Raw genomic sequence first — 56417 nt, forward strand, 5'->3', positions numbered from 1 at the left:
TGGCATCATCGGGATCGCCTCCAGGATGTGTAGTTATAGCCAGTTTAGTCCGAAACGGCAAGGACGTACAGCGTCGCCCCGAGGGCACGCCGACTCCCGGGGGAACAGCGGGCAAGGCGAGACCCAGCAGCGACATCGTCGCGATGCGGCTCGCTGACCGCCCCCAGGAAAGCGGCGTGCCGGACAGGGCGGCTCGAAGGGCAATGAAAGCAGATGAGCGTCATCCCATCCGGGACGACGCTCATCTGCTTAAAATCATTTGAAGTTTTTCAGTGCCCTCCCCAACCGGGAAGAAGTTTTTTTAGTGCCACTTGTAATCTTTGTCGACGAACAGGCGAGTGTTTGCTTCCGTCTGACCAGTGTTCAACCAGTCGTGGTAGTCACATGAACAAACGTCGTCTAAATGAAGCGAGTAGCCATTGTTGATCGTTTGGACCGTGATGTTCAAGTCGAAATCAGCGAGTGTCTTCTTTAAGCGATAGATGAGGTTATAGACGTTATGGAGTGCCCGTTGCGGATCATCGATATCGGGATAGAGCATCTCGGCGATGAGCCATTTATTGACGACCTTGTCGCGATGGTAAATCAAGTAGGCGAACAGTTCTTCGGTCTTTTGGGTCGGCCATTTGACGAGGTCGCCTTCGTGCGTCTTGACGGAGAAATTGTTGAAACATTGGATCGTACACGTCCGATGATGCTTGGGCTGAAGCGTCTCTGTATACCGTTTCGAGACGCGCGGGACGAGGTCGTGAATCATTTCTTCGGTGATCGGTTTGAGGAGATAGTGGGTCGCCTGTAACCCGAACGCCTCGACCGCGTATTGGCTATGTGCCGTCGTGAAAACGACTTGTGTCGTCTCAGGCAGGCGCTTGGCGAGGTCGATTCCGTTCATCTTTGGCATTTCGACGTCGAGAAAGACGAGATCGACTTCTTGCGTCGTTAAAAATTCGAGTGCTTGGACGGGGTCGTGGAACGAGCCTAGCCATTTCAAATTCGGTTCTGCTTGGATGAATCGTTCCATCATCCTCAAAATATGGGGCTCGTCTTCAATCAGGATCGTCCTCATGTGTTACTGTCATCCTCTCTCGTTTCGGAAGCCGAATGTGCACGTTCGTGCCGACCCCGTGTTCAGAATTCAATTTAAACGTGGCGTCAGGAAGATAACCGATTCGGCTCTTGACGTTCGGGATACCGATACCGCTCACTTCGTGAAGCACCGTCTTCGGGTTAAAGCCGACTCCGTTATCCGCGATACGGATATCGATCATATCGCCGGCGTCTTGGACGGATAGCATGAGACGTTTGACGCCGTCTTGTTTCATCAACCCATGCTGAACCGCGTTCTCAACGAGCGGTTGGATCAAGAGTGGGGGAATGAGGGCGTCGAGAACGGTCTCGTCAATATCTTTGATGATGGTGAAGGCGCCGTCGAACCGCGTCTGCTCGATCATCAAATAAGAATCGATTACCGCGAGTTCTTGCCGGAGTGAAATATCTGTCTCTGTGCGTCCGTTCTCGAAAATGAAGCGGACGTACGTGCTCAAGTGACCAAGGAGGCGTGCGGCTTCATTCGGTGCCGTGTAGCAGAGTGCGATCACGTTCCCGAACGTGTTATACAAAAAGTGCGGTTTGATTTGAGAGTTGAAGAATGAGATCTCGCTTTGTGTGGCGAACGTCTGCACTTCCCGCTTCTGTTTTTTGTCGGTCGATAAATGAACCGGTAGCAACATGAACATGAGTAAAAAGTAGATGAGCGACAGGACGTTCGAATACAACACTTGGTTCGGATGCGTGATGAACACGTTGATGAGTTGGCCGATATAGCCGATGACCAACGCGAGCGTAAAAATTAGAAATTCAAACGGATACCCATCGTCTTTTCGTTCGAACAGCCAATGGATATTGAGTCCTGTCCAAAACAAGGCGATTACGAGTACATAAACCCAGGCAACATAATCAAACGTCGCGTGTACACTGTACGGAATGATGAGTGCGATCAAGCTGAACGCGTAAAGTGGGTAAGATGCGATGGAGAGGAAACGGCTGAACGGGACTTGCTCGAGCCGGAGTGCGAATCCGATCAGCATGGTCAAGCTAAGGAGTCCTGTGATCAAGCTGAACTTATGGGCAACGACGTAGGTCATGGCCGGGATGAATTCGAATATGATCATTTGATCACGTGTCAACAACGACAAGCCGATCAAGAAGAAGAAGGCGGCACCGTATAGATAGAGCGATTCTTTCCGGTGGAACATAAAGACGATCGCATAGAATGAAAAAATTAAAAACGAAATCAAAATAATGATAAAATCGTAGCTGAAAAATTTATTTTGGAGGGTTATGATACTGCTCGTCGGACCGATGAGCAGACTGTCTTGGATACCGGTTGTGCGTTCATCCGACCTGGTCACTTGCATCGTCAAGCGAAAATCGGGCGTGTGCGTATCGAGTAAGACGAGATAGGCATGCCGTGAATCGGGTGTCGACGAATAGACGGGAGATACCGCTTCACCATCGATTGCGAGACGGATGTGCGGGTGGTTTCTCGGGACGCGTAACGCGTACTGGCCAGGCGGGAGAGAGACGTCCGCTTCGTACGTTGCCACTTGATGTGGGGTTATGTGCGGGACGTTGCGATACGTCTGACGGTCGACTTGGTCGAGCAGGCTCGATTGAAAACGCCAAGTCCCGTCAAGACGTACGATCGTGTCGGTCACTTCGGAAGCGCTCAAGTCGGCAGTTCCTTGGGTGACGGTAGCTGTACTGTCAATCGACTGCCCGCGTGTGAACGTGAGCCCACCTGTCAATGCCAGGAGGAGAATCAACAGCGTCAGCCCGATGTATTTAGGGGTCATTAGCATATTCCCTTCGCTATTTGTGAGTTTCTTGTGAGAAGTCATCTCTATACTGTTACTAAGTCAGGAAAAAAGCTACATTTTTTAGAAAAATAATGACTAACACTTAATTATAGTACACGTATCTGCTTTGTTTGAATAGCGAACATAATTAAATGAAATATAACTGATACGGAAAGAAGGCCATGTATGAAACACTGGATCGAACAACGGATTAGCCGGCAAGTCCTAACGGTGTTCTACGCTCTCATCGTTTTAATTTCCGTTCCCTCGCTCGGGACTTATTTTTATACGCAACAGGCGATCGATGAGACGATGGTTGAACTCGAGCGAATCAGTGAACAACGCGCGCGCGCGACCGACTTGTTCGAGACGTGGCAATCGATGCAGTATGAGATGCGCGGGCATGTCCTGCTCGGTGAGGCGTCACTGCTAGATGAAGTACGAACGGCACAAGGCCGGATCGACGAACAGACGACGTGGTTCGAACAAAGCGCCGCGAGCGCAGAAGAAGTGACGTTCGCGACTGAAGCCCGTCTCCTCTTTACAGTCTATACGTCCCGGGTCATGCCCGGGCTCGAGCGTTACGTGATTGCCAAGGCGAACGGAGAAGTCGATGAGCCGTTCCTGCAGATGGCGACCGTCGGACAGCTTCTGACGCAAATCGCGAGCTCGAACCAGACACGATTCAACTTCAAGTCAACTAGCGCGGCCGATATGAGCGCGAGCATCGTCGACATGGAATCGATATTCACCGATTATCGGTCCGAACTTGACTTCCGAGAGATCGGACTGCGTGCATCTCTATCTGAACAGCTCGCCAAAGCCCAATGGAGTTGTCTCATCATCTTGCTCGGCGCCCTGTTTACGCTCTTTATCAGTCTGCAACCGTATATCGTCCGGTTGACGAACCAGCTCCAGGCACTCATCACGAACAGCGAACGGTTGGCAGTCGACCCGCACGCATTGCTCGTCCCGGTCGATCCGCTTCAAAATGAGGTGGGGCAGCTTTCGAGATCGTTCAACGCGATGTCGAGTTCGCTCATCAAGCAGCATGATGAATTGGAGCGGGAACGAGAGAAGACGGCACGAATTGTTCATACGATGCGAGACGCGATCGTATTTGTTAAGACGGACACAGGGCAAAGGTATGCCAATGCGGCGTTGTTTGATCTGTACGAACAACCAATCCCATTTAATGATCGCCAAAGTCTCTATCCGATTGAAGCGTTTTACCGACTGTTCATGGATCAAATCGACGATCAGGAAGGTCTCAACCGGTTCACAAATCGAGCGAAGCATGAAGGAATATTTGATGAGACGTTTACGTACTCGATGCAAGGGGGAAGACGTATCATACGGATGTATGCCGAACCGATCGAACTGCAGGACGAACGTGTTGGTGTTATCTTTGTGTTGCGCGACGTCACGAAAGAGATTGAGGTCGATCGGTTGAAAACTGAATTGGTCGCAACCGTATCTCACGAACTGCGGACGCCTTTGACATCCATCCTCGGCTTCACGGAGCTCCTCGAGCACCGTCACGTCGATGAACTGAAACGAAAGCGTTACCTAGGGATGATCAACAGCGAGACGAGACGGCTTGAACGGCTCGTCAGTGATCTGCTCGACGTTCAAAAGATGGAAGCGGGAAAAGTCGAGCAAGACTTTAAAGTCGAGAGTCTGTTCGAGCTCCTCTCGGACGTCCTTGAGGTTCATGCGGGGTCGACCGAGCTGCATGCGTTCCATTTCGAGTGTGACGAGGAGATTCGCGTCTCAGGGGACCTGGCCCAACTGCGCCAAGTGTTCTCGAACATCTTGAACAACGCCATCAAATATTCACCTGACGGCGGGAATATCGCCGTCAACGTATCGCGTGAAGAGGACGTCTTCCGCGTCGCCATCGAAGACGAGGGTATCGGGGTGACAGCAGAAGATGCCAAACGGTTATTTGAAAAGTTTTACCGTGTACAGAATGAACAGAGCCGTAATATTGGAGGCACCGGCCTTGGGCTCGCCATCTGTAAAGAGATCATCGAATCACACGGCGGGACGATTTCAGTCCGCTCTAAATCAGAACATGGGACGACGATCATCGTCGAACTGCCGATTGTTGAATGATTGCATAGACAAAGCCCACTTCAGTCAAACTGAAGTGGGCTTTGTCTCGTATTGACGACTAAGGAGTTTTTTATGCATTTTTTCGAAAAAGGGTGAATGATTCCTTCCTTTGGTACGATATAAAGAGTAGAAACTTTAAGGATGAAGGGAAGACGAATATGTTACGTGGACTTTATACGGCGGCGGGTGCGATGAACGCGCTTCAGCGGCAACAAGAGATATTGAGCAACAACCTTGGAAACGTTCGGACTCCGGGCTTCAAGGCATCAAATGGTGTCGTCCGGTCGTTCCCTGAACTATTGCTCGCCGAGGTGAGCCATCCTGGTAACGACCGTTCGCGTGTCCAAGGCGAGGTCGGCACGCTCTCGACCGGCGTGTATTTACAGGAAACGATGCCACGCTTCTCTGCTGGCAGCGTCACGGCGACGGATAGCCCGACCGACGTATATTTGAAAGTTCCGGCTGACTTTACAGGCGCCGCCATGTTCGCGGTCGAACAGAACGGGGAGGCGCTCTATACGACGAACGGCCGCTTCTCGGTCGACGATGAGCGGTTCCTCCGCTCGGCGGATGGTGGGTACATCTTGTCGGATACGGGTGAACGCATCCAGTTGCCGTCTAGTGACTTCGAATTGTCAGGCGACGGTCAAATCACGTCGCTCGGTCAGGACGTAGCGACGCTCGGGGCGGTTCAAATCGATGATTTGGCCACGCTCGAACAAGTCGGGAACGACTATCGCGTCAACGGGGGAGCAAATCCCGCTGTGAACGTCCAGTTCCAACAAGGCTATATCGAAGAAGCAAACGTTGACCTCGACCGGACGATGGCTGACCTCATGGTGACGTACCGTCAGTTCGAGGCAAACCAAAAAGTCGTCCAGGCGTATGACAAGAGTGCCGAGCGGGCCATCGAAATCGCTCGGATTCGATAAGGAGGAAACCCATGCAGTCCATTTATAACTCGGTCTCGTCACTAGCCCAGCTTCAACGCCAGCTCGATGTGACCGGCCACAACATCGCGAACGTCGACACGGTCGGCTTTAAACGCCAGCAAGGTCACTTCGCCTCGCTCCTTTCGCAAGCGTATGACAATCAACCTCGGGCCGAACTTGAAGTCGGCCGCGATACACCGAACGGGATCCGCATCGGTGTCGGCGGTCACGTCGGGGACATCTCCCAACAGTTCAACATCGGCCAAATCAAGAAGACGGACCGAGGTCTTGACGTCTTCTTGCAGGCGAGCCGCCAGTTTTTCGTCGTCGAGACGGAAGACGGGATCGGTGTGACCCGGAGCGGCAACATGCAGCTCTCGGTCGGCAATGACGGGACGACACTTTCTGACGTGAACGGCAACGCACTTCTCGGTGCAGATGGCAACCGTATCGTCACGCCGAACGAAGCGACGAATCATCGCGTCCGCCAAGACGGTGTCGTCGTCGCCAGCGTGAACGGTGTCGAAGAAGAGTTCGGACGCCTCGACATCGTCGAGGTGCGCAACACGTCGGAACTTCGTCCGCTTGGGAACAACATCTATTCGGCTGACCTCGATATCGAAGTCGACCGTCCAGTCGGGAATCTCTTATTAGAAGGGACGCTCGAATCATCGAACGTCGACTTGATGAAAGAGATGACCGATATGACGATTACCCAGCGTGCCTACCAGATGAACTCCCGGGCGCTGTCGATGAGCGACCAGATGATGGGGCTCGTGACGTCACTTCGCCCATAACATTGACCGCTTCTCTTCGGAGGAGCGGTTTTTATTTTATAATGAGGTGAAGGAGGGAACGGTATGAGAATTGTTGTGGCGATGGATTCATTCAAAGGCTCGCTGACGAGTCAGGAAGCAAATCGGGCGGTACGACGGGCGCTTGCGGGACATGACGTCGTAGAGATTCCTGTGTCGGACGGGGGCGAAGGGTTTCTCGACGCCTGGCTGGCGACACATCCGGAAGCGAATGCGGTCGAACAGGAAGTGACCGCGCTCGACGGACAAGTCCGTCAGGCGCGCTACGGATGGCATGAAGCAACACGAGAAGCGGTCGTCGAAGTGGCGGAAGCGTCCGGACTGACGCTCGTTGACCAGCTTGATCCGTGGCGGTACAGTTCTTACGGTACGGGGATGCAACTCAGACAAGCGATCGAACGCGGAGCGAGACGCATCACGATCGGTCTCGGCGGCAGTGCGACCGTCGATGGTGGCAAGGGCGTGCTCGAAGCGCTAGGCGTCCGTTTCCTCGATGAGTCCGGACGAGTGCTCGGACCGTTCCCGCACGGACTCGAGCGCGTGAAGCGCGTCGACTGGTCCGGTCTGATGCCGGAGACGAAGCACGTCACGTGGCGAATCGCCTCGGACGTGACGAACCCGCTCCTCGGACATGCGGGCGCGGCGGCCGTGTTCGGTCCACAAAAAGGGTTAGCGGACGTGGACGTCGCACGTTATGATGAACAGCTTGCCGCATACGCCCGTTGCTTCGAGCACGATTTGACGATGCGGTCTGGGGCGGGAGCTGCTGGTGGCATCGGTTTTGCGATGTACCAACTCGGGGCGACGTATGTGAATGGCATCGAGGAAGTGATGCGTTGGTCATCGTTTGACGAGCAGCTGCATGGGGCCGATTGGCTGATCACGGGAGAAGGTCGCTTCGATGAACAATCGCTTCATGGGAAAGCGCCGTATGGTTTGGCTCGTTTTGCGCACGAACATGGTGTCCCGACACTCGTCTTCACCGGCCAGACCGACATGACGGCACTCCCGGAAGTCGGGATTGAAGCCATTTTCCCGCTCATTTCCCGGGTCATGCCGCTTGAGACGGCGATGATGGAAGCGGCAACGCTCTTGACGAATGCGGTTAGCCGGGCGTTTCGACTAATTGAAAAAACGTCTAAACCGTGACGGTTTAGACGAATGACTCATAGCGGACGGTTTTTAAGCAGATCGCGAATCTCGGAGAGCAACTGTTCTTCGCGCGACAACTCTGGCTCTGGCGTCTCTTCGACCGCTTTCTCGCGCTTCAGGCGATTGATCACTTTGACCATCATGAACAAGGCGAAAGCGATGAGGAAGAACTTGACGATCTCTTGCAGAAAGTTGCCGTATGTGACGCTGACGCCGAGCACGGTGACTGCGAGCGTCGAGAAATCGATGCCGCCGATCAAGATGCCGAGGAACGGCATGAAGATATCGTTGACGAGCGACGTAACGATCGCCGTGAAGGCGGCCCCGAGGATGAAGGCGACAGCGAGGTCGATCACATTACCTTTGATCGCAAAGTCTTTGAACTCTTTCCACATGAAATGAATCCTCCTTTTACAATGAATACCCTCACGTTAGCATATTCTTTGAGGCAAGCCGTATCTTTTTTCGCACAGATGCTCGACTGCCAGAGGACGGGGCGCTTGTTCGACATTTCTAGATACGTTACACTTATAAAGAACTTATGAAACAATTTTAATACCTGGTACTAATATGTTATAATCAGATCAGCTGAAAGGATGAATGGACGTGACGAACGAAGAACAGAAGGGCTCGGAAGAAAAAGAGCCTAAAGAGCGGACGGAGCGAAAGCGCTTGTCGAACAACCGCCGTTTCCCGATCTTGTTACGCATCATCGTTGTCTTGATCTTGGCCGCCGCGATGCTCGCGATCGGTGCCATTATCGGGTACAGCGTGATTGGCGGAGGCGAGTGGAGAGACGTGTTCAACATCGACACGTGGCGCCATATCACCGATTTCTGGCTAACATCATAAGGGTGGTGGAACCATGTACACGATTGAACAGATTAAAGAAGTGATCCCGCATCGGTACCCGTTCTTGCTCATCGACCGGATTCTCGAGGTCGAAGAAGGCGAACGGGCCGTCGGTTTAAAAAATGTGACGGCGAACGAAGAATTCTTCAACGGACATTTCCCAGACTATAACGTCATGCCGGGCGTTTTGATCATCGAAGCACTCGCCCAAGTCGGTGCTTTCGCGATGCTCAAACAAGAGTCGAACCGAGGTAAGCTCGCGTTCTTCGCCGGCATCGACAACTGTCGCTTCAAACGTCAAGTCGTCCCGGGCGACCAGTTGCGCCTCGAGGTCGAGATCTTGAAGGTGCGTGGTCCGATCGGTAAAGGACGTGCCGTAGCGACGGTCGACGGAGAAGTGGCGTGTGTTGCAGAACTGACTTTCGCCCTGAAGTGAGGGGAAACGAGATGCGTGTATTAGTGATTGCCTTGATGCTTGGATTAGCGACGATCGTCGGATGCCAACAGATGCAGACAGAAGAAGCGACAGAAGAGAACGTCGTCTTCGAACAGACGGCGGGCGATGCGATGATCGACAAGCGGGCCGGACAGTCTGAGTCGATCGCCGTGTCGCTCGAGCGGACGAACAGCTCGACGATGCTGTTCACGATCCGGGTGCTCGAAGACCGTCGGCTCGACCCGACGACGGTGATCAGCTACGAAGTCGATGGCACGCGCGTACCGATCCCATTCGGTGAACTCGTCGCCGAGCGGGAAGGTGACGTGCGGACGTACGTCTATCAAGCCGACATGAACCCAGAATTGTTCGTGCCGACGACACTCCCATTGTTCCACATCGGAGAAGAAGGTGAGGCGGAAGTCTCGATGCCGCTCGAAGCCGTTAATTCGACAAATGAATAAAAAAACGGATGATTTTGTCGAAAATCATCCGTTTTTTGTTTACTCTTTTTTAGTTTCCTCCGATATAACCAATAAGGAACTAGGAGGGGGATTTATGAAACAAAATAAACCACAGTCACTACAGAATCGGATTCTCGCGGCGATGCTCGCCTTTGTGACGCTACTCATCGTCATATTCGGGGTCACTCAATACGTGAGTACGAAACATACGGTGCTCAGTTCGATGCAGGCCGTCTTGCTAGAAGACGCTGCTCGGATCAGTAAGGAGATAGATGCGGACGCGTATGCGGCGTTTTTACAAAATCCGGAGAAGAATGAACAATTCGAGCAGTTTCGGGAACAACTCGATACGTATCGCACGCAAATCGGGGCGATGTACGTCTACACGCTCGCATTGGAGGGTGAGGAGCTACAAATCATTGTAGATGGAATGAGTGGGACAGACGCGTCCGAGATTGGGGAACCGGTGTCTGCAACTTCGCTCGAAGACGCACAGCCGGCGTTTGAAGGCGGAACCGGCACGACGCCGATTGTCGAAGACCCGGAGTTTGGGACCTATATGACGGTGCTCGTCCCAATCAAGCAAGGGGATGAAGTCATCGGTGTCATCGGCATCGACAAAAGCGCGGCCGATGTTGCGGCGGTCACGACTGACGTATTACGTGAAAGTCTACCCCCGGTACTCATCGGACTCGTCATCTTGCTCGGTCTCGCCTCGGTCATCATTTGGCGCTACCTCGGATGGAAATTGCGGCCGCTCCGGGACCTCGAACGCGTAGCGACGCATATCGCCGGTGGCGACTTGGCGACGGCGTCAGTTGAGATAAACAAGATTCAACTGCGCGCGAATGATGAGATCAAGCGTCTGACTGCGTCGATGGACCAAATGACGAAGATGTTGAAAGGGTTGATCTCAAACCTACAGACGTCAGCACAGACGGTCCGGGACGAGAGCGGCAACGTCGCGAGCATCTCGGAAGAAGTGAACGACGCGTCGCGACAGATTGCGTTCACAATGGAAGAAATCGCCGGCGGGGTCGAGAATCAGAGCGTGCTCACGATGAAGCTGTACGGACACATGAACGAGTTCTCGGGACTCGTCGAACAGACGGCGACGGACGGGCACGGCGTGAGCACTCAAGCGGAAGTCGTCAGTCGGGCGACAGCAGAAGGGCTGCAGCTCATGGAAGACGCGGTCGGGAAGATGACGAACATCCATGCGCAAGTGAATGAGTCGCAAGGCCAAGTGAAAGACTTTGAGCAACAGGCGGACGAAGTGACCGCGCTCGTCACGATCATCCGACAGATCTCGCAACAGACGAATTTGCTCGCCTTGAACGCGGCCATCGAGGCGGCCCGTGCCGGGGAACACGGGAAAGGGTTCGCCGTCGTCGCCTCCGAGATTCGGGGTCTGTCGAACAGCGTCGCCCAGTCGGTCAGTGAGATCTCAGAGATCGTCGGCAGCGTCAAACGAAACTCGATTGCGCTCGGCGAGACGTTCACCGACAGTATGCACGCCGCCGAAGACGGCAGACGGACGCTCGAAGCGACGAAGCAGGCGTTCAACGAGATCGAGGCGAGTGTCCGTGAGATGCAACGGTTGACCGGGTCGATGCAAGGACAGCTCGGTCGCGTCAAGACGAACCAAGAAGACATCAAGCGCGGTCTTTCAGATATTGCGTCGATCTCCGAAGAGAGCACGGCCGGTAACGAGGAAGTGGCCGCCTCGACTGAACAGATGTCGGCGACGAGCGAGACGATGAACCGTCTCGTCAAAGACTTGTCGCTCACTGCGGAAGACATGCAACAGATGAGCCGCCAGTTTAAGCTATGAACAGCTTCAAGTCAGACATCCCTCCCGCGCGTCCGCTATAATGGGCGCAAGGGAGGTTTTTTCATGCAACGTGTCTCAAGCGAACTTACACAATTCCGCGGCAGTCATTATGACTTTGGCCGCTTTCAAGGTGAATATATCAAGCGCAGCAAGCTGCTCGAGAACCGGACCGATCAGTGGAAGCTGCGCGTCCCCCGGTTTGAGATCGACGAGCGCGAGGCGAAACAAGCGTTCGCCCGGTTCGCCCCGAGGATTTGGGAAGAACTACTCGGCCTGCAGGACGAGCTCGAACTGACGCTCGGCGATACGCTCCTTCACTTCGGTCATTTCCGGGTCAATAACCCGATCAGCGGCTGCTCGATTTTGACAGGGGACAACTTCCTCGTCCGCAACTACGACTATCATCCGATGACGTATGACGGGCGCTACAACGTGTTCCAACCGGACGAGGGCTACGCCGTCATCGGACCCGTCTCGCGCGTCACCGGGCGGATGGACGGAATGAACGAGCGCGGACTCGCCATGGGCTATAACTTCATCAACCGCCGCCGCCCCGGCGACGGCTTCGTCTGCCAGATGATCGGACGGATGATTCTCGAGACGTGCGCGACGGTCGAAGAAGCGGTCGATCTGTTGAAAGACATCCCGCACCGCGGCTCGTTCACGTATGTCGTCCATGACAAGTCGTCAAATACACGTGTCATCGAAGCGACCCCGCGCGACATCCGTGTCCGCGAATCGAACATTTGCACGAACCACTTCGAGCTGTTGCAGCACGAGAACCGTTACCATCTCGACGACTCGACGCGGCGGATGATGGAGATCAAGATGTATCAACATATCGTCCAAGACGCCGAGAGCGCGTTCCGGCTCATGAACGACTCGGATAAAGGTGTGTTTTCGGAGCTGTATAAAAGTTGGGCCGGGACGATCCATACGGCCGCCTATTTCCCGGAGACGCTCGAGACGTGGTTCGCCCTCGGCGGCGACCGCGACCCGGTCATCTTTGATTTTCAGACGTGGCTCGACGGGGAGGATTTCGACTTGCACGCCCTCGACGGTGAGATCGCGACCGATATCGAGTTCGCCAACACGGTCCAACTTTGGCGCTGACTTCGGTCAGTGCTTTTTTTATGGAAACGGGGAATAGGAATACGAGGAGGGATTTATATGAAACGAATCGGTTTATTGGCCATCATGCTCGGGATGGTTGTCGTCCTCGGCGGCTGCGTGCCGGGTGACGGCTCCTATACGACGGACCCGGCCGGCTTCTTTTGGGGTGTCTGGCACGGCTGGATCGCACCGGTGTCACTGATTTTAGGGTTGTTCAATGATACGTATCGCGTCTATGAAGTGAACAACACCGGTTGGTTTTATGATTTAGGATTCTATATCGCGATCATTAGCGGTTTCGGTGGGGTCGCTGTGACACGGAGGAGTAGAGGCTGACGTTAGAGTGGTTTTCGCCCCGTCACAGCGACCGTACGATAATCGCGGGAATCAGGTCCGCGCTGATCTTAGAGGTCTGTATTGACTGTCAATCCATGTCTGGAGACGTTTTGAGAACATTGAACCATTCCTTTCTAAACGAACGTTATGTAGATTGAGTGTAGCACAATCAAAAAATCAGAGAGGGGATGAATCCGTGCGCTCATTTTGGATTTTCGGCAATCAGTTATCACACGACCTCGAGATGCTCGACCACGTCCAAGCCGATGACGTCATCGTCATGATCGAGGCGACGTCACGGGCGATGTGGCGGAAGTATCATAAACAAAAACTCGTCCTCATCTTCTCGGCGATGCGACATTTCGCCGAGGAGTTACGCGAGCGCGGCTTCACCGTCGACTACCACGAGGCCGACTCGTTCCAAGACGCGTGGGACGATCACTTCAGCCGCTTCAATCCCGATGCGATTCACTACACGGCCGTCACCGATGAGCCGATGGAGCGGAAGCTGAAGCAGTTCGGAGACCAGCACGAGCTCATCGAACATACGGACGTGCCGCTCTTCTATTTAACGAAGCAAGAGGCCGTCGACACGCTCGGCAGCGAACCGTGGCGGATGGACCGGTTCTACCGTCATATGCGCAAGCGGTTTGACGTGTTGCTCGAAGACGGCAAGGCGAAAGGCGGCAAGTGGTCGTTCGACGCGGACAATCGCCAGCCGCCAAAGTCCGGGCTCACGTTCCCACCGGCCATCCACTTCCGACCTGACGCCATCACGACAGACGTCATCCGAAAAGTCGAGACGACGTTTTCCGACCACCCTGGACAAATCGAACCGTTCGCTTGGCCGGTGACGCGGGACGAGGCAAGGCGAGCACTCAAGCGTTTCGTCGACGAGCGGCTCGAGACGTTCGGTCCGTATCAGGACGCGATGTTGACCGAAAACCCGGAGATGTCACACAGTCTGTTGTCGGCGGCAATCAATGTCGGACTGCTGACCCCGCATGAGGTCGTCAAAGCGGCATGCGCGACCGACGCGCCCCTTGCTTCAGTCGAAGGGTTCGTCCGCCAAATCCTCGGTTGGCGGGAATACATGCGCGCCGTCTATGTCGCGTTGATGCCCGACTATCGAGACGTGAACACGTTCAACCACGAGCGCGACTTACCTGGCTTGTTTTGGGACGCGGAGACGGACCTGAACTGTATGCACGAGAGTCTGAAGCCGGTCGTCGAGCGGGCGCACAACCATCACATCCAGCGGCTGATGGTGCTCGGTAACTATGCGACGCTGTTCGAGATCTCACCACAACAGACGAGCGACTGGTTCAACGAGATGTATATCGATGCCTACGACTGGGTCGTGTTGCCGAACGTGCTCGGGATGGCACTCCATGCCGACGGGGGACGTCTTGCGACGAAGCCGTACATCGCCTCGGGCAAATACATCGACCGGATGAGCGACTACTGTAAAGGCTGCAAATATAACCCGAAACACACGACCGAGGCTGACGCCTGTCCGTTCAACGCCCTCTATTGGAACTTCATCGACAAGCACGAGGAGCGGTTCTCGAACAACCAGCGCATGAAGATGATGGTCCGCAACTGGCAAGGGCGTGACGACGACGTCAAAGCCGACATCTTGGCGAAGGCGCGACAAACATTGACCGATTCCCCGTGAATCGGTTTTTTTACGTCGTCTTTATAAAATTTTGCACGGGCTTCACGGATGCTTTACATTCATCCGTTACGATAGGACTTGTGAGACCCCTCAACCCAAAGTGAATAGCATTCGGTAGAACATTCGAGAGACCAGCAGAAGCCCACACGTCCGTGACGTCATGTTTCTGGTGGTCCTTTTTTAGAAAGGAATGATTCAGATGAATAGCAATACGCACGCAGTAGAACTTGAAACAAAACAAGGTGATCCTTGTTCGAGTCAACCTAACTCTCAAACGTGGGATGCTATCCCTTCCATCTCTCTTCCGATCGTGACATACAACGTGGTGTCCCGACCTATCACCGTCTACCATGGACAGTTTGATGCGTCTGCCGTTCGATTGGACGTGACACTTCAGACGAGCAGCAATCAGAGTTCAGTATGAAATCGCTCCAGCTACAACATGTTAGAAAAAAGTATGGGGACCGTGAAGTCATAAGCGAGCTTGATATGATGGTCGAGGCGGGCGAATGTTTTGCGATTGTCGGCCCGTCAGGCTGCGGAAAAAGTTTGCTCCTTCGCATGATTGCCGGCATGGAGTCGCCGACGAGCGGGACGATCCGCATTGACGGGGTCGCGACGAATCGGTTGAAACCGAAGGAACGAGAGGTGGCGTATTTGTCTCAGCAGGACACGCTCTATCGCTTCTTGACCGTTGAGCAAAACATGGAGTGGTCCTTGCGCGGAAGAGGCTTGACACGTTCAGCGCGACAAGACCGATGCCGTCAGATGGTCAATCTGTTTGAACTGTCCGACCTCATGAAACGAAAACCATACGAACTCTCAGGGGGGGAACGACAACGGATTGCTTTGGCTCAAGCGCTCAGCACGGAATCGCAGATCTACTTGCTCGATGAACCGTTCTCGAACCTTGATGTCAAACTTCGAACGGAACTTCGCGCGAAGCTTAGGCAATGGCAACAACATTTTGGTCTGACGTTTCTGTACGTGACCCAAGACCAGAGCGAGGCGATGTTGATGGCGGACCGGATGATGATCATGAATAACGGTCGCGCTCAGCAAATCGGTAAACCGCTCGACTTGTACAACAAGCCGGCGAATACGTTCGTCGCATCGTTCCTCGGTACACACCCGATGAACTTGACGCCTGTGACACGAAGTGACAAGGGATGGTCTGTCAACGACGGTCGTCTGTTCCGTCCCTTATTGGTCACGGGAATAGAGCAGGCGATACTTGGAGTCCGACCCGAGCACATCCTGCCGGCGGGAGCAGATGTGACCTTTTATGCCGAGTTGAAAAGGATTGAAGTACTCGGTGCGGAAACCATGCTCACGTTTCATTTAGGGAATGCCGAGTGGATTGCCAAATGGGAAGGTCAATGGCCGCTCGCGATCGGCGAAAAAGTGGCATGTTACATTGCGCCGCGGCATATGACGTTGTTCGACGAGAACGGAGGGCTCCTTGAGACTCGTCCACCGAAGCTGTTTGAGACACTCGAAATCAGACGATGAACGAGAAGCAAGAAGCGGGGGACAGCACTGTAGATTCATAGGAAAGAGGCCACCGGGAGCAATTGATGCGCTCCTGACGGCTTCTTGTCATTGTTTCAATATTATCAACAGTTGATTCGACTTCGGAAACATAATCCTGCGCTCATATACGGGGAGTTCACTCAACGTATAAAAAAATGGAACCTTCACTCGAAGGCTCCATTTTTTAAGGTGAATCATTAGTTGGTTACGAGTGAAAGTTCACTGACATTCGTTAGAATCACTTGGTTTCGTCCCGAGCGTTTCGCTTGATATAATGCGTTGTCCGCTGCTTCGGTCATCTTCTGAACCGGCTCCGATTTACCGTGGGCAATCCCGATTGAAGCGGTGATATGAATCGGAGGAAAGTCCTTCAATACGAAAACTTCATCCTCAATCCGCTTACGAATACGTTCAGCGACTTTTTCCACCTTTTCAGGAGTAAGATCATACATTAAAATGACGAACTCTTCACCACCGACACGTGCGACCACATCATGCAATCTCGTTTCAGCCAAAAGCAGTTCAGCAAAGCGTTGTAAAACGAGGTCCCCGTTTGCATGACCATATGTATCGTTGACGCGTTTGAAATGGTCGATGTCTAACGCCAGTACGTTAGACGGCCGATTTTCATTCTCTAGTTCAGACGTATAACGATCCCAGACACGACGGTTGAATAAACCGGTCAAAGGGTCACGCTCGGCGGATTGTTTATAATCTTTCGCTCGTCGTTTCGCCTGATCAAGGTCAATCGTCAGTACGCTCGAGAGCAACCCGACCAATAGTCCAACCGTCCAAATCGTGGCGATAAGTGTGATATAAGACATGCTCCAGCCGAGATTGATTAATACGGCGATTGATATAACAAATAGCGCCCAGACGTTTAATAGCATACTTTGAAAGAACAGTCGTTCAGACAGACGGCGATGAATCCATATCATACCGAGGCTAACGAACCACGTCGCGATAAAGGCGACGACGGCTTGATCAGTGAATCCAAACAAGAACCGAGTGCTTGCGATAAAGCCGGTCGCGATGAACAATGGCAAACGTGCACCATAAAAAGCGAGCAATACGAGCGGCAAGTGGCGCAAGTCGACACGGACATCCTCGTTCACCTCGACACCGTTAAACATAAGGAACAAGCCGAGCATCCCCGCGAGCATACCGATTAGGACGCCACGACTTCTTGATGAGAAGAATAGTTGTGAGTGAAACACTTTGGAAATCAAATAAAAGCCGGTAAAAGCGACACAAGCATTAACGAATAGAGAGATAATTGGCATAAAATCACGACCTTAGTCACAGAGTATACTTTAACCGTAACAGACTGCAAAAACTTGTCAAATCCGAAAATATTTTTTGAAGAAAACTGTAAAAATAAGATGGTTCAATGTATTCAAACTACTGATTTACTAGTGGTTCACATGACTGAAAGCATTAAAAATAAGAGGAACACCCAAATCAATGGTTGATCCTCTCACTTCAATGCAGCATAGTATTTCCCTATTAAAATTTCGGCGAATTAGAATACATAGTTCAACATCACGCCTTTTTCTTCGTTCCTTTAAAAGCGAAGAACATCGCGATGCCGATGCCGAGACCGAGCCACCAGTTGTCGAACAACAGTCCGAAGATGAGAATAAAGGCGACGGCGACCGGGAGTGCTAAATATCCACGTTGTCGTTTCATTTGATTCATCCTTTCCCTACGTCTCTCTTTGACTGTTCCCGGAAGCGGAATGATTCATTCGAAAAGAAACCGTTTTCATAAAAATGGCTCAACATCAACGTTTGTCTAAAAGATGAACATTGTTATTTTCATGTGAAATAGTGAGCAATTACATCTATCCATCCGTAGAAAAGCCTGTTATATTTTAATTGTGATAAACTTCACAATAAGAAATCATACATGAGTCATATTATAGGAGGAAGAGAAGATGATTACATTTTTTATTGCACTAGGATTATTATTGGTCGGGTACCTCGTCTACGGCCGTTACGTCGAGAAGACGTTCGGCATCAAGGAGGAACGGACGACGCCCGCCTATGCGTCTCAAGACGGTGTCGACTATGTACCGATGGGGAAAAAACGTAACTCGATGATCCAACTGTTGAACATCGCCGGTGTCGGTCCGATCTTCGGTCCGATCATGGGAGCACTCTACGGTCCGGTCGCATTCCTTTGGATCGTGGTCGGGTCAATCTTTGCCGGGGCGGTGCACGACTACTTGACCGGAATGATCTCGCTCCGTAACAACGGCGCACACTTGCCGCAGCTCGCTGAGAAGTTCCTCGGTCGCTCGCTCCGTCACGTCGTCAACGGGTTCGCGCTCTTGTTGCTACTGCTTGTCGGGACGGTGTTCGTCACGTCACCGGCCAATATGATCAACAACTTGTTCGACGGTAATGCGTCAACGCTCGCCTGGGTGCTCCTCGCCATCTTCGGCTACTACATTTTGGCGACGCTCTTACCTGTCGATAAGATCATCGGGCGCATCTACCCGTTCTTCGGGGCACTCTTGTTGATCAGCGCCGTCGGCATCGCCGTCAGCCTGTTCGCCCAAGGCTATCAGGTCCCTGAGATGACGTTCACGAACATGCACCCGGACGGCTTGCCGATCTGGCCGCTCTTGTTCTTCACGATCTCGTGCGGCGCGCTCTCAGGATTCCACGCGACGCAGTCGCCGATCATCTCGCGGACGACGATGAAAGAGAGTAATGGCCGCAGCATCTTCTACGGCATGATGATCGTCGAGGCTGTCATCGCCATGATCTGGGCAGCGGCCGCGATGGCGATCTTCGAACCGGGTCAACTGCTCGCGATGATCAACGCCGGCACACCGGCGCTCGTCGTCCAAGAAGTGGCGACGCTCATGCTCGGCAGCATCGGCGGCACGCTCGCCATCCTCGGCGTCATCGTCTTGCCGATCACGTCAGGTGACACGGCGTTCCGTAGCGCCCGGATGATCATCGCCGACTACATGAAGATCGCGCAGAAGAAGTTCGCATCGCGCCTTTGGATCGCACTCCCGTTGTTCGCCATCTCGTTCATCTTGACGAAAGTCGACTTCCGTCTCCTCTGGCAATATTTCAACTGGGCCAACCAGACGACGGCGGTCATCGCCTTGTTCGTCGGGGCGACGTACTTGTACATTAAAGGACGCAACTACTGGATTGCGCTCATCCCGGGGACGTTCATGTTGTATGCGGTCTGGTTCTATATCTTGACGGCACCGATCGGCTTCAAGATGGACGGAATCATTCCGTACGTCATCGCGACGGTCGGGACGGTGACATTGTTCGGCTTGTTCTTCAAGCACGCCAAAGCGATGCGCGCCCAAGATCTCGAGTGCGACGCACCGGTTCGAAAAGTCGCATAACAAACAGGGGCCTGGCATACATTGCCGGGCCCCTTTGTTGATCAGTCATATAAGTAAATCGAGAACGTCGTCCCTTCTCCGTACACGGAGTCGGCGTGGATGCCCCAGCCGTGCGCCTCGGCGATCCGTTTGCAGATGCGCAGGCCGAGCCCGGTCCCTTTGATCGGACGGTGGGAGTCGGAGTCGACCCGGTAGTACTCGTCAAAGATGTACGGGATGGACTCAGGAGGGATACCGATGCCTGGGTCACGGACGGATAAGACGAGCGTCGTATCGTCCATCGAGCCCGTGATTCGGATCGTCCCGCCTTTCGGTGAATACTTGATGGCGTTGCCGATCAAGTTGTGAAGCAGTTGCAACAACTTCTCCTGGTCGGCCTCGATCGTCGCGTCGCAAGTGGACAAGACGACCTGGTGATTGGGGGATGTCGTCTCATAATGGGCGACAATGCCTTCAAGAACCGGTTTGAGTGCGAACGTCGACAGCGTCAGCAAGTCCGCGGAGTAGTTGACGCGTTGATAGTCGAGGAAGTTATCGACGAGCCGTTCGAGTCGCTCCGCTTCTCGCTTCACGAGCGTCAGCATGCCGTGCGTCTTTTCGTTATCGGTATGTTGGTACATGAGCAGTTCGGTGTAGCCGCTGATGGCGGTGAGCGGTGAGCGGAACTCGTGCGACAGCTCGGCTAAAAATGAGTCTTTCTGCTCCTCGAACCGGCGCGCTTCGGTCTCGTCGCGCCAGAGGATGAACACGCCGCGCGGGGTATAGGTGAAGTTCAAGATGAGTTGCAGCGTCCGGTCGCCGAGCTGGAAATAGTGGGGTTTCATACTCGGACAGCAGCCGAAGCGATTGTCGAGCAATTCTTCCCAAAAAGACGTCACGGCAACCGGGTCGGCCCCGTTCCGTTCGAACACATCATGGAAGAAGCGGCTCAAGGTCTTGAAATCGCTGAAGCGCCGTGTCGTCAGCGACGGACAGAAGGCACGGAGCGGTTGGTTCGTATACAGGTGGTTGCGGGTAAAATCGATATAACAGACGGCATCCTGCACTTCCTCGATGAGTGAAGCGATGGGAGAGTGCGGCAAGCGTCGTGTTGAATAGTTCGGGATGGCTCGTTTTGGACGTGTTCGGCCGTGCCTTGCGGATGAACGATAAAATCGGTTTCGGTCCATGCGTCGGCCTCCTCTCTACGATGTCGATTGATCTGTCTCTATTATACGACATTGTGCAGTATTTCCCTATATAGTCCATGGACCTACCTAAAAATGAGAGGAAATCGGGACGGTCGGCACAAATTGTTCAAACACAAACAGACGAAGCTGTACGACAATGAGAAGAGGAGGCGATATGATGAAGCAAGCGATTTTAGTGACCGGTGCGACCGGGAACGTCGGACAATACGTTGTGAAGTATTTAGAGAATCGAGGGGAAGCCGTCGTCGCGGCCGGGAGCAGGGTGGACGAGCTGCAGCGGCGCTTCCCGATGGCGGCACGACACGTCGAACTCGATTTTGAAAATCCGGACACATACGAAGCGGCGCTCGACGGGGTCGATCGCGTCTTTTTGATGCGTCCGCCACAGATCGGGGACGCGGACGTGTTCGTTCCGTTCATTGAGGCGATGGCCGAACGTTCGATTCGACTCGTCGCCTTTCTTTCACTCATGGGCGTCGAGACGAATCCGTTCCCGCCCCACTATAAGATCGAGAAGTACATCGAGCAATCAGGTGTTCCATCCGTTCATATCCGGCCAGGTTTCTTCATGCAGAACGTGACCGGCGTCCACGCCGAGGAGATCCGTCAAGACGACGAGATCTTCATCCCGGCCGGTAACAGTCAAGTCAGCTTCATCGACGCCGAGGATATCGGCAAGGCGATCGCGCACGTCTTAGCCGACCCGGAGTCACATCGCAACACGGCCTATACGCTCACCGGACCCGAGGCGCTCGATTATGTCGACATCGCCAACCAATTGACGATTCTGACCGGGCGGCGCATCACGTACGCCAAGCCGAGCATGCTACGCTATCGCTCACACTATATTCAGGAACGTGGTCTGGATCCAGCGTATGTGAATGTGACGATGGCGCTCTATCTCATGACACGGCTCGGTACGGCGAAGGCGGTGACGGACGACTTTGAACGGTTGACCGGGGAGAAGCCACGTTCGTTTGCTGAGTTCGCACGTGATCACGTAGATACGTTCCGGCGCTAAAAAATACACCTTCATCCTTTAGCGGATGAAGGTGTATTTTTTAGAATAACGTATACGGGTTGACACTGTTGGCGGCTGTCGAGCCGCTATAGACGTACTTATTTTTATGGATCTCGAAGTGGAGGTGGCTCCCGAACGAGTTGCCGGTATTCCCGATCGTCCCGATGTTCGCGCCTTTCGAGATCGATTGGCCTTTGACGACGTTCAACCGATCCATGTGGGCATAGACGCTCGTGTACGCTTGGCCGTTGATCGTATGCGAGATCATGACGTGGTTCCCGTAGGCGCCATAGTTTCGGGCGACGATGACTTGACCGGAAGCGGCCGCTTGGATCGGTGTCCCTTTGACGGCCGCGATGTCGATGCCGTTATGGAACGTGTAACCGTACTTTCCGCTCGCCGGGCCATACCCTTGCGACAATCGGCCTTTCGCCGGCATGATGAATTTAGCCGCCGTGGCCGCCTTCAATGCCGTACCGCTATATTTTTTGACATATGTACTCGCTACATATTTCGTGCTGCCGTTGTAATTGATTTTCGTCCATGAGCCGGTCGCCCCTAGATACGTGAACGATTGACCGAGCTTGGCGCTGCCGACTTTTTTGTAGGCGGTCGATGGACCCGTCCGCACGTTCAAGCTGTTCGTTGTGATTTTGACTTTATAAGAAGTGGCTGCCTCTACCGGTGTTGACGTTTGAAGCGTCAAACCGGAAACGAGAAGTGCGCCGAGAGTAATTGTCATTAATTGTTTTTTCATTTTTTGGTAAATCCTTTCGATCAGTTAACAGGGCGACGGAACGATGTTTTTCTTAACCTTCTTTAGGAATTTTACCATCAAAAAATATAATTAAATATGTCATTTATATTTCAAAAAAATATATTGAAATTTATTCTTAAAGTTCGTAATTCTTTCACAAGCATCAAGTAACATAGTCGCCTTGTCTGACTATGTGCAAACAAAACGGCCACATCCTTTTTAAAAGGGTGTGGCCGTTTGCGCATATACATATTCTTCTTGCTTCATTGAGCGGACAGTTCGTCCTCTGTGACCCACTTATGATTGGTCACTTTCTCGCCAGACTCTAAAGTGAAGTCAATCATATAGACGGTCGTCTCTTCGACGGAATCGATAGTAGCGGTCGTACCGTCCATGCCTTCCAGGTGTGACGTTGAGCGTCCCGATCAAACCGGCCGACATGCCGAGGTGATCGAACAATTGATGGGCGAGAGATGTCATGGAAGAAGTGTGGGCTCAGAGGGGTGAATAATGGTGTTTCAAAAAAAAAAGAACAGGAAAAGAAATACGTAGAAGCAAATTATAGAAAGGCGGGAGAGAACGATGAAAGCTTACATGAAATTTGGATTAATGATTTTAGTGTCGACGTTCCTTATGTACTGGCTCATGTTTTTGAATGTGTACCAGCTCGACCACATCTTCTTCAGTCAGACGCGGCTCTATATGGCACTCATCATGGGATCGGTCATGGCGTTCGTCATGTTGCTCTTTATGTGGGGGATGTACAAAAACAAGAAACTGAATGCCATCATCTTAGGGGCAAGTGCGCTCGTGTTCGCGCTGTCGCTTTGGCTCGTCCGCAGCCAGACGACGGTCGATGACGTCAGTTGGATGAGAGCGATGATTCCGCACCACTCGATCGCCATCTTGACGAGCGAGCGGGCGGAGATTGAAGACCCGCGCGTGAAGCAATTGTCAGAAGAAATCATCGAGGCACAAGAGCGCGAGATCGCCGAGATGAAGCGGTTGATCGAAGAGTTGGAGCAAAAAGAAGAGGAAGCGAAAGCAGACGTGGCCGAATAAAGCGGCCACGTCTGTCAGTTTCCAATCAGCGGATAGTCATGAACATATTGCCGTGCCTCGATTTCATCGAGCATAAAGTGGGCGACATCGGCCCGGTCAATCATCGGTTTGTCGAAAGCGAAATAACCGGTCCGATACTGCTCTGTCTTCGGACCTTCTGACAGACGAGGACAACGGACGACCGTCCAATCGAGCCCGCTCGCTTCAAGGATCCCTTTTTGCGTATAACTATCGCGAAGCAGATCGCTCGCGAGCGTCTTCATGAGCGTCTCGGCAAAACGGCTCATAAACTTCTGTTTGACGTCTTTTGGTACTTTGACGGTCGCGCCGGTCAAGTCGATGACCCGTTTCACACCGTACTCATGCATCGCGGCGACGACGTGTGACGTCGCTTTTTCGAGGATATCTTTGTTCGACGTCTTCGTGTGGCCGAGTGCCATCACGACAGCGTCCGTTCCTTCGACGGTCCGGAAGACGTCCGCCCGATTTTCGGCATTTCCGCGGATAACTGTGAGCCGGGCGTGGGTGATGCCGAGTTTTTCTGGCGTCCGGACGAGCGCTTTCACGTCATGGCCTTGTTCGAGTGCTTGGGCGATCAACTCACGACCCGTTCGCCCGCTCCCTCCAAATAGTGCGATGTTCATTTCGCTCACTCCTTCATTGTTAGTAGATATGTTTAGCGTACCCGTTCACGTATATAATTAGAAGTACGCACAATTCTGTCATATACTATCTTTAAAGATACTAAAGGAGTGAATCCTATGCAGGAGTGTCCAGTTGAAACAATCGTGCAAAAGATTTCCGGGAAATATAAGATGTTGATTCTTCATCGGCTCGGCACGCTCGGGACGAAGCGCTTCAACGAGCTGTGCCGCTTGTTCCCACAGGCGACGCCACGGACGATGACACGGCAGTTGCGGGAGCTCGAACACGACGGACTGATCATTCGGACCGTATATTCGGAAATTCCCCCTCGCGTCGAGTACAAGTTGTCAGAAGAAGGTCGATCGCTCTTTCCGATTTTAGAGCAGCTCGGACGCTGGGAGTATGAGCGCCAAGGACTACCTCATGTTGAACTACATTCGTGAGACAACAGGAGGGCTCCGTACTAGAGATCAGCCAGCGTCTTCTGTCTCATCATAGCTTGAGAAACGTGAGAAGAACGAGGGCCATCTAGACTCGACGGTTAGCGGATCCGTAAATTTTCTTCGATGAGCGCGGCGGCCAACGTGAGCGCTTTGATTCGCCGTTTGGCTAGCGTCAGTTGTGATTTGTAGCGTTCGGGTTGCGCTTTCGCCTCGAGGGTTGCCACTGTCTCGTCCAATTTGTGAATAATCGAGTCGATTTGTCGTTTTGCTTCAAGTAGGGTCTGTCGATGTGTAGTCCATGAGGCCTCCTAAAGTTTTTTTATCTAGTATACACATGAAAAACCGATCGGATTGGCATCTTTGTGATATATCGTTAGCACGGTGTTTTATTAAGTACGGAGCGATGAGGCAAGAGTTGACATGACAGTTTTTTAGAAATTGAGCTGGAATTATCGAGTAAATCGAATAGAAAGAGGCCACCATGAGCGAACAAGTCGCTTACGGTGGCCGCTTCATATTAAATTCTTTGAAATCGGTTGGGTATATCCCAATCTCTTCGCTTATTTTTTAGGATTTTGGAATTGATTAAGGACGCCTTTCAGTTTGTCCGTCAAAGAGTTAGAGTGTCCATCGCCGCTTCGTTGACCGGTAGTTTTATTATCATTCATTTTCCCGGTGACTTCTTTCGCCTTGGCCGCAACTTGATCGATGATGCGGTCATACTTACCGTTTTGTTTATCAAAAATAGGCGAGAATACGCCCGCTTCTAAGCGACCAGGGCGAAGCCCCAGCGAAAGTGGGCGATGAATCGCCACGAACTTTTCTGGGTATAAATACCTAGAGGAGGTGAACGGCGTGTCGACACACAAAGGGTACAGATTTCGGATCTATCCGACCGAGGAACAGGAGGTCCTGATCGCCAAGACGCTCGGCTGCGCCCGCTTCGTCTTCAACCATTTCCTGGCGAAGTGGGACGAGACGTACCAGGCGAGCGGGGCAGGACTGTCCTACGGCGCGTGTTCCGACGCGCTCCCATCCATGAAAGAGGAGCTCGCGTGGCTGAAAGAAGTGGACAGCACGGCCCTGCAGTGGTCGTTGAAGCACCTGGCCGACGGTTATGACCGCTTCTTCACGAAGCAGAACGGGCACCCGCGCTTCAAGTCGAAGCGCAACCCGGTCCAGTCGTACACGACGAACATCCAGGGCAAGTCGCAGCAGCCCGAGGTGTCGATCGCCGGGAACCGGCTCAAACTGCCGAAGCTGAAGTGGGTCCGGTTCGCCAACTCGAGACGGGTCGAGGGTCGGATCCTCAGCGCCACGATCCGCCGGAATGCGACGGGCAAGTACTTCGTCTCCCTGAAGGTCGAGCAGGACATCGAGCCGCTTCCTCAAACCGGCTCCTCGGTCGGCGTCGACGTCGGTCTGAAGCACTTCGCAATCTTGTCGGACGGGACGGTGTACCCGAACGACCGCCATTTCCGCACGCTCGAGAAAAAATTGGCACGTGAGCAGCGCAAGCTGTCCCGCCGTCAGCTCATCGCCCTGAACAAGAACGTAAAATTGTCCGAGGCGAAGAACTATCAGAAGCAGAAGCGCAAGGTCGCGCGCATCCACGAGAGAATCGCGAACAAGCGCAACGACTTCCTGCAGAAGGTGTCGACCGAGATCGTCAAAAACCACGACGTCATCGGGATCGAGACGCTGCAGGTGAAGGACATGCAGCAAAACCGCCAATTGAGCAAGGCCATCTCCGACGTCGGTTGGTCGGAGTTTTTCCGCATGCTCGCATACAAGGCCGACTGGTACGGGAAGACCGTCGTCAAGGTCGGGAAGACGTTCGCCTCGAGCCAGCTCTGCTCAGGTTGCGGCCATCAACACAAAGACGTGAAACATCTCGGCTTGCGTGAATGGACGTGCCCGAACTGCGGCGTCCACCACGACCGCGATGTCAACGCAGGACTCAATCTCAAACGAGAAGCCGAACGCATCCTGGCCTCTTCAACCGTCGGGACGACGGGGTTAGCCTGATCAGGTTTCGGTCGTTAGACCGGATAACTCAGGAATCCCTCACCTCCAAGCGCAGCGTAGGTGGGGGTAGTTCAAGTTCAGACATGTGTCTAATTCCTCCTCGTTTGAAATCTATATAGATAATATAACCGAATTTGCACGAATTTAAAATTTTGAGGTCATTAGAACTTGTTTTTACGGCTTCTAATCGTCATTGGCGACCACCTCCGGAACAATCATATAAGCAGACTGGTTACACTCTCAGCTTAACAGGGAACAACCAAGTGACAAATACAGCAGGTGTAACTGACTCGACCACAAATTGAGAAGGAGGAAATGAATCATGAAATACTTAGTCACAGGTGCGACCGGAAAACTCGGATCAAAAATCGTCGATGTATTACTCGAGTCCATTCCGGCGAGCGAACTTGCGGTCAGTGTCCGCAACCCGGAGAAAGCGGAAGCGTTGAAAGCGAAAGGCGTCGATGTGCGTCACGGGGACTTTGACAAACGAGAGACGCTCGATACGGCGTTCCGCGGCGTCGAAAGACTGCTGATCATCTCGACGGACGGGGACAACGACACACGGATTCGTCAACACGGAAACGCAGTCGAGGCAGCGAAACAGGCCGGCGTCGGTTTTATCGTCTATACGAGCCTCGCGAACGCGACCGACAGCCAAAACTTGATGGCACCGCCGCACGTCGCGACCGAGGCGGCAATCGAAGCGACGGGCATCCCCCACGCTTTCCTGCGCAACAACTGGTATTTAGAGAACGAACTCGGCAACATCCAAGGGGCGCTTGCCGGTGCACCGTGGGTCAGCGCGTCACGTGACGGCAAAGTCGGTTGGGCGCCACAACAAGATTACGCCGAAGCCGCAGCGAACGTCCTTCTCGCTGACGACTTCGAAGCAGAGATTTATGAGCTGTCTGGTCCGCTCCATACCCAAGCAGAACTCGTCGAGGCGCTCAGCGATGTCATCGGGCGAGACGTTCCGTTCCAAGAAGTGACGGCCGATGCTTACGCCGACGTCATGCGTGGTGCCGGTGTACCGGATTTCGCCATCCCGATCGTCGTCGGCATCCAAGAAAGCATTCAAAACGGGTCACTCGAGGTCGAATCGACCGATTTCGAACGTGTACTTGGTCGTCCGGTCACGCCGATCCGTGAGGCACTCAAACAACTTATCGCAACGCTATAAAAACAGACCACGAATTCGAGTTCGTGGTCTGTTTTTTAGTTGGCCTGTGCTTCGAGCTGACACTAAAATTGCAGGCTCGACAGAAATAGAGGCAGAAAAGACAGAGAATGCATATTTATCGCTTTAAAAATGATAAAAAAGGTCAACACTTTAAGGAACAACTTCACACTCTACCCCTCACCTACGATAAAACAGATAGGAGGTATGACCATGAAGAATTTGAACATGTCCAAAAAACTTGCGGTGTTGATTACCGTTTTTATCGCAACGCTCGTCGTTGTGGCGGCGCTCAGCCACGTCCTGATGGGGCGGATGGCCGACGCGGGAGAAGAAATCTATGAGGAACGGCTGTTGCCGATTCGCTATTTGGGTCAGATTCGGACCGACAACCGTGCGCTTGACGGTTATTTGCTCGAATTAATACTCGCGACCGACTCAGCACGGAATGAAGAACTGCAAGCGAACATCGCGGAACGACGTAACAGCATCGGTACGAACCTCGAGCTATTCAACGAGACGTTCACATCGAAGGACGAGGAGATGAAGCGACAGGTCGAAAACTTGAACGCCGAGATCGTGTCCTACCTTGAAGGTTCTGAATTAGTGCTCCAGCCGTCACTCCGTGATGAGGACGCGGCGGCCTATCGCGTCTACATGAACGACTTGAGACCGGTCCGGCAAAACCTAGTCGAGACGGCCACTGTCATCATGGACGAAATCAATCAAGAAGCCGAGACGGCGAGTGCGGCGATGCAAACGGACCGCGAACGGTCGGTCCTCACCTTTTGGGCACTCGTCGCGCTCGGCGGAGCGCTATCGATTGCGCTCGGCATCTACATCACGCGTCTCATCGTCCGTCCGATTCGTGAGTTGAACAGACTGATGAGCCAGGCCGGTGCCGGTGATTTGACGGTTGAGAGCACATATGTGTCACGGGATGAGTTGGGTTCCCTCTCGACTTCGTTCAATGAGATGAAAGATAGTCTCCGGGAGTTGATCGGGAATGTCACGTCGACCGCCGGACGCGTCGCGACGTCGTCCGATGATTTGAAATCGAACGTCGAAGAGACGACGAAAGCGACTGAGATGGTCGCCGTCACGATGGAAGAAATCGCGTCAGGCTCGCTCCGTCAATTGACGCGGGTGAAAGAATCGAACGGCACACTGACGGAACTGACGAACGGGATCCATCATGTCTCGGGCAGCGCCCAACAGATGACAGAGCTTTCGGAAGGGGCGCTCCGGAAAGTCGGTACCGGGAATGACTTGATTGAGACGCTCGAGACACAGCTCGAGGAGATGAGTGGGAAAGTCAAAACACTCCAACACGTCATCGGCCAACTCGACGTCCGTTCCCAAGAGATCGGGACGATCACCGGAACGATTTCAGGCATCGCCGAGCAGACGAACTTGCTGGCGTTGAATGCGGCCATCGAAGCGGCTCGGGCCGGCGATCATGGACGCGGGTTCGCCGTCGTCGCCTCTGAAGTGAAAAAGCTCGCCGAAGAGTCGGCCGTCGCGACGAAGTTGATCGCGTCGCTGATCACGGACACGCAGTCGGAGACGAAACAAGCCGTCAAGACGATGCACGTCGTCGAAGACGATATGGCGCATAGCGTGACGAACGTCCAACAGGCAGGGACGGCGTTCGATGAGATTAAGTTCGCGATTGAAGAAGTGAGTCAGAAAGTCGAGGAAGTGTCTGGTGCTGTCGAAGAGATGGCGGCAGGTGCGACCGAGGTGTTGACGTCGGTGCATGAGATTCAAGGCATCACCGAGACGACGGCGACCGAGACCGAGAACTCATCGGCGGCGACGGAAGAACAGATGGCGTCAATGGAAGAAATCACGGCGTCGGCGCAAGAACTGTCGAATATGGCAGACGAGATGCGTGAGATGACGAGACGATTCAACGTCTAAAGCAAACGGATGAGGCAGCCGCCTCATCCGTTTTTTTGTTTATTCAGACGTTAAGCCGAGCCACTTTTTGACCGGATTCCGGAAATAGTAGGTGACGCCTAGCAGACTGACGAAGACGAGCCCGGCGATGAAGATCGTCGTCACGCTCCCTGAAGCGAGGCTAGCCCCTAAAAAACTGTAGGCGAGTGTCCCGGGGATCATCCCGAGCACGGTCGCGAGCAGGAACGACTTGAACCGCACTTTCGCGATGCCGCCGGCGTAGCTGAGCAGATCAAAACTGACGAGCGGGATCAGGCGCAGCACGAACACGTATAAAAAGCCGCGCGCCTCCATCTGGGCGAACAGTTTCTCCGACCACGGATACTTCTCGACTTTGAGCACCGAACGTCCGAACAGCCGGGCCATGACGTAGCCGGTCACCGCCGCTGCGGTCGCACCGAACAGGATATAGAGGACACCGGGCCAGACACCGAATGCGAGACCGGCGCCGAGCGATAAGACAGACGTCGGCAAGAACACGAGCGGGCCGATCGCATAGATCAAGAAGAAGACGAGTGGTCCCCACCAGCCGAACGACAAGACGATGTCCCGGACGTCGGACGGGCGAAGCTCGTAATGGAAATGGGTGATGTAAAAGATCGTCCCGAACAGGACGAGCATGAGACTGATTTTGAGCGGGCGTGGCATAACGGGTCCTCCTTTCGACGAGTATCTCTTCTCAGCATACAATAGCGGGCGATTCAGGGGCGGTAACCAAGCTTACAAAATGTGCCGAAAAAAAGAGACGACCAACGCGGTCATCTCCGGTTTCCTCCATATAGCTCGATCCAGCGCTCCGGCGTCATATTCGCGGCGAGCTCGCCGATCAAGTCGTACGGGATATGCAATACGTTTTTGAAACGGATGCAGCTCTTGCCCATGTCGAGCTTCGTCGGCACTCGTTCAGCGTACGCCTGCTCGAACCAACGAAACACGTCTTCGTCGGCGTAGACGCCCATGTGATACAAGGCGACGTGATTCTTCTGGGCGATGACGCTTATAAACGGCAACGGGGTGCCCGGCGTCACGTGATAACCGGGCGGGTACATCGACAGCGGCACGACGTAATGGACACCTTTCCCGTCGGTCGTCTTCTCAAAGCCGTCCGGCAAGTTCGCATCGATCACGTCGATCAAGCGGATAAAGCTGTCGAGCCGTTTATCGTCAACGAGTGTCGTGTAATCCATCACACGTCACCTCCTCGTAAAATCTTCGCCATCGCCTTGCCATTAGCCAGTTCATCGCCTTGGTCGGTCACGGCATGATGTTGCCTTCAGCCGGGATTGGATGTTGTTTCAACATGTTCGCGAAATGATAGAGGTTATACGCCAAAACCCGTCCGTTCTTTTTCGTGAAGGCGTTGTCGCGGCCGGCGTCGAGGTACGAGTCGCCTGGACCGGCTTCGCCGACCCAGTACGCGTCGACGTTCGGCGGGATGGTGAAGCCGATATGGGACAGACCGTACAGGATTAAGGCACAGGCGTGTTTCGCCCCGTCCTCGTTGCCCGTTGCGACGACACCGCCGACTTTGTTGTAGTAGATGGCTTGACCGTGTTCATTTTTCAGCCCGCTCCCGCCGTATAGCCGTTCGATCACTTGGGTGGCGACGCTGCTCTTCTCCCCGAGCCAAAGCGGCGTCCCGATGATGAGGATGTCGGCGGCTTTCACTTTGTCGAAGAGTTGCGGCCACTCGTCGCCAGCCCCTTCGTCCTCGGTCACCCCGAAAGCGATATCGTAGTCGACGACGCGGACGATCTCTGACTCGACGCCGAGTTTGTCAAAGTGGGGGATGATGTCTTTCATCAGACCTTCCGTATGCGATACCGTGTCTCCGCTTTTCAACGAACAGTTCAAAAATAGTGCCTTCATCACGATTCCTCCTTCTCAAAAGCAAGACGTTACGAAGTTCTCCATTCCAAAATTCCGGTCAAGTCGTCGTAGACCGCGTCTGGACGCACATCCATCGTTTCGAAGGGTTTGCCGTCACGATTGATCCACGCCGTCTGGAAGCCGAAGTTCTTGGCGCCGATGATGTCCCAGCCGTTCGAAGACATGAACAGCACCTCGTCCCGCTTCAAGTCGGTCGTCTTGAACCAGCTCATATAGGCGGCAGGTGACGGCTTGAACTGTTTGACACCGTCGATGCTGACGAGTTCGTCGAACAGTTCGGTGAACGACGCGTTCGCGATCAATTGTTCAAGCATGTCAGCGGTCCCGTTCGACAAGACGACGGTCTGATTGTCCTGTAGCTGCTTCAACACGTCCTCGACTTCCTCATATGGTGAGAGTTCCGCATACGTGGCGATGAGCGTGTCCTCGACGTCGCTAGATGCGGTCACGTCGGCCGCCGCTAAGGCGTAACGCAAGGCGTCACGCGTGACGACCGAGAAGTCTTCGTAGCGGCCCGAAATCTGACGGATGAAGAAATATTCGAGTTGTTTCGTGCGCCACGTCTGACTGATCGGGTCACCTTTCCCGGGGAACTGTTCGTCACACGCCGCCTTGACGGAATGGACATCGAACAGCGTCCCGTACACATCGAATACGAATGCTTTTATCAAATAATCCCCTCCTAAAGTTCGTCTAGCGCCTGGTGGACCTTGTCCGCGTGGATCGAGAGACGCAGTCCCTTTTTGATATACCCGTCTTTCTTCAAGTTAGACATGATGACGCTCGTCGTCTCCCGTGTCGTCCCGACCATGGCGGCGATATCGGCGTGAGTCAGCTTCATGTTGATCGTCTGCCATTCTTTTTTGCGTTCACCGCTCTTCTCGCTCAACTTGAGGAGCAGGAACAAGATGCGGTACTTCACGTCGGTCAAAGCAATCTTTTCACTGAGCGCGTACACTTCCTTAAGTCGCACGGACAGGATGTTGATCAGCTTCAAGGCGATCTTCGGATTCTTTTCGATAAATTGCTCGAACTCATCGACCCCGATCGTACAAAGATATGTGTCCGTCATCGCCTCGGCGTACAAGTCATCGTCGGTCAACGAGAGCGTCGCCGTCTCACCGAAGATATTGCCGCTCGTCAAAATGTCGACGGTGAACTGTTTGCCGTGCTGATTCATCCGATACAGCCGGACTTGTCCTTCTTTCAACAGGAACAACGCCGGGATCGGGGCGTCCGGGGAGACGATGACTTTCCCTTTCTTGACAGGACGCATCTTACTCATCTCATCGATCACTTTCAACTCTTGCATCGGCAGCTCGTCGAACAGGCTGATATGTGAGAGTAACGTCAATTTGTCCATCGTTCACACCTCGCTTTCGTGTAATCTGTCTTACTGTCTCTCTTGATTATAAGCGATAGAATGAGGAAAAAGGGGGGAGTCTCGTGCTCGAACTTTATACGATCGACGGCTGTTCACGGTGTCACCGTGTCAAATTGCGCTTAGACGAATTAGCAATCCCGTTCGTCGAAAAAAATCTATTCGAAGAACAGCGCTTTGCCGAAGAATTGATCAACTTGAACCGCGAACTTGTCACCCCGGCACTCGTGAACGAGACCAGGGTCTTCACGGGAGACGAGTTATGGGACGAACTCGAGCTACTGACAAAGTGAACAGGCGAAAAAAGGGAGCAGGGTGACTCCCTTTTGTCATATTGTGACGTGTTCGGTTAGGAAACGGGTGACTTCACCTGGCGTCTTCGCGTTCGCGCTATGGAGATGCTTGCGCAAATTGCTGTTCCGTCGTGCTGTTCATACGCTGCCCTTTATTAACGAGTTGCCGCTTTCGGCACGACTTGTTTTTCGGTGCGTAGTTTGAAGACGATGGCCAAGATGAACGAGAAGAACAGATGCGTGACGAGGCTCATCAGCTGATCCGGTGCGAACGCGTTCGCGAGGTTCGTCCCCATGCCCATCATGAGCGGCATGATGACGAGCGGACCGACGATCCAAATGCCGATGCCGAACAAGACGGCGAGCGCCCAAACGTTTGAGATGACCAAATGACCTAATCCGTACGTGACGCCGAAGATGATGCTGATGATCATATGGACGATCCAACCGACGACGAGACTTTCGCTCCCGACCATGCTGGCAATCATTCCAATCATGCCCATCATCTGCATCAGTAGACCAAATAAGATCCCGCCGATGACCCCGCCAATCACACCGTTGACCACATACCGTTTCATCTTCCTCACTCCTTTTAATTTGATACAATAAGTGTATAGCGAATAGATTTTGATTTCTGTAACCGGCCTTACAATTTAGACAAAAAGACGTCATAATGGACGTCTTTTTGTCATTTCAGATTCTTTTTGATGTACTGGACGATTTTCCGGAGCTCGGTCGCGGTCGGTCGGCCGAACGGGCTCGTCTGAATCTGTTGATACAACAGACGCCCAGTCTCGTCGATGAGGAAGTAAGCCGGTTCCCCGTGCTCGCCGTGGTCGGCGTACGGGGCGTCGGCGCCATGGTACTGAACGCCGTAATCGAGCAGCGTCTCGAGCGACTCGTCTCGGAGGACAGGGAAGCTGAGCGCATTGTCGTCGGCCATCTGCTTCAAGTCCTCGGCGCGGTCGGCCGAGATCGTCACGAGCCGAATGCCTTTATCGCGGAAGTAGCCTTGTTGGCTCTCGAGTTCTTTCAAATCTTGGACACAGACCGGACACCAGGCACCACGGAAGAAGATGATGAGATGCCAGCCATCGTGCCGTTCAATCGAGTCTGTGAGTGAGAACGTGTCACCGGATACGTCCGGTAAGTTGAAGTTTGGGGCTTGGTCGCGTAAGTTGAAAAGTGTAGCCACTGGGGGTTCCTCCTCTATGTGTTGTTTCGAGGAGGCAATCCTACCATGTCATCGGCCGCTTTGTTTGTAAGCCAGCTAACAATGGAGGAGGAATTCGATGTACGTTCCAAAACTATATGCCGTCAACGACGCTGAAGAAGTCCACGCTTTCTTGAAAGCCCATCCGTTCGGCACCGTCGTCACACATGACGGGCAGAAGCCACACGCGACACACGTGCCGCTCCGAATTCACGCAGAAGATGGCCACATCTGGTTCACGACGCATATTGCCAAGAACAACTCGCAATGGCAGTCGATCGAAGACCAGACCGTGCTCATTATCGTCCAAGGAACGAACGCCTATATCTCGGCGTCGTTGTATGGCCACGAGGACGTGTCGACGTGGAACTATCAGGCCGTGCATCTGTATGGGAAGGCGACGATTTTGTCACCTACAGAGCTCGAGATGGATCTGGCAGGGCTACTCCGTGACCATGAAGGGGAAAGAGAGAACGCCGTCGTCTGGGAGGAGTTATCGGAGCCGGTGCAACGGCAAAAACACGGCGTCGTCGGTTTCCGTATCGATATCGATGAAATCCAGGCGGCGTTCAAGCTGAGCCAGAACCGGAACGATGAGGATTATACGCGCATCGTGTCGGAGTTAGAGCAGGCAGGATGTCCGATGGCGGATGTGATGCGAGATAACCGAGACCCGTCGACGTGAAGTCGATGGGTTTTTTGCGTATTTCACGTTGACAACGTCAAGCCGTTCAGCCTATACTCATAACTGATAATGATTATCAATGTCGATTAAGCGGCATTGTCATACGAAAAGGGGATCAGAACGTGAAAAACTACAAAAAGATGCTACATATGTTCATCGTCATGTCTGCCTTCGTGCTCGTGCTCGCCGGATGCGGCTCGAACAATGAAGACGCGGCCACGACGGATGAGTCGACTGACACAGCGGAAGGCTATCCGATCACAATCAAACACGCGTTAGGCGAGACGGTCATCGACAAGAAGCCGGAACGCGTTGCGACGGTCGCTTGGGCGAACCAAGACGTCGCGCTCGCGCTTGACGTCGTCCCAGTCGGTTTCTCGGCTGCGAACTACGGTGTCCAGGACGGAAGCGGCATGTTGCCATGGACGGCTGAGAAGTTAAAAGACCTCGGGGAAGACAACCCGAACATTTACCAAGACACAGATGGTCTCGACTTCGAAGCGATCGCTGACTCACAACCGGACGTCATCTTGGCTGCCTACTCAGGCATCACGCAAGAAGACTACGACACGTTGAGCGAGATCGCACCGGTCGTCGCTTACCAAAAAACGCCTTGGGTGTCATCATGGCAGGACACGGTCCTCTACGACTCGATCGCCATGGGCATGGAAGCAGAAGGCAAGCAGTTGATCGCAGACACAGAAAAACTCATCGCTGACAAAGCGGCTGAAGTACCGGACATGGCTGGCAAGAAAGCGGCCTTCATCGCGCTCAGCCCGGACGACCTTTCGAAGTTCTACATCTACACGACAGGTGACCCGCGTGGCGCCTTCATCGAAGAGCTCGGCATGGAATACCCAAAAAACATCACGGATCAAATTAAAGATGAGAACAGCTTCTACCTCGAGCTCAGCTCGGAGAACGCCGACATCTTGAACGACGTCGACATCTTCGTCACTTATGGTAACGAAGAGACGTTGAAAGCACTTCAAGCGGACCCGCTCTACAGCAAAGTACCGGCCATCGAGCGCGGATCGGTCGTCATGATCGAAGACAACACGCCGCTCGCGGCTGCCGGGACACCGTCACCGCTCTCGATCGAATACACGATCGACGACTACTTGAAGCTCGTCTCAGAAGCGATCGGGAAAGTCGAGTAATCATATGAATAGGCTGAAGAAGTTGCAAACGCCGAGACATTTCCCGCTCCTGCTCGTAGGGTCGATCGTCCTGCTCGTCGTCTGCATGCTCGCTTCACTTGCTTTCGGCTCACGGACAGTCGGATGGGATGAACTGCTTGACGGTTTATTCCGTCCGGCTGTTCAGTCGTATGAAGCGGACATTGTCCGGCAACGGGTCGTGCGGACGCTGTTCAGTCTCATGTGCGGCGCGGCGCTCGGTGTGTCGGGTGCTTTGATGCAGTCGGTGACGCGCAATCCGATTGCCGACCCGAGCATTCTCGGGGTGAACACGGGCGCGGCGCTGTTCGTCGTCGTCGGGATCGCGTTCTTCAACATCTCGACTGCGGGCGACTACATCTGGTTCGCCCTCGTCGGTGCGCTCTTGACGGCCGCGTTCGTGTTCGGTATCGGCTCGCTCGGACGAGGTGGTTCGACCCCGCTCAAGCTCGTCTTGGCCGGGGCGGCGACGAGTGCGGCCTTGTCCTCGCTCGTCATGGCGATCATGATCCCGCGCTCGAACGTCATGGACCAGTTCCGGTTCTGGCAAGTCGGCAGCGTCGGGGCGGGGACGATGGACTCGATCGTAACGTTCCTCCCGTTCTTCATCGCCGGCATCTTTATCGCCATCTTCGCGGCCCCGTCACTCAACATCATGGCGCTCGGCGAAGAGATGGCGACGGGACTCGGGGTCCGGATCGGTTCGTTGAAAGTCATCGCTTCGTTCGCCGGCGTCATCTTGTGTGGCGCGGCGACGGCCTTGGCCGGTCCGATCGGCTTTATCGGTCTGTTGGCCCCACACTTGATCCGTCTCGTGCTCGGGCCGGATGAACGGTACATCATTCCGATGTCGGCCTTATCGGGCGCCATCCTGTTGACGTTCGCCGACGTGGTCGGGCGTTTGCTCGGCAGTCCGGGAGAACTTGAAGTCGGCATCGTCACCGCGTTCGTCGGGGCGCCGATTTTGATCGCCTTGACGATGAAAGTGAAGGTGCGTGGCCTATGATGAAACAGTCAGTTCAACCTATCATTCACAATAGTCGCAAGCGCCGGCAGCGTACGGTGTTCGTGACGCTCGTGCTATTCGTGCTCGCGCTCGCCTTGAGCGCGACGATGCTCATGCTCGGCAATACGATCTATCCGGTCGCGGACGTCGTCCGTGTCTTGTTCGGGGAACAAGTACCGGGTGCGTCGTTCGCCGTCGGCACGATCCGTCTGCCGCGCATGCTCGCTGGCGTCTTCTCAGGACTCGCGTTCGGCATCGCCGGGACGGTGTTCCAGACGATGCTCAGAAACCCGCTCGCCAACCCGAACGTCATCGGCATCACGACAGGATCGAGTGCGGCCGCCGTGTTCGGCATCGTCGTCTTGCAGGCGAGCAACACGTTCGTCTCGATGATCTCGGTCATCGGGGGACTCGCGACGGTCATCGTGCTCTACGTCTTATCAAAAGGCGCCGTCTTCTCGATCGGACGTCTCGTCTTGGTCGGGATCGGCATCCAAGCGATGCTGACCGCGGTCATCAACTACTTATTGCTCATCAGTCGCCAAAACGATGTCGGGACGGCGATGCGTTGGCTGAGCGGCAGTTTGAACGGGGTCAAGATGGAGACGTTACCGCCGCTCATGCTCGCGGTCGCCCTCTGTCTCCCGGTCATCCTCCGCCTCAGCCGGCAGCTGCAGATTTTAGAGCTCGGGGAGATGACGGCGACGTCGCTCGGTATCAAGACGAACCAGACCCGGGTGCTCTTGATCATCGCCTCGGTGCTCATGCTCGCCTTGGCGACAGCGACGACCGGACCGATCGCTTTCATCGCCTTCCTCGCTGGGCCAATCGCGAAGCGGCTCGTCGGGGATGGGCGCTCGACGATCATTCCGGCCGGACTTGTCGGCGTCGTCCTCGTGCTCGCCGCCGATCTGATCGGTCAGTTCGCCTTCACCGTCCGCTATCCGGTCGGTGTCATCACCGGCATGGTCGGCGCGCCGTATTTGATTTACCTCTTGATCCGGATGAACCGGAGAGGGGAGTTGTAACGAGAGAGGAGCCGTGTCGGGTGGGACACGGCTCCTGTTTCGTCTAGGTGAAAGCGTCAACAAAAAAATGTTGACTTGTCTCAAGTGCGAGGTGTATGCTAGAAATCCTGCCCAAAAATCGAGGCACGGGAACTGGCATCAGTTCATTTTGAGTCAGAGAGGACATGATCCCATGAACCAACAACAATTAGTCGAGCGCGCCCGTCAATTGAAAGAGAACGCCTACTCACCGTATTCGAACTTCCGTGTCGGAGCAGCGTTGCTCATGAAGGACGGAACGGTCATCGACGGCGTCAACGTCGAGAACGTCTCGTTCGGAGCGACGAACTGTGCCGAGCGCACGGCTGTGTTCACGGCCATCGCGCAAGGCTATAAAAAAGGTGACTTCGAAGCCGTCGCGGTGTCAGGTGACACGGTCGACTTCTTGCCGCCATGCAGCATCTGCCGCCAAGTGCTCGTCGAGTTCGGTGATCCGGATTTTAAAGTGTTGCTCACGAACGGCAACGCCGACGTCAAAGAAGTGACGCTCGAAGAACTCGTCCCGCTCGCGTTCACAGAGCTCGAAATGTAAACAGCAATGCCGAGTCCATGCGACTCGGCATTTTTTACTGTTCTGGCTTCGATTTGCTGAAGAAGTTGTGCGGGGTTTTGATGCCTGTTAGCGTCCGGAATTCGTAGCCGCACTGTTTCGCATGGCGGATGCTGACGACAACGGACTGAGCAACAGGCAGGCCAACACGAACAAAATCAAACGCTTCTTCATCGGACAAATCCTCTTCACGTTAAGTAGACGGGGGTTGGACGGTGCCGGCGTGAAATATACGTTACTCTTTACCCGATTACATTCCTAAAAATCGAACAAACAAAAAAATCGACATCGAATCGCTCGATGTCGTCACATACGTCTATATTTAATTCAATGCCTGCGTCCGGCACGGATGATGAAGCGGTATTCTTCGCTCTTGAAATACGTCTCCGTAAACTCGAAGCGGCTCCCGTCCATGAGGAAGGAATACAGCTCGACTTTGAGTACCGGCGTCCGTTCGCTCACTCCAAGCATCTCGGCAATCTCTTTCGTCGGGAGCACTGGGATGAACTCTTGGACGCTGTCGGCAATCTTCAATTGTTTGACGTTCTCGATGTACTCGTACTTCGACCGGGTCATCACTTCGTACGTCAAATCAGGAAAGAGCTTGAGCGGGAGGTACGTGTCCTCGACGATGAGCGGCTCACCGTCCGCGAATCGTTGGCGTCTTACATAGAAGACGAGTTCTCCTGTTTCAAGTTCGAGCGCTTCTCGAACTTTCTCACTCGGTGGTTGTAGCGTGAAGGTAAGTACTTTGTTCGTCACATCTTTTCCCTCTCGCTTCATGTCTTCGGTGAAACTTTTCAGTTCATACATATTGTGTTCGATCTTCTCGGACTGGACGTACGTGCCGCTTCCTTGTCGTTTCCACAACAGTCCTTCCTCTTGAAGCAGCTTGACCGCCTGGCGGACAGTGACTCGACTCACGTCGAACTCTTCGACGAGTTGCGCTTCTGTCGGGATTGCCTCTCCAGGAGCCCACGTGCCGGATTCGATGAAGCCGCGCATACTTTGTGCGACTTGTTGATAAAGCGGGGACTTTGCCTTCATGAAAAACACCTCCGATTTCTACTTGGATTTATACATTCAGTATACACAAAGTAAAACGTTTTCAAAAATAATGTTGACGACGGAAAATATATGTATTAAATTTGTATTGTAATCAATTAGATATGTATGTTGAAAGGGGAAACGAAACATGAAACAGAGACAACGACTCGTCGTCGTAGGTGGCGGTAGCACGTACACAATCGGTATGATCATGAGCTTGATCGAAGAGAAAGCGCACTTCCCATTACGTTCAATCACATTTTATGATACAGATGGTGAACGCCAAGAGCGAGTCGCGAAAGCGACTGAGGTCATCTTGCGTGAGCATTATCCAGAACTTGAGTTGTTCGAATATACGACGGACAAAGAGTATGCCTTTAAAAACAAAGACTTTTTCTTCGTCCAAATTCGGACCGGTGGCTTGGAGATGCGCGAGAAAGATGAACAGATTCCGCTCCGTCATGGTGTGGTTGGACAAGAAACGTGCGGACCGGGTGGTATGTCTTACGGGATGCGTTCAATCGGCGATATGATTGAACTCGTCTCAGACATCCGCACCGGGTCACCGGACAGCTGGATTTTGAACTATACGAACCCGGCGGCGATTGTCGCTGAAGCATTGAAACGGGCCTATCCAAACGATAAGAAGATTATGAACATCTGTGACATGCCGGCGGCCATCATGGTGAGCTATGCAAAAATTCTTGGGAAAGAGATTTGGGATCTCGTTCCGGAATATTTCGGGCTCAACCACTTTGGCTGGTTCACAGGCATTTATGACAAAGAAGGCAACGAGTTGACGCAAGACATCAAGCGCGCCATCTTGGAGGACGGCTTCATTCCCGAAGACTCAGAGATCGCCAACGATCCATCGTGGATCAAGACGTTCAAGCAAGTCGAGAAGATGCTTACCGACTTCCCGGAATACTTGCCGAACACGTATCTCCAATACTACCTGTACCCGTCCGACATGGCAGAGAAGGAAGACGTATCGAACACGCGGGCCCGCCAAGTCATCAACGGGCGACAACAGCGCGTCTTCTCGATGTGCGACCAAATCATTGCCGACGACTCGCTCGAGAATGCGCATCTTGAAGTCGACATCCACGGGTGCTACATGATCCGTGTCGCGGCGTCACTTGCCTACAACAACGGGGACATTTTCATCGTCATGGTGAAGAACGATGGCATCATCGCCAACTTGCCGGACGATGCGATGGTCGAAGTGCCAGCGATGCTCACGAACCGCGGACCGAAACCGTTCGCCGTCGGGCACATCCCGCGTTTCTATAAAGGGATGATCGAAGGACAGCTCGCCTACGAGCAGCTCGTCGTCGACGCTTACTTCGAGAACAGCTATGAGAAAGCGCTCCAGGCGTTGACACTTAATCGGACTGTCGTCGACGCGCCGATCGCCCGTCAAATCCTTGACGACTTGATTACCGAGAATGAGAACTACTGGCCGGCCCTCAAACAACGAGAAACGGTCACGCGCTAAATAAAGGGGGATGCCATCCCCTTTATTCGCTTTATGAATTGACAACGCTTACACATGAGGAGTGAATCAGATGAGTCAATGGTTCGGGGTATTTCAAAAGTTTGGGAAGGCACTCATGGTGCCGGTGGCGCTTTTGCCGGCAGCAGGAATTTTGCTCGGTCTCGGGGCGGCGTTGACCGGTCCGCTCGCGGAAAGTTGGACGTTTCTTCAAAACGGGACGGTCGAGGCGGTCAGCGCCGGGATGTTGCAAATCGGCTTGAGCATCTTTGCCAACTTGCCGATCATCTTTGCGATCGGTGTCGCGGTCGGTCTGTCCGGCGGCTCGGGAATCGCGGCGCTCGCCGCGCTCGTCGGCTACGTCATCATGAACACGACGATCTCGATCGCACTTGGCATCACGCCAGAGATGGCAGCTGAGAGCGGGGAGTACGGCATGCTGCTTGGCATCCCGTCACTCGAGACGGGCGTGCTCGGCGGAATCGCGGTCGGCTTGCTCGCCGTCTGGGTGTATAAGAAGTTCCATACATTCAATCCACCAGAGATGCTCGGTTTCTTCGCCGGAGATCGCTCGGTTGGGATTGTGATGGTGTTCTTCTCTATCTTGCTCGGTTTCGTCATGATGCTCATCTGGCCACCGATTCAGACGGGTCTCACGGCGATGGCGAACGTAATCGCGAGCGATGCGACGAACCCGGCCTACGTCGGGCTATACGGCATGCTCGAACGATTGTTGATTCCAACAGGTCTCCATCATATTTGGTATGCGCCGTTCTTATGGACGTCACTCGGTGGCACGGCGACGGTCGGTGATACGATTGTAAACGGAGATCAGTATATCTTCCTCGCTCAAATTGCTGAAGGGGTCGATGTGACGGCTGGTCGATTCATGGCCGGTAAATTCCCGATCATCATGTTCGGATTGCTCGGAGCCGCATTGGCGATGTATCGGCAAGCGGATCCGGATAAGCGTCCGGTCGTACGTGGTCTTCTGCTCGCGGCAGCTGGGACAGCGTTTCTGACAGGAATCACGGAGCCGATCGAGTTCACGTTCCTCTTTGTCGCACCGATTTTATACATCATCCATAGTGTCTTGACCGGAATCTCGTTCGCACTCATGTATGCACTCGACGTTCATATTGGTTGGGCCGGGGGTTCAGGATTCATCGATTACATCTTGGTGAATGTGCTGCCAGGGACACCACGTTGGTGGATGAACCTCGTTGTCGGGGCTGGGTTCTTCTTCGTCTACTACGGCATCTTTACATTTGCTATTAAAAAGTGGAACTTGGCGACGCCAGGTCGTGGGGGACAAGAGACGAAACTGTTCACACGAAAAGACTATAACGATAAGAAATCGACAAAAACGTCGATTCAGACGACGGCACTTGCCATTCAAGAGGCACTCGGGGGTCGTGACAATATCGTCGACATCGACGCCTGTTTCACACGGCTACGCGTCGAACTGAAAGACGTCTCGCGCATCGATGAGGATGAGTTAAAAGCACTCGGGGCGGCCGGGGTCGTCAAAGTGAAAAATAACATTCAGGCCATCTTCGGAGGACGTTCTGATTTGTACAAGAACGAACTGCTCAAGATTCATAAAGATATGGATCAAGCGAATTGAACAAAGCAGCCCAACCGTTCATGGTTGGGCTGCTTTTTAGTGTGACTCGTGTCAGTTGATGGCTGACGGTGTTTTGAAGAACTGGATACCTTTGATAAGTGAGGCGAAGACGAGTCCGATTGCGAGCGGCAACGTGACGACGCCGATGCCTTGCTCGGTGACGATCATATTGCCTTCTTCATAGTAGCCCTTTAAATAGAACAGCCCTGAACCGATCGTCTCGTTCAATTCGAGTGGCGAGATGGTGATGTATACCATGATCATGAACAGTGAGACGACGCTGATGGAGACGAATAGAGTGCAAAACGACAGCTTGTTAGTCATGAGAGCGCTCCTTTACTAAGAGGTATGCAAGTTGACTTTACCATTAAATTACAGTTTTTGCATGAATCGAATTATTCGTCATGAATAATTACAGAAGTCTCATCGAATTTCTGCTGTTCCTTCGGGTATAGTTTAAATATCAATGATTTCAAAGGAGAGTGAGCAATATGACTGTCATTTCCTACGGCGAGGCACGTGATAACTTGAAAGCAGTTTTGCATCAAGTACACGACAATCAAGAGACGATTACAATCGTACAAAAGAACGGCAAACATGCAATCATCATGCCTGAGCAAGAATACAACCGGTTGATGGAAACGATGTATTTGTTGCAAAGTCCGAAAAATGCTGAGCGACTTCAGGAATCTGTTCGACAGCTTCAACTAGTAAATACTCGACCGAACTAAAATGGACTCACACCTTTGCCGGTATGAGTCCATTTTCATTTGTATAAATCCCATAGCTTACTTGCCTGCTCCCGCATCATCTCACGCAATTCGATCGGTGCTACGACCTCGACTTCCGCCCCGGCCGCGAGCAACTGCCGCGACAAGAACGAAAGCTCCGCTTCTGGAACGATCCACTCATTCTTTTCCGCGATACCGGGTAATACGTCTTCAATCAGACGTTGGCCGAGCGGGGTGATATTGAGCCGGACGGCGACGCCGGAACGTGCGTCGCTCGCGGGCAGCAGCGTCTCCAAGTCGTCCGCTTCGAACGTTTCATTCAACGAGTGCAGCGCTTCAATCCGGTCGATCCGATATTGACGCAATCCATAGTCCGATCGACCGAACACGTACCATTTGAAGTTGAGGAGCGCCATCCCGACCGGCTCGATTGTGAACGTCCGTTGTCCTTTCGTCGTCGCGTACGTCATCTCGACTTTTTGTTTTCGTTCGACCGCCTCATAGACGTCTTTCGTGAACGGTGCCGATGGGACGGTCTTGTTCCCGAGCCAAAGGATGTTCTTTTCGAGCCGGGCGATTTTCGTCTCAAGATCATGTGGCAACTCGTTCACGTACCAGTCGGATAGCGTGTCGCGCATGTCGCCGAACGGCACGTCCGGGATCTGTTCCATCCATTTGAGCGTGAGGTAGAGCGCGACCGCTTCTTGCTCCCGGAGCTGGATCGGCGGTAGCAAGCGGTTCGGCAACATCTCATAACCGCCGCCCGTGCCAGGGACGCTCCATATCGGATAGCCGAGTTCTTCAAGCGTGAACATGTCCCGTTGAATCGTCCGGACCGAGGCACCCGTCTCTATCGCCAGTTCGACCGCCGTGAAGCGTCGTCCCCGGTTGAGCAATCGGATCAACTGTAGATGTCGTTTTTTCAAATGAACCATTCCCGTCATGTTTTGTCGTGTTTGTCGATTAAGCTGAATGTATCACGAACCAAGGAGGAATACATCATGGCAAACGTCGTCGTATATATCGCGATGAGTTTAGATGGAAAGATCGCTCGGACGAACGATCAGCTCGATTGGCTATTTGAAATTATTGGGGATGGGGACAACGGTTACGCCGACTTCTTCAAGACGGTCGGTGCGGTCATCATGGGACGGAAGACGTATGAGGAAGTGCTCCGGCTCGAGGACAATCATTACCCGTACGCGAACATCCCGAACTACATTTTGACAAGGAGCCCAGACCGGGAAGCCGAGCACGTCACGTTCACGGACGAGCCGATCGAGCAGCTCATCGAACGATTGAAACAAGACGTCGACGGAGATATTTGGATTGTTGGGGGAGGCGAGGTTATCAAAGCAGCGATGGAGCACGACCTGATCGACAGCTATGAGATTGCCATCGCTCCGGTCGTATTAGGCGAAGGGATTCCGCTCTTCCCAGAAGGCACGAACGAGACGAAGTTGAAACTGACGAGACAACGTGCGTCGGGACAGTTCGTTATGGTTACGTACGAACGATAAACAAAAAAGTCGACCCTCAAAGAGTCGACTTAGTCTATAAAAGCGTCACATGGATAATATAAAACGACATGTGACGTTTCATCATTGAAATAGCTTATAAGAAGTTTACAAGAAATGTGATCACGACAAATGATAGACCGAGTAAGACGAATGCGTAACCTAAGATTTTTGGACTGAACCAAGAGAGAAAGAAACTAAACAAGATTTCAACTCCATCTGTCGGTGTCCCTGTTTCTTTGGATTTTGTCTGATCTTTTGATTTAATGAGCAATACGCCAAAGACGAGAAAAGGGATTGCCGCAAATAAAGATTCAAGTACACTACTCAATTCGTCATTCATTCGATTTTGCCTCGTCTCTTATAATTTAGAATGGAAATATGTTGTTGGTAGTCCTGAGAAAAAGTATATCATGCCTTTCTTCCATTTGAAGCCCATATTTAGCATAGTTGTTTGATTTAACCAATATAAGGGCCGAGTTCACGATGAACTTGGCCTCTTCTTATACATGCTTCCGCTGAAACGCAGCAATCGCTTCATACTCTTCCGCGAAATGACGTGATAAGCGAATATAAATCGGGAGCAACTCCCGGTAGATTGTCGTCGCCTCTACGTCCGGAATGTGCTCATGCGTCACTTGCGGCACGGCCGTGAAGTCGTCGATGTCACCGAACGCATACTCACCGAGCATGACCGCACCTAAGCACGAACTCTCATGGCTCTCCGGGACGACGACCGGCGTGTCGAAGATGTCGGCCATCATCTGGCGCCATAGCTTCGACTGGGCGAAACCGCCCGTCGCATGGATCCGGTTCGGTGCGCCCGTCAACTCGTCGAGCGCGAGCATGACCGTATACAGGTTGAAGATGACACCTTCGAGCACCGAGCGGATGAAGTGCTCACGCTTATGGTGGATGCTCAGGCCGAAGAACGAGCCGCGTGCGTTCGAGTCCCAGAGCGGGGCCCGTTCGCCCATCAAGTACGGGTGGAACAACAGCCCGTCGGCTCCCGGCCGCACCGTCTCAGCGATATCAGTCAAGATGTCATAGGCGTCCATGCCGAGCCGTTTCGCCGTCTCGACCTCGCTCGCCGCGAACTCGTCCCGGAGCCAACGCAAGATGATGCCGCCGTTGTTGACCGGTCCACCGATGACCCAATGCTTGTCGGTCAAGGCGTAACAGAAGATACGGCCTTTCGGGTCCTCGACCGGCTCCCGGACGACCGTCCGGATGGCACCGCTCGTCCCGATCGTGACAGCGACGACGCCCGGTTCGAATGCCCCGACACCGAGGTTCGATAGCACGCCGTCGCTTGCCCCGATGACGAGCGGGAAGTCCCAGCCGAGCGTCTCACGCACGTCTTGCTTCAATTGAATGATCTCGGTCGTCGGGACGAGCTCGGACAGTTGGTCCGGTGTGACGCCGGCGATATGTAACGCCTCCGCGTCCCAGTCGCACGTCTTCAAATTGAACAGACCGGTCGCCGAGGCGATCGAATGGTCGACGACGAAGCGTCCGGTCAGGCGATAGAAGACATACTCTTTGATCGAGACGAACTTGGCAGCACGAGTGAACACGTCCGCATGTTCCGCTTTTAACCAACGCAGTTTCGACAGCGGTGCCATCGGATGGACCGGTGTGCCGGTGCGCATATGGAGCGCGCTCGCGTCAAAGTCGCGTTTGATTTCCTGCGTGTACGGGTTGGCCCGGCTATCGGCCCAGGTGATACTGTTCGTGAGCGGACGCCCTGACACATCGAGTGCGATCAAGCTGTGCATCGCCGAGCTGAACGAAGCGAAGCGGATCGGCCCGTCGGCTTGCGCCCGGACGGCACTGACTGCTTCAAGCACCGCCCCGTAGATGACGACCGGGTCTTGCTCGGCCGTCTCCGTGTCCGGGGTGAGGAGCGGATACAGCACGTTATGTACCGCGAGTTGTTGGTGATTCTGAAACAGGACGGCTTTTGTACTCGTCGTCCCAATGTCGACGCCAATGGTGTACACACAATCACTTCCTTTGTTAAATGATGAATAGGCTGATCAAGAAGACGACCGCAAATCCGGTCAGTCCGATAATCGTCTCCATGACGGTCCACGATTTGAGCGTGTCTTTCACGTCTAGACCGAAGTAGCGGTTGACGAGCCAGAAGCCCGAGTCGTTGACGTGTGAGAGGACAGTCGCACCGGAAGCGATGGCGATGACGATCAAGCCGAGCGCGGCCCCAGTGATGTTTTGAATCTCAAGAAGCGGCGTGATGAGTCCTGCCGCCGTGACCATTGATACGGTCGCTGAACCTTGGGCGACGCGGACGACGGTCGCAATCAAGAAGGCGAGCACGATCGCCGGAAGCGGTGACCCGGCCATCATCTCCCCAAGGACGTCACCGACACCTGAGTCGATCAAGATTTGTTTGAACACGCCGCCGGCACCGGTGACAAGGATGATGATCCCGGCCGGTTCGAGCGCTTTCGTCGCAATCTCTTGCACTTCGTCACGTGTGTAACCACGGCGCGTGCCGAGGAAGATGAACGTGAGGAGCGTCGCGATCGTCAAAGCGACGAACGGATGACCCATGAACGTCAAGAACGTACGAATCGTATTTCCTTCATCTAACAGTACCGCAGACAACGTGTTCGCAAGAATCAACACGAGCGGGATCGAGATGAGCGAGATGATCATTTTGAAACTTGGCAGTTCTTTCGATGTATCGATCTCTTCAAATTCCATATAGTCCGGGATGGTGACGTGAATCTTGTTCGCGATGTACTTCCCGAAAATTGGACCGGCGAGAATCGCTGCCGGAATCCCGGCGATCACTCCGAACAAGATGACCCAACCGAGCTCAGCACCGATGAGGTTTGCGACCGCAATCGGACCTGGTGTCGGCGGGATGAAGCTATGTGTGACGGCGAGGCCGGCGAGGAGCGGGATGCCGTAGTAGAGCAGCGAGCGACCCGTCCGCTTGGCGAGGCCATAAACGATTGGAACGAGAATGATGAAGCCGACGTCGAAGAAGACCGGGACGGCGACGATGAAGCCGGTGATGGCGAGTGCCCATTGTGCCTTGTCCTCACCGAACTTGTTGACGAGTGTCTGGGCGAGACGTTCCGCGCCACCTGATACTTCTAACATTTTACCAAACATGGCACCGAGTCCGACGACGACGGCGACGAAACCTAGCGTCCCGCCCATCCCGTTCTGAATCGAGGTGATGACATCCCCGAGCGGCATTCCGGCCGCGATCCCAACGAGCAAGCTGACGAGCAAGAGCGAGACGAACGCATGAAGTTTCGTCCGCATGACCAAAAATAAGAGTAAGAAGATGCCGGCGACGGCGATCAAGATAAGTGTAGAGCCTGACATATTTAGTTCCCCCTTTACCGTATGTGTAACCGTTTACAAATTTTTACAAAGGAAAAGGCCACCCCTGACCTTCTCCCGAACATTATTTTTTGACGACCGCGTGCCCTCCGAACTCGTTGCGGAGTGCGGCGACGACTTTACCTGAGAACGTGTCGTCCTCGAGTGAGCGATAGCGCATCATGAGAGACATGGCGATAACCGGGGCCGCCGCCTGCAGTTCGAGCGCCGTCTCGACCGTCCATTTTCCTTCCCCTGAGGAATGCATGACGCCACGGATCTCATCGAGCTTGGCGTCTTTTTTGAACGCGTTCTCGGTCAGTTCCATGAGCCATGACCGGACGACCGAGCCGTGGTTCCAGACGCGGGCCACTTGTTCGTAGTCGTAGTCGAACGGACTCTTCTCTAAAATATCAAACCCTTCGGCAATGGCTTGCATCATGCCGTATTCGATGCCGTTGTGGATCATCTTGAGGAAGTGGCCGCTGCCGGCCGGTCCCGTATACAAGTAGCCGTTCTCGACCGAGAGGTCCTTGAAGATCGGCTCGATGGTTGGCCACGCCTTTGCGTCACCGCCGACCATCGTGCAGGCTCCGTTGCGTGCACCGTCCGTCCCGCCGCTCGTCCCGCAGTCGAAGAACGAGATGTTCTTCTCTGCGAACTGCTCGGCGCGTGCGACCGACAATTTATAGTTCGAGTTGCCGCCGTCAATGACGATGTCACCAGGTTCGAGTCGCTCGAAGAGTTCAGTGAGCACTGTCTCCGTGATGTCACCAGCCGGGACCATCGCCCAGACGACACGGGGCGCCTCAAGCTTGTCGACGACGTCCTTGAGTGTCGGGACAATCTCAAACGCTGTCGTCGCCTCGACGCTCGACGCGTCCGTACCGATGACCGTGTGGCCGTGGTCGCTCAAATTGAGCGCCAAGTTGTAACCCATTTTACCTAATCCAATCAAACCGATTTTCATAACGTCACCTCAAAAAAGAATTTTTTTCCGTCTCTAGTCCATAATATCAAATAAAATTCGATTTTCAATTTAATTTTTGAAATTTATTTCGATTTTTTTATTTGGCCGGTTTCTGACTTGACAATCCTACTCAAGCAGTTCTATAAATAGTAATGATTACGATTAAGGGATAGGAGTGGTCGAATGATTACCGTCATCGGAGCCGGACCCTCGGGCGTTGGAATGTCCATTTTATTGAAGAAGTTAGGATTACCTTTCGTCTTGGTCGACCGAGACGAAGTTGGGGCCAGTTTAGCGAAGTGGCCGGAAGAGACGACGTTTTTGACCCCGTCCTTCACGGCGCATGGTTTTGGCGCCCTCGATTTGAATGCAGTCGCACCGAATACGTCACCAGCGTATTCGCTCCATAAAGAGCGTTTCACCGGATTGGAGTATCAACGCTACTTAAAGAGTCTCGTTGCGTTTTATGAAATTCCGTTCGAGAAGCGAGGCATTTACAAAATTAAAAAACAAGGTGATGCGTTTAAGCTGAGCCACTCTGACGGGACTAGCCTGAGCGATTTTGTCATCGTGGCGACGGGTGAGTACGGTGCGCCGATCCAGCCGTTCGAGGCCGGCAAACACGTCTCGACCGTGACGGCGTATGACGAAGAGTCGACGAGTGTCATCATCGGCGGCGGTGAGTCGGCGGCAGATGCCGCCATCCATTTGGCCAAGCATCGCGACGTCCTCGTCCTAATGAAAGAACAATGGGGGACGCAGCATCATGACCCGTCGACGACGCTCTCACCTTACACGAGACAACGTTTGTTCCCGTTGCTCTCGGACGGGAGCGTCAAGACGCGTTTCGTGACCGTTCAAGCAATCACCGAACAAGATGGCATCTATTCGATCAAGACGGACGGCGGAACGGTCAAGACGGATCACGTCCCAATCGTCGCCACCGGCTATAAACCGAACCTCGGTCCGTTCCGCGAATGGTTCGAATGGGACGCCTCCGGTATGCCGGTCTTGAATGACCGGGACGGCTCGACGATTGACGAGCGTCTATTTTTAATCGGACCGAGTGTCCGGCAACGTAACGTCATCTTCTGTTTCCTTTATAAATATCGTCAGCGCTTCGCCGTCGTCGCCGAGACGATGTTGACACTGTCGGACCAGCAGGTGGACAAGGACCAGGCCGACGTCTTCAACGACTATATTGACAACGATATGTTTTTGGACGACTTGTCCTGCTGCGACGCCGGATGTGACTGCTGATGGACGTCGCACTGATCGGACTCGAATCGTCCGGCAAATCGAGCCTCCTCTATCGGCTGAGTCAGTACAAGACGGCCCGTGGCTTGAACCAGCGTGGGTCGACGACCGATGTCGTCTCGTTCGAGGCGAACGGACTGACGTTTCATGACATGCCGGGGCTGCGGCACGACACCGATTTCGAGCGCTATCGCCATGTGACGGACGAAGCGGACGTCCATGTCGTCTTTGCTCGGGCTCATCAGTTGATTCGTGAGTGGAAGCGGCTTGAACGGGTCCTCACGTCGGGCAAACGGATTTTGCTCGTCATCTCACACATCGACCGACTTGATGAGGATTCGCTGCGCCGAGTCGAGCACCAGTTGAAGAAGCGGCAAATTCCCCACGTCATGCTGCAGACGCCCGGCAGCACGTGGAAGACACAATCGTTTTTCAAACAGTTGACCGAGGCACGGGCACTGTCCTTAGCAGATGTCTCGGCCTTGACGAGTCTATACGTCAAGCAGACGGACCCGGTCAATCTGTTCTTGAAGCACCCTGTCGGCGGGGTCGTCGCAGCGGTGCTCACGATTATCCTGTTGTACGGGCTCCCGGTCGCCCTCGCCTATCAAGTGGCGAGCAGGCTCGAGCCGTTCATCGAGCGCTTCGTTGACGTCGGGTCGACGTTTATCGACGGGGCCTTTTTAACGACGATGCTGTTCGGCGATTTCGGTTTGCTGTCGCTCGGCCTCTATTCGTTCGTCTGGGCGTTCCCGGTCGTCGTCTTGCTCGGCGTGATGGTCGGTGTGACCGATGACACCGGACTGAAGGACAAGCTCGCGGACGCACTCGATCCGGTCATGCGCAAGCTCGGCTTGAGTGGCCAGGACTTGATTCCGTTCCTTGGTGGCTTCGGTTGCAACGTGACGGCGCTCGATCAGACGAAAGGGTGTCATGCGTGCACACAGAAGAACTGCGCCTCGCTCATCTCGATCGGTTCGGCGTGCAGCTATCAGATGGGGGCGACACTGTCCGTGTTCGGCGCCATCGGGAAGCCGATGCTCGTGTTCCCGTACGTGTTCAGCCTGCTCGTCATCTCGCTCGTGCACTTGAAGCTGTTTGCCCGTAAAGAAGTGCCGCTGTTCTGGCGGCATGAGACGTTCTTGCAGCCGGCCCAGGCCGCGAACGTGCTGCGCCACGTCCGCGACGTCGTCGGTCAATTCATGACGCAGGCGATGCCGCTCTTCTTGCTCATCTGTCTGGTCGCGGCGCTGCTCGATTGGACTGGATTGATCGCGCTGCTCGAGTCGGCGATGACACCGATCCTGTCGCTCTTACAATTGCCGGCTGTCGGCGCGGCCGCCTTGTTCGCGAGCATCATCCGAAAAGATGGGATTCTATTGTTGAACGAATCGGCATCAGCCATGGCGACCGTCGACGTGTTCTTACTCGTCTTGTTCGCCTCAGTGGCCACGTCGTGTCTCGTCACGATGACAAAACTCGGCAAACTTTTCGGTTGGCGCCAGGCGATGCGGACGATCGCGCTTCAGTTCGCAACGGCGTTCGGCGCCGTCTTTATCTTGTCGCACCTATTATAAAAGGAGGAATACATGATGAACAAAATTCCAGTTACCGTCCTGTCGGGTTATCTCGGCGCGGGCAAGACGACCGTATTGAACCATTGGCTCAACAACCGCGAGGGCAAGCGTCTCGCCGTCATCGTCAACGATATGAGCGAGGTCAATATTGACGCCGCCTTGATCGACCAGGGCGGATTTGCGCGGACGGAAGAGAAGCTCGTCGAACTGTCGAACGGTTGCATTTGTTGCACGCTCCGCGACGACTTGTTGATTGAAGTCGAGCGCCTCGTCAAAGAAGGAGACTACGACGGGATCGTCATCGAGTCGAGTGGGATCTCGGAGCCGGTACCGGTCGCCCAGACGTTCACGTTCGCCGATGAAGAGAACGGGATTGACTTGTCGCGCTATACGAAAATCAATGCGATGGTGACCGTCGTCGATGCGTATGGATTCATGCAGGACGTCCGTTCGCGTGACGCACTCCTTGACCGTGACCAGGCCGTCGGTGACGAAGACGACCGGACGATCGCCGATCTGTTGATTGAGCAGGTCGAGTTCGCCAACGTCATCGTCTTGAACAAAGTGGACCGGATGACCCCTGATACGCTGAAAGAAGTCAGACAGACGCTGAAGGCGCTCAATCCGGGCGCGCTCGTCATCGAGTCGACGTTCGGTCAAGTGTCAACAGACATTCTAACGCTCGACTTGTTCGATTTCGAAGAAGCGCAGTTGAACGCCGGTTGGGTGCGCGAGCTGCAAGGCGGACATCATCACCACACCCCGGAAACCGAAGCGTACGGCATCTCGAGCTTCGTCTATCGGGCGAACCGTCCGTTCCACCCTGATCGCTTCGCCGCCTTTTTAGACAAGTGGCCAACCGAGGTCGTTCGGGCGAAAGGGTTCCTCTGGATCGCCTCACGACATAACCTCGTCAGTGAGTTCAGCCGGGCCGGCTTCCATCATTCGCTCGAGCACGTCAGCCGCTGGGTCGCGACGTTGCCGATGCTCGACCAAGACTATTACTTACGGGAGATGCCGGGCTTGTCAGAGCGTTGGGACACAGAGCATGGTGACCGCTCGACCGAACTCGTCATGATCGGAATCGGTTTTGACCAGACGACATTGACGGCCGAGCTCGATGCATGTCTCGCGACGCGTGCAGAGCTTGAGACAAACTTGAAGGCAGTCGACCGCTTACCGAGTCGGGACGCGTACGAGCGGATGATTCATGCGCTCGGGTTGGAGGCGTGACCATGATTTTATCCCGACAATCGATTGAGCGGGGCATGCAGTCAGGTTCGATTCGGGTCGACGGAGCGGATGCACTTCAGCTTCAACCGGCGTCTGTCGATTTGCGTGTCGGCCGGCACTACCTGCAAGTCGACCCGAGCCAGACTTCGATGTTGACGCTGGATGCGACTGCGGCGTATCTCGAATTCGAGACGGACAAGATGGTCATCCCGCCGAAGACGTTCGTGCTCGCGACGACGATGGAGTACGTGTCGATCCCGAACGACATGACCGCTTTTGTCGAAGGAAGGAGCTCGATCGGCCGGCTCGGTCTGTTCATTCAAAACGCAGGCTGGGTCGACCCAGGCTTTGAAGGGCGAATCACGCTCGAACTGTTCAATGCCAACCAAGTCCCGATTGAGATCGAGGCTGGGCGACGGATCTGTCAGCTCGTGTTCGCGAAGCTCGATGAGGCGACTGCGCCGTATGCCGGCAAATATCGGGGACAGCCGAGTGTCACGGCGAGTCGTGTCGCGGCTGACTTTGAAGTGACGCCTTGAGAATCGTCCCTTGTCAGATTTCGTTCTAACGGTACACAAACAAACCTCCGTCACGGTTGACGGAGGTTTGTTTATTCGAGTAATCGGTCGAGCGCTTGCCACGTCATCTTCTCGTTTGAAGCCTTCTCCGGTGAATATGCGAGCGACTTTGGCCGCATAGTCCTTGTCCCGAAGAAGTGAAGCGACAAACGCAGGAACATCGTCTCGTCATTGCGGAATTTTTTTCGGAAAGGTATCGTTAAGAGAGACGAAAGGGTGATAGATGATGGAATCGATGAATGGACTGGCCCGTATCCGCGGTGCCTATTCGACTCTCAGCAAAAAGGAACAACGAATTGCCGACTATATGTTGAAACAACCGGAACTGATCATTCACCATACGATCAATCAAGTGGCCGACGACTTAGATGTCGCCGAGTCGACCGTGTTCCGTTTCTGTCAACGCGTCGGCTTCAAAGGGTATCAGGCGCTGAAGATCGCGCTCGCCTCGGATATCGTCGCACCGCTCCATGATATCCATGAAGACATCACGCAAGACGATACACCACTTCAAATCGCCGAAAAAATTTTCGCGACGAACGTCAAGACGATCGAGTCGACCCGCCAAATCTTAGAGGAGGCGACGATGCAGCAGGCGGTCGACTTGTTGCTGTCGGCCCGCCGCATCGAGTTTTTCGGGAGTGGCGGTTCGGCTGTGATCGCACTTGACGCGTACCATAAATTCGTCCGTAGCGGCCTGCTCGTCACGGCGAATTTAGAATCACATATGCAGCTCATGTCGGCGTCACAGCTGACGACAGACGACGTCGCCGTCCTCATCTCGCATTCGGGTGCCTCGAAAGAGACGCTCGACGTCGCGCACGTCTGTCGGGATCGCGGTGTGCCGATTATCGCCATCACGAACTACGCCAAATCACCGCTCTCGAAACTCGCCGACGTCGCCTTGTATACCGTGTCGCAAGAGACCGAGTTCCGTTCCGAGGCGCTCGCTTCGCGTATCGCCGAGCTCAGTTTAATTGACGCTCTGTTCACGGTCGTCATGATGCAACGCGGGGAAGTGGGACGTGATGCGCTCCGTCAGATGCGGGAAGCCATCTCACGCCGTCGTATGTGAAAACAGCTCCGACCCAGGACGTTACGGGTCGGAGCTGTTTCATCGTTCACCCGACGTGGTATCGGATAAGGACAACCGAACGCTACGGGAGGAGAGAGGACGATGTCGCTCAACACGACGATGCTGGTCGTACTGCTCATATTGATGGTGCTTTTGATTTCGATGCCGTTCATGCTGCTGTTCTACTTATGGATGAAAGACCGCAATCAGCGCGAGCACGCCGTCCTCCGCAATTTCCCGCTCCTCGGTAAGGTCCGCTACATCCTCGAGATGATTGGCCCCGAGTTGCGCCAATACTTATTTTTGAACGACAACGAGGCGACGCCGTTCTCGCGGAACGAGTACGAGTCGGCCGTCATTTCCGGGAAATATAAGTCGCGGCTCATCGGTTTCGGGTCGGAACGGGACTTCGACGCGAACGGCTTCTATGTCCAAAACGCCTTGTTCCCGACACAACGGGCCGACTTGAAAATCGCCCGAGACGAGACGGTGACGACGCATATGTATCATCTCGACGCCGACAATCTGTTCACGCGAAAAGAGCACATCGTCGAGCAAAAGGTGTCACCGTATTTGTTGCCGCTTGCAGACGCGCCCGTCATCGGCAAAGACACGTGCCGGGAGCCGTTCCGAGTGCGCGGCCTCATCGGTCAGTCGGCGATGAGCTTCGGCTCGCTCGGCGAGAACGCCATCAGCGCGCTCTCGATCGGTCTCGGTCGGGCGAAAGGGACGTGGATGAACACCGGAGAAGGCGGCTTGTCCGACTATCACTTGAAAGGGGACGTCGACCTCGTCTACCAGATCGGACCGGCATTGTTCGGTGTCCGGACCGAGGACGGGGCGTTCTCATGGGAGGCGTTCGAGGAGAAGAGTGCCATCAAACAAGTGCGCGCCTTCGA

59 protein-coding genes and 1 pseudogene (1 of these 60 running past the window's edge) are annotated in these 56417 nt (G+C 53.9%); 35 read left to right on the plus strand and 25 right to left on the minus strand.

Going from position 1 to position 56417, the window contains the following annotated elements; all coding sequences use genetic code 11:
* Positions 1–301 precede the first annotated feature (301 nt).
* Positions 302–1066, minus strand: a complete 765-nt coding sequence (locus tag EVJ30_RS09895) for a response regulator (RefSeq protein WP_131468932.1) — start codon at positions 1064–1066, stop codon at positions 302–304.
* A complete protein-coding gene (locus EVJ30_RS09900; RefSeq protein ID WP_131468934.1) occupies positions 1047–2855 on the minus strand; it encodes a sensor histidine kinase in 1809 nt (602 codons plus the stop codon). The genes EVJ30_RS09895 and EVJ30_RS09900 overlap by 20 nt, the downstream gene beginning before the upstream one ends.
* 189 nt (positions 2856–3044) lie before the next feature.
* Here EVJ30_RS09900 and EVJ30_RS09905 point away from each other — a divergent pair, with 189 nt between their 5' ends.
* The 4 genes from EVJ30_RS09905 (at position 3045) to EVJ30_RS09920 (ending at position 7872) form a co-directional block, all read left to right on the plus strand.
* Positions 3045–4976, plus strand: coding sequence for a sensor histidine kinase (locus tag EVJ30_RS09905; protein WP_131468936.1), 1932 nt, complete (start codon positions 3045–3047; stop codon positions 4974–4976).
* A 158-nt stretch (positions 4977–5134) separates the two neighbouring features.
* Positions 5135–5908: a flagellar hook-basal body protein gene (locus EVJ30_RS09910; protein ID WP_236634160.1), complete on the plus strand. Its 774-nt coding sequence runs from the start codon at positions 5135–5137 to the stop codon at positions 5906–5908.
* Positions 5909–5919: 11 nt separating this feature from the next.
* Positions 5920–6705, plus strand: a complete 786-nt coding sequence (locus tag EVJ30_RS09915; protein ID WP_131459008.1) for a flagellar hook-basal body protein — start codon at positions 5920–5922, stop codon at positions 6703–6705.
* 63 nt (positions 6706–6768) lie between these two features.
* Positions 6769–7872, plus strand: a complete 1104-nt coding sequence (locus EVJ30_RS09920; RefSeq protein WP_236636079.1) for a glycerate kinase family protein — start codon at positions 6769–6771, stop codon at positions 7870–7872.
* A gap of 17 nt (positions 7873–7889) precedes the next feature.
* Here the strand turns inward: EVJ30_RS09920 and mscL are convergent, their stop codons facing one another.
* Positions 7890–8270, minus strand: coding sequence for a large-conductance mechanosensitive channel protein MscL (gene mscL, locus EVJ30_RS09925; protein WP_131468938.1), 381 nt, complete (start codon positions 8268–8270; stop codon positions 7890–7892).
* 205 nt (positions 8271–8475) lie between these two features.
* Between mscL and EVJ30_RS09930 the strand changes: the two genes are divergently transcribed.
* The 8 genes from EVJ30_RS09930 to EVJ30_RS09965 all read left to right on the plus strand — a co-directional run bounded on the left by EVJ30_RS09930 (position 8476) and on the right by EVJ30_RS09965 (position 16100).
* Positions 8476–8727: a DNA-directed RNA polymerase subunit beta gene (locus tag EVJ30_RS09930; RefSeq protein ID WP_070328163.1), complete on the plus strand. Its 252-nt coding sequence runs from the start codon at positions 8476–8478 to the stop codon at positions 8725–8727.
* A gap of 13 nt (positions 8728–8740) precedes the next feature.
* Complete coding sequence (gene fabZ, locus EVJ30_RS09935; RefSeq protein WP_131459009.1) at positions 8741–9163, plus strand: 3-hydroxyacyl-ACP dehydratase FabZ; 423 nt, start codon at positions 8741–8743, stop codon at positions 9161–9163.
* An 11-nt stretch (positions 9164–9174) separates the two neighbouring features.
* Entirely contained in the window at positions 9175–9627 is a 453-nt protein-coding gene (locus EVJ30_RS09940) for a hypothetical protein (RefSeq protein WP_131468940.1), read from the plus strand.
* Between the two features lie 94 nt (positions 9628–9721).
* Positions 9722–11461, plus strand: coding sequence for a methyl-accepting chemotaxis protein (locus EVJ30_RS09945; protein ID WP_201739074.1), 1740 nt, complete (start codon positions 9722–9724; stop codon positions 11459–11461).
* A 63-nt stretch (positions 11462–11524) separates the two neighbouring features.
* Positions 11525–12574: a C45 family autoproteolytic acyltransferase/hydrolase gene (locus tag EVJ30_RS09950; protein WP_131459012.1), complete on the plus strand. Its 1050-nt coding sequence runs from the start codon at positions 11525–11527 to the stop codon at positions 12572–12574.
* Positions 12575–12631: 57 nt separating this feature from the next.
* Entirely contained in the window at positions 12632–12910 is a 279-nt protein-coding gene (locus EVJ30_RS09955; protein ID WP_131468944.1) for a hypothetical protein, read from the plus strand.
* Positions 12911–13106: 196 nt separating this feature from the next.
* Positions 13107–14588 (plus strand): cryptochrome/photolyase family protein, encoded by a 1482-nt coding sequence (locus tag EVJ30_RS09960; RefSeq protein ID WP_131468946.1) that lies wholly within the window; start codon positions 13107–13109, stop codon positions 14586–14588.
* Positions 14589–15008: 420 nt separating this feature from the next.
* Positions 15009–16100, plus strand: coding sequence for an ABC transporter ATP-binding protein (locus EVJ30_RS09965; RefSeq protein WP_131468948.1), 1092 nt, complete (start codon positions 15009–15011; stop codon positions 16098–16100).
* Between the two features lie 218 nt (positions 16101–16318).
* Here EVJ30_RS09965 and EVJ30_RS09970 read toward each other — a convergent pair whose 3' ends face one another.
* Entirely contained in the window at positions 16319–17404 is a 1086-nt protein-coding gene (locus EVJ30_RS09970; protein ID WP_131468950.1) for a GGDEF domain-containing protein, read from the minus strand.
* A gap of 259 nt (positions 17405–17663) precedes the next feature.
* Positions 17664–17810 (minus strand): hypothetical protein, encoded by a 147-nt coding sequence (locus tag EVJ30_RS15295; RefSeq protein WP_201738370.1) that lies wholly within the window; start codon positions 17808–17810, stop codon positions 17664–17666.
* Positions 17811–18057: 247 nt separating this feature from the next.
* Between EVJ30_RS15295 and EVJ30_RS09975 the strand changes: the two genes are divergently transcribed.
* Positions 18058–19500: a carbon starvation CstA family protein gene (locus tag EVJ30_RS09975; RefSeq protein ID WP_131459060.1), complete on the plus strand. Its 1443-nt coding sequence runs from the start codon at positions 18058–18060 to the stop codon at positions 19498–19500.
* 41 nt (positions 19501–19541) lie between these two features.
* Here the strand turns inward: EVJ30_RS09975 and EVJ30_RS09980 are convergent, their stop codons facing one another.
* Positions 19542–20669: a sensor histidine kinase gene (locus tag EVJ30_RS09980; RefSeq protein ID WP_236634158.1), complete on the minus strand. Its 1128-nt coding sequence runs from the start codon at positions 20667–20669 to the stop codon at positions 19542–19544.
* A 178-nt stretch (positions 20670–20847) separates the two neighbouring features.
* On the opposite strand from EVJ30_RS09980, the gene EVJ30_RS09985 reads away from it, so the two are divergent.
* On the plus strand, positions 20848–21711 hold the full coding sequence (locus EVJ30_RS09985) for an SDR family oxidoreductase (RefSeq protein WP_236636080.1): 864 nt from the start codon (positions 20848–20850) through the stop codon (positions 21709–21711).
* Between the two features lie 40 nt (positions 21712–21751).
* Here EVJ30_RS09985 and EVJ30_RS09990 read toward each other — a convergent pair whose 3' ends face one another.
* Positions 21752–22468 carry a peptidoglycan DD-metalloendopeptidase family protein gene (locus EVJ30_RS09990; RefSeq protein ID WP_131459058.1) on the minus strand — a complete coding sequence of 239 codons (717 nt, stop codon included), beginning with the start codon at positions 22466–22468 and terminating at the stop codon, positions 21752–21754.
* A 263-nt stretch (positions 22469–22731) separates the two neighbouring features.
* Positions 22732–22884, minus strand: a pseudogene (locus EVJ30_RS09995) (DUF1541 domain-containing protein); the annotation flags it as partial.
* Positions 22885–23050: 166 nt separating this feature from the next.
* Between EVJ30_RS09995 and EVJ30_RS10000 the strand changes: the two are divergent.
* Positions 23051–23530 carry a DUF305 domain-containing protein gene (locus tag EVJ30_RS10000; RefSeq protein ID WP_131459056.1) on the plus strand — a complete coding sequence of 160 codons (480 nt, stop codon included), beginning with the start codon at positions 23051–23053 and terminating at the stop codon, positions 23528–23530.
* A 14-nt stretch (positions 23531–23544) separates the two neighbouring features.
* Here EVJ30_RS10000 and EVJ30_RS10005 read toward each other — a convergent pair whose 3' ends face one another.
* A complete protein-coding gene (locus EVJ30_RS10005) occupies positions 23545–24174 on the minus strand; it encodes an NAD(P)-dependent oxidoreductase (RefSeq protein ID WP_131468952.1) in 630 nt (209 codons plus the stop codon).
* A 117-nt stretch (positions 24175–24291) separates the two neighbouring features.
* Here EVJ30_RS10005 and EVJ30_RS10010 point away from each other — a divergent pair, with 117 nt between their 5' ends.
* Positions 24292–24618 (plus strand): winged helix-turn-helix transcriptional regulator, encoded by a 327-nt coding sequence (locus EVJ30_RS10010; RefSeq protein ID WP_131459054.1) that lies wholly within the window; start codon positions 24292–24294, stop codon positions 24616–24618.
* Between the two features lie 98 nt (positions 24619–24716).
* Here the strand turns inward: EVJ30_RS10010 and EVJ30_RS15170 are convergent, their stop codons facing one another.
* Complete coding sequence (locus EVJ30_RS15170) at positions 24717–24854, minus strand: hypothetical protein (RefSeq protein WP_161566985.1); 138 nt, start codon at positions 24852–24854, stop codon at positions 24717–24719.
* A 324-nt stretch (positions 24855–25178) separates the two neighbouring features.
* Entirely contained in the window at positions 25179–25487 is a 309-nt protein-coding gene (locus EVJ30_RS10015; protein ID WP_161568834.1) for a hypothetical protein, read from the minus strand.
* Between EVJ30_RS10015 and tnpB the strand changes: the two genes are divergently transcribed.
* The 3 genes from tnpB to EVJ30_RS10030 all read left to right on the plus strand — a co-directional run bounded on the left by tnpB (position 25474) and on the right by EVJ30_RS10030 (position 29749).
* Complete coding sequence (gene tnpB / locus EVJ30_RS10020; protein ID WP_131459052.1) at positions 25474–26646, plus strand: IS200/IS605 family element RNA-guided endonuclease TnpB; 1173 nt, start codon at positions 25474–25476, stop codon at positions 26644–26646. The genes EVJ30_RS10015 and tnpB overlap by 14 nt on opposite strands.
* A gap of 322 nt (positions 26647–26968) precedes the next feature.
* Positions 26969–27829, plus strand: coding sequence for an SDR family oxidoreductase (locus EVJ30_RS10025; RefSeq protein WP_131468954.1), 861 nt, complete (start codon positions 26969–26971; stop codon positions 27827–27829).
* 210 nt (positions 27830–28039) lie between these two features.
* Positions 28040–29749, plus strand: a complete 1710-nt coding sequence (locus EVJ30_RS10030; protein WP_131468956.1) for a methyl-accepting chemotaxis protein — start codon at positions 28040–28042, stop codon at positions 29747–29749.
* Between the two features lie 39 nt (positions 29750–29788).
* Here the strand turns inward: EVJ30_RS10030 and EVJ30_RS10035 are convergent, their stop codons facing one another.
* From EVJ30_RS10035 to EVJ30_RS10055, 5 genes are all read right to left on the minus strand, one after another.
* Positions 29789–30436, minus strand: coding sequence for a TVP38/TMEM64 family protein (locus EVJ30_RS10035; RefSeq protein WP_131468958.1), 648 nt, complete (start codon positions 30434–30436; stop codon positions 29789–29791).
* A 110-nt stretch (positions 30437–30546) separates the two neighbouring features.
* Positions 30547–30975 (minus strand): DUF1801 domain-containing protein, encoded by a 429-nt coding sequence (locus EVJ30_RS10040; RefSeq protein WP_131459047.1) that lies wholly within the window; start codon positions 30973–30975, stop codon positions 30547–30549.
* Between the two features lie 67 nt (positions 30976–31042).
* Positions 31043–31657, minus strand: a complete 615-nt coding sequence (locus EVJ30_RS10045) for a flavodoxin family protein (protein ID WP_131459046.1) — start codon at positions 31655–31657, stop codon at positions 31043–31045.
* Positions 31658–31686: 29 nt separating this feature from the next.
* On the minus strand, positions 31687–32349 hold the full coding sequence (locus EVJ30_RS10050; protein ID WP_131459045.1) for a haloacid dehalogenase type II: 663 nt from the start codon (positions 32347–32349) through the stop codon (positions 31687–31689).
* A gap of 11 nt (positions 32350–32360) precedes the next feature.
* Complete coding sequence (locus tag EVJ30_RS10055) at positions 32361–33041, minus strand: Crp/Fnr family transcriptional regulator (protein WP_131459044.1); 681 nt, start codon at positions 33039–33041, stop codon at positions 32361–32363.
* 83 nt (positions 33042–33124) lie between these two features.
* On the opposite strand from EVJ30_RS10055, the gene EVJ30_RS10060 reads away from it, so the two are divergent.
* Positions 33125–33352, plus strand: a complete 228-nt coding sequence (locus EVJ30_RS10060) for a glutaredoxin domain-containing protein (RefSeq protein ID WP_070328128.1) — start codon at positions 33125–33127, stop codon at positions 33350–33352.
* A 155-nt stretch (positions 33353–33507) separates the two neighbouring features.
* Here the strand turns inward: EVJ30_RS10060 and EVJ30_RS10065 are convergent, their stop codons facing one another.
* Complete coding sequence (locus EVJ30_RS10065) at positions 33508–33930, minus strand: hypothetical protein (RefSeq protein WP_131459043.1); 423 nt, start codon at positions 33928–33930, stop codon at positions 33508–33510.
* Between the two features lie 110 nt (positions 33931–34040).
* The gene (locus EVJ30_RS10070) at positions 34041–34547 is read right to left on the minus strand and encodes a peroxiredoxin family protein (RefSeq protein ID WP_131468960.1); all 507 of its coding nucleotides are present in this window, start codon (positions 34545–34547) and stop codon (positions 34041–34043) included.
* Positions 34548–34644: 97 nt separating this feature from the next.
* On the opposite strand from EVJ30_RS10070, the gene EVJ30_RS10075 reads away from it, so the two are divergent.
* The 5 genes from EVJ30_RS10075 to EVJ30_RS10095 all read left to right on the plus strand — a co-directional run bounded on the left by EVJ30_RS10075 (position 34645) and on the right by EVJ30_RS10095 (position 39033).
* On the plus strand, positions 34645–35250 hold the full coding sequence (locus EVJ30_RS10075) for an FMN-binding negative transcriptional regulator (protein WP_070328125.1): 606 nt from the start codon (positions 34645–34647) through the stop codon (positions 35248–35250).
* Between the two features lie 140 nt (positions 35251–35390).
* Positions 35391–36410, plus strand: coding sequence for an iron-siderophore ABC transporter substrate-binding protein (locus tag EVJ30_RS10080; RefSeq protein WP_201739076.1), 1020 nt, complete (start codon positions 35391–35393; stop codon positions 36408–36410).
* A gap of 4 nt (positions 36411–36414) precedes the next feature.
* A complete protein-coding gene (locus EVJ30_RS10085; RefSeq protein ID WP_131458508.1) occupies positions 36415–37434 on the plus strand; it encodes a FecCD family ABC transporter permease in 1020 nt (339 codons plus the stop codon).
* Entirely contained in the window at positions 37431–38462 is a 1032-nt protein-coding gene (locus EVJ30_RS10090; RefSeq protein ID WP_131468964.1) for a FecCD family ABC transporter permease, read from the plus strand. Before EVJ30_RS10085 ends, EVJ30_RS10090 begins: the two co-directional genes overlap by 4 nt.
* A gap of 172 nt (positions 38463–38634) precedes the next feature.
* Positions 38635–39033 (plus strand): cytidine deaminase, encoded by a 399-nt coding sequence (locus EVJ30_RS10095; protein ID WP_016507888.1) that lies wholly within the window; start codon positions 38635–38637, stop codon positions 39031–39033.
* 345 nt (positions 39034–39378) lie between these two features.
* Here the strand turns inward: EVJ30_RS10095 and EVJ30_RS10105 are convergent, their stop codons facing one another.
* Positions 39379–40098 (minus strand): GntR family transcriptional regulator, encoded by a 720-nt coding sequence (locus EVJ30_RS10105; RefSeq protein WP_070328121.1) that lies wholly within the window; start codon positions 40096–40098, stop codon positions 39379–39381.
* 148 nt (positions 40099–40246) lie between these two features.
* Between EVJ30_RS10105 and EVJ30_RS10110 the strand changes: the two genes are divergently transcribed.
* Both EVJ30_RS10110 and EVJ30_RS10115 read left to right on the plus strand, forming a co-directional pair.
* Complete coding sequence (locus EVJ30_RS10110; RefSeq protein WP_131468966.1) at positions 40247–41596, plus strand: 6-phospho-alpha-glucosidase; 1350 nt, start codon at positions 40247–40249, stop codon at positions 41594–41596.
* Positions 41597–41666: 70 nt separating this feature from the next.
* The gene (locus EVJ30_RS10115; protein ID WP_070328119.1) at positions 41667–43220 is read left to right on the plus strand and encodes a PTS transporter subunit EIIC; all 1554 of its coding nucleotides are present in this window, start codon (positions 41667–41669) and stop codon (positions 43218–43220) included.
* A gap of 51 nt (positions 43221–43271) precedes the next feature.
* On the opposite strand, the gene EVJ30_RS10120 is transcribed toward EVJ30_RS10115, so the two are convergent.
* The gene (locus EVJ30_RS10120; RefSeq protein WP_131468968.1) at positions 43272–43544 is read right to left on the minus strand and encodes a hypothetical protein; all 273 of its coding nucleotides are present in this window, start codon (positions 43542–43544) and stop codon (positions 43272–43274) included.
* A gap of 167 nt (positions 43545–43711) precedes the next feature.
* Here EVJ30_RS10120 and EVJ30_RS10125 point away from each other — a divergent pair, with 167 nt between their 5' ends.
* The gene (locus EVJ30_RS10125) at positions 43712–43951 is read left to right on the plus strand and encodes a type II toxin-antitoxin system Phd/YefM family antitoxin (RefSeq protein ID WP_131468970.1); all 240 of its coding nucleotides are present in this window, start codon (positions 43712–43714) and stop codon (positions 43949–43951) included.
* Between the two features lie 35 nt (positions 43952–43986).
* On the opposite strand, the gene EVJ30_RS10130 is transcribed toward EVJ30_RS10125, so the two are convergent.
* Positions 43987–44886 carry a helix-turn-helix transcriptional regulator gene (locus EVJ30_RS10130; RefSeq protein ID WP_131468972.1) on the minus strand — a complete coding sequence of 300 codons (900 nt, stop codon included), beginning with the start codon at positions 44884–44886 and terminating at the stop codon, positions 43987–43989.
* 66 nt (positions 44887–44952) lie between these two features.
* Between EVJ30_RS10130 and EVJ30_RS10135 the strand changes: the two genes are divergently transcribed.
* Positions 44953–45471, plus strand: coding sequence for a dihydrofolate reductase family protein (locus EVJ30_RS10135; RefSeq protein WP_131468975.1), 519 nt, complete (start codon positions 44953–44955; stop codon positions 45469–45471).
* A 94-nt stretch (positions 45472–45565) separates the two neighbouring features.
* Here the strand turns inward: EVJ30_RS10135 and EVJ30_RS10140 are convergent, their stop codons facing one another.
* The 4 genes from EVJ30_RS10140 to gnd form a co-directional block, all read right to left on the minus strand.
* On the minus strand, positions 45566–45811 hold the full coding sequence (locus tag EVJ30_RS10140) for a hypothetical protein (RefSeq protein ID WP_131468977.1): 246 nt from the start codon (positions 45809–45811) through the stop codon (positions 45566–45568).
* Positions 45812–45971: 160 nt separating this feature from the next.
* Positions 45972–47471 (minus strand): gluconokinase, encoded by a 1500-nt coding sequence (gene gntK, locus EVJ30_RS10145; protein ID WP_131468979.1) that lies wholly within the window; start codon positions 47469–47471, stop codon positions 45972–45974.
* A gap of 16 nt (positions 47472–47487) precedes the next feature.
* Complete coding sequence (locus EVJ30_RS10150) at positions 47488–48831, minus strand: GntT/GntP/DsdX family permease (RefSeq protein ID WP_016507825.1); 1344 nt, start codon at positions 48829–48831, stop codon at positions 47488–47490.
* 82 nt (positions 48832–48913) lie between these two features.
* Positions 48914–49798, minus strand: a complete 885-nt coding sequence (gnd, locus tag EVJ30_RS10155) for a phosphogluconate dehydrogenase (NAD(+)-dependent, decarboxylating) (RefSeq protein WP_070328380.1) — start codon at positions 49796–49798, stop codon at positions 48914–48916.
* 183 nt (positions 49799–49981) lie between these two features.
* On the opposite strand from gnd, the gene EVJ30_RS10160 reads away from it, so the two are divergent.
* The 6 genes from EVJ30_RS10160 to EVJ30_RS10190 all read left to right on the plus strand — a co-directional run.
* On the plus strand, positions 49982–51058 hold the full coding sequence (locus EVJ30_RS10160; RefSeq protein WP_070328381.1) for an NAD(P)/FAD-dependent oxidoreductase: 1077 nt from the start codon (positions 49982–49984) through the stop codon (positions 51056–51058).
* On the plus strand, positions 51058–52632 hold the full coding sequence (locus tag EVJ30_RS10165; RefSeq protein ID WP_131468981.1) for a nucleoside recognition domain-containing protein: 1575 nt from the start codon (positions 51058–51060) through the stop codon (positions 52630–52632). Before EVJ30_RS10160 ends, EVJ30_RS10165 begins: the two co-directional genes overlap by 1 nt.
* Before the next feature lie 12 nt (positions 52633–52644).
* On the plus strand, positions 52645–53865 hold the full coding sequence (locus EVJ30_RS10170; protein ID WP_131458519.1) for a GTP-binding protein: 1221 nt from the start codon (positions 52645–52647) through the stop codon (positions 53863–53865).
* A 2-nt stretch (positions 53866–53867) separates the two neighbouring features.
* Positions 53868–54404, plus strand: coding sequence for a dCTP deaminase (dcd, locus tag EVJ30_RS10175; RefSeq protein WP_131458520.1), 537 nt, complete (start codon positions 53868–53870; stop codon positions 54402–54404).
* A 265-nt stretch (positions 54405–54669) separates the two neighbouring features.
* Positions 54670–55518 (plus strand): MurR/RpiR family transcriptional regulator, encoded by an 849-nt coding sequence (locus EVJ30_RS10185; RefSeq protein WP_131458521.1) that lies wholly within the window; start codon positions 54670–54672, stop codon positions 55516–55518.
* A gap of 102 nt (positions 55519–55620) precedes the next feature.
* Positions 55621–56417 carry the 5' portion of an FMN-binding glutamate synthase family protein gene (locus EVJ30_RS10190; RefSeq protein ID WP_131468983.1) on the plus strand. Its footprint extends 790 nt past the window's final position, so the window shows 797 of its 1587 coding nt (coding positions 1–797); its start codon is at positions 55621–55623; its stop codon lies beyond the right edge, outside the window.

This window comes from Exiguobacterium sp. SH5S13 (assembly GCF_004337085.1).
GTDB lineage: Bacteria > Bacillota > Bacilli > Exiguobacteriales > Exiguobacteriaceae > Exiguobacterium > Exiguobacterium aurantiacum_A.

Bases quoted from the DNA above. Each gene is read 5' to 3' on its own strand.
- EVJ30_RS09895 (WP_131468932.1), bottom strand. From the start codon at position 1,066: ATGAGGACGATCCTGATTGAAGACGAGCCCCATATTTTGAGGATGATG.
- EVJ30_RS09900 (WP_131468934.1), bottom strand. From the start codon at position 2,855: ATGACCCCTAAATACATCGGGCTGACGCTGTTGATTCTCCTCCTGGCA.
- EVJ30_RS09905 (WP_131468936.1), top strand. From the start codon at position 3,045: ATGAAACACTGGATCGAACAACGGATTAGCCGGCAAGTCCTAACGGTG.
- EVJ30_RS09910 (WP_236634160.1), top strand. From the start codon at position 5,135: ATGTTACGTGGACTTTATACGGCGGCGGGTGCGATGAACGCGCTTCAG.
- EVJ30_RS09915 (WP_131459008.1), top strand. From the start codon at position 5,920: ATGCAGTCCATTTATAACTCGGTCTCGTCACTAGCCCAGCTTCAACGC.
- EVJ30_RS09920 (WP_236636079.1), top strand. From the start codon at position 6,769: ATGAGAATTGTTGTGGCGATGGATTCATTCAAAGGCTCGCTGACGAGT.
- mscL (WP_131468938.1), bottom strand. From the start codon at position 8,270: ATGTGGAAAGAGTTCAAAGACTTTGCGATCAAAGGTAATGTGATCGAC.
- EVJ30_RS09930 (WP_070328163.1), top strand. From the start codon at position 8,476: ATGGACGTGACGAACGAAGAACAGAAGGGCTCGGAAGAAAAAGAGCCT.
- fabZ (WP_131459009.1), top strand. From the start codon at position 8,741: ATGTACACGATTGAACAGATTAAAGAAGTGATCCCGCATCGGTACCCG.
- EVJ30_RS09940 (WP_131468940.1), top strand. From the start codon at position 9,175: ATGCGTGTATTAGTGATTGCCTTGATGCTTGGATTAGCGACGATCGTC.
- EVJ30_RS09945 (WP_201739074.1), top strand. From the start codon at position 9,722: ATGAAACAAAATAAACCACAGTCACTACAGAATCGGATTCTCGCGGCG.
- EVJ30_RS09950 (WP_131459012.1), top strand. From the start codon at position 11,525: ATGCAACGTGTCTCAAGCGAACTTACACAATTCCGCGGCAGTCATTAT.
- EVJ30_RS09955 (WP_131468944.1), top strand. From the start codon at position 12,632: ATGAAACGAATCGGTTTATTGGCCATCATGCTCGGGATGGTTGTCGTC.
- EVJ30_RS09965 (WP_131468948.1), top strand. From the start codon at position 15,009: ATGAAATCGCTCCAGCTACAACATGTTAGAAAAAAGTATGGGGACCGT.
- EVJ30_RS09970 (WP_131468950.1), bottom strand. From the start codon at position 17,404: ATGCCAATTATCTCTCTATTCGTTAATGCTTGTGTCGCTTTTACCGGC.
- EVJ30_RS15295 (WP_201738370.1), bottom strand. From the start codon at position 17,810: ATGAAACGACAACGTGGATATTTAGCACTCCCGGTCGCCGTCGCCTTT.
- EVJ30_RS09975 (WP_131459060.1), top strand. From the start codon at position 18,058: ATGATTACATTTTTTATTGCACTAGGATTATTATTGGTCGGGTACCTC.
- EVJ30_RS09980 (WP_236634158.1), bottom strand. From the start codon at position 20,669: ATGGACCGAAACCGATTTTATCGTTCATCCGCAAGGCACGGCCGAACA.
- EVJ30_RS09985 (WP_236636080.1), top strand. From the start codon at position 20,848: ATGAAGCAAGCGATTTTAGTGACCGGTGCGACCGGGAACGTCGGACAA.
- EVJ30_RS09990 (WP_131459058.1), bottom strand. From the start codon at position 22,468: ATGAAAAAACAATTAATGACAATTACTCTCGGCGCACTTCTCGTTTCC.
- EVJ30_RS10000 (WP_131459056.1), top strand. From the start codon at position 23,051: ATGAAAGCTTACATGAAATTTGGATTAATGATTTTAGTGTCGACGTTC.
- EVJ30_RS10005 (WP_131468952.1), bottom strand. From the start codon at position 24,174: ATGAACATCGCACTATTTGGAGGGAGCGGGCGAACGGGTCGTGAGTTG.
- EVJ30_RS10010 (WP_131459054.1), top strand. From the start codon at position 24,292: ATGCAGGAGTGTCCAGTTGAAACAATCGTGCAAAAGATTTCCGGGAAA.
- EVJ30_RS10025 (WP_131468954.1), top strand. From the start codon at position 26,969: ATGAAATACTTAGTCACAGGTGCGACCGGAAAACTCGGATCAAAAATC.
- EVJ30_RS10030 (WP_131468956.1), top strand. From the start codon at position 28,040: ATGAAGAATTTGAACATGTCCAAAAAACTTGCGGTGTTGATTACCGTT.
- EVJ30_RS10035 (WP_131468958.1), bottom strand. From the start codon at position 30,436: ATGCCACGCCCGCTCAAAATCAGTCTCATGCTCGTCCTGTTCGGGACG.
- EVJ30_RS10040 (WP_131459047.1), bottom strand. From the start codon at position 30,975: ATGGATTACACGACACTCGTTGACGATAAACGGCTCGACAGCTTTATC.
- EVJ30_RS10045 (WP_131459046.1), bottom strand. From the start codon at position 31,657: ATGAAGGCACTATTTTTGAACTGTTCGTTGAAAAGCGGAGACACGGTA.
- EVJ30_RS10055 (WP_131459044.1), bottom strand. From the start codon at position 33,041: ATGGACAAATTGACGTTACTCTCACATATCAGCCTGTTCGACGAGCTG.
- EVJ30_RS10065 (WP_131459043.1), bottom strand. From the start codon at position 33,930: ATGAAACGGTATGTGGTCAACGGTGTGATTGGCGGGGTCATCGGCGGG.
- EVJ30_RS10075 (WP_070328125.1), top strand. From the start codon at position 34,645: ATGTACGTTCCAAAACTATATGCCGTCAACGACGCTGAAGAAGTCCAC.
- EVJ30_RS10080 (WP_201739076.1), top strand. From the start codon at position 35,391: ATGCTACATATGTTCATCGTCATGTCTGCCTTCGTGCTCGTGCTCGCC.
- EVJ30_RS10085 (WP_131458508.1), top strand. From the start codon at position 36,415: ATGAATAGGCTGAAGAAGTTGCAAACGCCGAGACATTTCCCGCTCCTG.
- EVJ30_RS10090 (WP_131468964.1), top strand. From the start codon at position 37,431: ATGATGAAACAGTCAGTTCAACCTATCATTCACAATAGTCGCAAGCGC.
- EVJ30_RS10095 (WP_016507888.1), top strand. From the start codon at position 38,635: ATGAACCAACAACAATTAGTCGAGCGCGCCCGTCAATTGAAAGAGAAC.
- EVJ30_RS10105 (WP_070328121.1), bottom strand. From the start codon at position 40,098: ATGAAGGCAAAGTCCCCGCTTTATCAACAAGTCGCACAAAGTATGCGC.
- EVJ30_RS10110 (WP_131468966.1), top strand. From the start codon at position 40,247: ATGAAACAGAGACAACGACTCGTCGTCGTAGGTGGCGGTAGCACGTAC.
- EVJ30_RS10115 (WP_070328119.1), top strand. From the start codon at position 41,667: ATGAGTCAATGGTTCGGGGTATTTCAAAAGTTTGGGAAGGCACTCATG.
- EVJ30_RS10120 (WP_131468968.1), bottom strand. From the start codon at position 43,544: ATGACTAACAAGCTGTCGTTTTGCACTCTATTCGTCTCCATCAGCGTC.
- EVJ30_RS10125 (WP_131468970.1), top strand. From the start codon at position 43,712: ATGACTGTCATTTCCTACGGCGAGGCACGTGATAACTTGAAAGCAGTT.
- EVJ30_RS10130 (WP_131468972.1), bottom strand. From the start codon at position 44,886: ATGGTTCATTTGAAAAAACGACATCTACAGTTGATCCGATTGCTCAAC.
- EVJ30_RS10135 (WP_131468975.1), top strand. From the start codon at position 44,953: ATGGCAAACGTCGTCGTATATATCGCGATGAGTTTAGATGGAAAGATC.
- EVJ30_RS10140 (WP_131468977.1), bottom strand. From the start codon at position 45,811: ATGAATGACGAATTGAGTAGTGTACTTGAATCTTTATTTGCGGCAATC.
- EVJ30_RS10150 (WP_016507825.1), bottom strand. From the start codon at position 48,831: ATGTCAGGCTCTACACTTATCTTGATCGCCGTCGCCGGCATCTTCTTA.
- gnd (WP_070328380.1), bottom strand. From the start codon at position 49,798: ATGAAAATCGGTTTGATTGGATTAGGTAAAATGGGTTACAACTTGGCG.
- EVJ30_RS10160 (WP_070328381.1), top strand. From the start codon at position 49,982: ATGATTACCGTCATCGGAGCCGGACCCTCGGGCGTTGGAATGTCCATT.
- EVJ30_RS10165 (WP_131468981.1), top strand. From the start codon at position 51,058: ATGGACGTCGCACTGATCGGACTCGAATCGTCCGGCAAATCGAGCCTC.
- EVJ30_RS10170 (WP_131458519.1), top strand. From the start codon at position 52,645: ATGATGAACAAAATTCCAGTTACCGTCCTGTCGGGTTATCTCGGCGCG.
- dcd (WP_131458520.1), top strand. From the start codon at position 53,868: ATGATTTTATCCCGACAATCGATTGAGCGGGGCATGCAGTCAGGTTCG.
- EVJ30_RS10185 (WP_131458521.1), top strand. From the start codon at position 54,670: ATGGAATCGATGAATGGACTGGCCCGTATCCGCGGTGCCTATTCGACT.